Annotated in this window: 31 protein-coding genes, 1 rRNA gene and 1 pseudogene; 24 read left to right on the forward strand and 9 right to left on the reverse strand. The window is 71.7% G+C overall.

Annotated elements, in window-relative coordinates; translation table 11 throughout:
- Window positions 1–176, reverse strand: a pseudogene (locus CcI49_RS43965) (crotonyl-CoA carboxylase/reductase); the annotation flags it as partial.
- A gap of 184 nt (window positions 177–360) precedes the next feature.
- Between CcI49_RS43965 and CcI49_RS38220 the strand changes: the two are divergent.
- The 4 genes from CcI49_RS38220 to meaB all read left to right on the forward strand — a co-directional run bounded on the left by CcI49_RS38220 (window position 361) and on the right by meaB (window position 4,582).
- Entirely contained in the window at window positions 361–918 is a 558-nt protein-coding gene (locus CcI49_RS38220) for a SigE family RNA polymerase sigma factor (RefSeq protein ID WP_050796088.1), read from the forward strand.
- Window positions 915–1,919, forward strand: coding sequence for a VCBS repeat-containing protein (locus CcI49_RS38225; protein WP_054565067.1), 1,005 nt, complete (start codon window positions 915–917; stop codon window positions 1,917–1,919). The genes CcI49_RS38220 and CcI49_RS38225 overlap by 4 nt, the downstream gene beginning before the upstream one ends.
- Before the next feature lie 399 nt (window positions 1,920–2,318).
- Window positions 2,319–3,509 (forward strand): acetyl-CoA C-acetyltransferase, encoded by a 1,191-nt coding sequence (locus CcI49_RS38230; protein ID WP_076834569.1) that lies wholly within the window; start codon window positions 2,319–2,321, stop codon window positions 3,507–3,509.
- Window positions 3,506–4,582 carry a methylmalonyl Co-A mutase-associated GTPase MeaB gene (gene meaB, locus CcI49_RS38235; protein ID WP_076834570.1) on the forward strand — a complete coding sequence of 359 codons (1,077 nt, stop codon included), beginning with the start codon at window positions 3,506–3,508 and terminating at the stop codon, window positions 4,580–4,582. The genes CcI49_RS38230 and meaB overlap by 4 nt, the downstream gene beginning before the upstream one ends.
- Before the next feature lie 238 nt (window positions 4,583–4,820).
- Here the strand turns inward: meaB and CcI49_RS38240 are convergent, their stop codons facing one another.
- Window positions 4,821–6,290: a HAMP domain-containing sensor histidine kinase gene (locus CcI49_RS38240; RefSeq protein ID WP_076834572.1), complete on the reverse strand. Its 1,470-nt coding sequence runs from the start codon at window positions 6,288–6,290 to the stop codon at window positions 4,821–4,823.
- Window positions 6,291–6,499: 209 nt separating this feature from the next.
- On the opposite strand from CcI49_RS38240, the gene CcI49_RS38245 reads away from it, so the two are divergent.
- Entirely contained in the window at window positions 6,500–6,796 is a 297-nt protein-coding gene (locus CcI49_RS38245; RefSeq protein ID WP_035954275.1) for an MTH1187 family thiamine-binding protein, read from the forward strand.
- A gap of 220 nt (window positions 6,797–7,016) precedes the next feature.
- Entirely contained in the window at window positions 7,017–7,940 is a 924-nt protein-coding gene (locus CcI49_RS38250; protein WP_054565063.1) for a tetratricopeptide repeat protein, read from the forward strand.
- A 111-nt stretch (window positions 7,941–8,051) separates the two neighbouring features.
- On the opposite strand, the gene glgB is transcribed toward CcI49_RS38250, so the two are convergent.
- The 4 genes from glgB to CcI49_RS38270 all read right to left on the reverse strand — a co-directional run bounded on the left by glgB (window position 8,052) and on the right by CcI49_RS38270 (window position 15,978).
- Complete coding sequence (glgB, locus tag CcI49_RS38255; RefSeq protein WP_076834574.1) at window positions 8,052–10,406, reverse strand: 1,4-alpha-glucan branching protein GlgB; 2,355 nt, start codon at window positions 10,404–10,406, stop codon at window positions 8,052–8,054.
- Window positions 10,407–10,482: 76 nt separating this feature from the next.
- Window positions 10,483–11,973 carry a phosphotransferase gene (locus CcI49_RS38260; protein WP_054565061.1) on the reverse strand — a complete coding sequence of 497 codons (1,491 nt, stop codon included), beginning with the start codon at window positions 11,971–11,973 and terminating at the stop codon, window positions 10,483–10,485.
- 298 nt (window positions 11,974–12,271) lie between these two features.
- The gene (treS, locus tag CcI49_RS38265; protein ID WP_054565060.1) at window positions 12,272–13,990 is read right to left on the reverse strand and encodes a maltose alpha-D-glucosyltransferase; all 1,719 of its coding nucleotides are present in this window, start codon (window positions 13,988–13,990) and stop codon (window positions 12,272–12,274) included.
- Window positions 13,987–15,978 carry an alpha-1,4-glucan--maltose-1-phosphate maltosyltransferase gene (locus CcI49_RS38270; RefSeq protein ID WP_054565059.1) on the reverse strand — a complete coding sequence of 664 codons (1,992 nt, stop codon included), beginning with the start codon at window positions 15,976–15,978 and terminating at the stop codon, window positions 13,987–13,989. The genes treS and CcI49_RS38270 overlap by 4 nt, the downstream gene beginning before the upstream one ends.
- Before the next feature lie 1,010 nt (window positions 15,979–16,988).
- Between CcI49_RS38270 and CcI49_RS38275 the strand changes: the two genes are divergently transcribed.
- From CcI49_RS38275 to glgP, 13 genes are all read left to right on the forward strand, one after another.
- Window positions 16,989–17,564 carry a TerD family protein gene (locus CcI49_RS38275; protein WP_076834576.1) on the forward strand — a complete coding sequence of 192 codons (576 nt, stop codon included), beginning with the start codon at window positions 16,989–16,991 and terminating at the stop codon, window positions 17,562–17,564.
- Between the two features lie 383 nt (window positions 17,565–17,947).
- A complete protein-coding gene (locus CcI49_RS38280) occupies window positions 17,948–19,168 on the forward strand; it encodes a DUF475 domain-containing protein (protein WP_076834578.1) in 1,221 nt (406 codons plus the stop codon).
- A gap of 154 nt (window positions 19,169–19,322) precedes the next feature.
- Window positions 19,323–20,000, forward strand: a complete 678-nt coding sequence (locus CcI49_RS38285) for a Tellurium resistance (protein WP_054565057.1) — start codon at window positions 19,323–19,325, stop codon at window positions 19,998–20,000.
- Window positions 20,001–20,173: 173 nt separating this feature from the next.
- A complete protein-coding gene (locus tag CcI49_RS43970; RefSeq protein WP_241840527.1) occupies window positions 20,174–22,840 on the forward strand; it encodes a hypothetical protein in 2,667 nt (888 codons plus the stop codon).
- Between the two features lie 361 nt (window positions 22,841–23,201).
- Window positions 23,202–24,887 carry an Hsp70 family protein gene (locus CcI49_RS38295; RefSeq protein WP_076834582.1) on the forward strand — a complete coding sequence of 562 codons (1,686 nt, stop codon included), beginning with the start codon at window positions 23,202–23,204 and terminating at the stop codon, window positions 24,885–24,887.
- Between the two features lie 140 nt (window positions 24,888–25,027).
- Entirely contained in the window at window positions 25,028–28,726 is a 3,699-nt protein-coding gene (locus tag CcI49_RS38300) for a hypothetical protein (RefSeq protein ID WP_076834584.1), read from the forward strand.
- 549 nt (window positions 28,727–29,275) lie between these two features.
- On the forward strand, window positions 29,276–30,811 hold the full coding sequence (locus CcI49_RS38305; protein WP_347280175.1) for a glycosyl hydrolase: 1,536 nt from the start codon (window positions 29,276–29,278) through the stop codon (window positions 30,809–30,811).
- A 354-nt stretch (window positions 30,812–31,165) separates the two neighbouring features.
- The gene (locus CcI49_RS38310) at window positions 31,166–32,359 is read left to right on the forward strand and encodes an HpcH/HpaI aldolase/citrate lyase family protein (RefSeq protein ID WP_054565053.1); all 1,194 of its coding nucleotides are present in this window, start codon (window positions 31,166–31,168) and stop codon (window positions 32,357–32,359) included.
- Window positions 32,356–33,978 carry a phosphoribosyltransferase family protein gene (locus tag CcI49_RS38315; RefSeq protein ID WP_083749973.1) on the forward strand — a complete coding sequence of 541 codons (1,623 nt, stop codon included), beginning with the start codon at window positions 32,356–32,358 and terminating at the stop codon, window positions 33,976–33,978. The genes CcI49_RS38310 and CcI49_RS38315 overlap by 4 nt, the downstream gene beginning before the upstream one ends.
- Window positions 33,975–35,156 carry a cysteine protease StiP family protein gene (locus CcI49_RS38320; protein WP_054565052.1) on the forward strand — a complete coding sequence of 394 codons (1,182 nt, stop codon included), beginning with the start codon at window positions 33,975–33,977 and terminating at the stop codon, window positions 35,154–35,156. Before CcI49_RS38315 ends, CcI49_RS38320 begins: the two co-directional genes overlap by 4 nt.
- Window positions 35,153–35,995: a hypothetical protein gene (locus tag CcI49_RS38325; protein WP_054565051.1), complete on the forward strand. Its 843-nt coding sequence runs from the start codon at window positions 35,153–35,155 to the stop codon at window positions 35,993–35,995. Before CcI49_RS38320 ends, CcI49_RS38325 begins: the two co-directional genes overlap by 4 nt.
- A gap of 231 nt (window positions 35,996–36,226) precedes the next feature.
- On the forward strand, window positions 36,227–38,245 hold the full coding sequence (gene acs, locus CcI49_RS38330; RefSeq protein ID WP_076834587.1) for an acetate--CoA ligase: 2,019 nt from the start codon (window positions 36,227–36,229) through the stop codon (window positions 38,243–38,245).
- Window positions 38,246–38,345: 100 nt separating this feature from the next.
- Window positions 38,346–40,916, forward strand: coding sequence for an alpha-glucan family phosphorylase (gene glgP / locus CcI49_RS38335; protein WP_076834589.1), 2,571 nt, complete (start codon window positions 38,346–38,348; stop codon window positions 40,914–40,916).
- Window positions 40,917–40,926: 10 nt separating this feature from the next.
- On the opposite strand, the gene glgX is transcribed toward glgP, so the two are convergent.
- The gene (glgX, locus tag CcI49_RS38340) at window positions 40,927–43,344 is read right to left on the reverse strand and encodes a glycogen debranching protein GlgX (RefSeq protein ID WP_076834590.1); all 2,418 of its coding nucleotides are present in this window, start codon (window positions 43,342–43,344) and stop codon (window positions 40,927–40,929) included.
- Between the two features lie 425 nt (window positions 43,345–43,769).
- Here glgX and CcI49_RS38345 point away from each other — a divergent pair, with 425 nt between their 5' ends.
- Window positions 43,770–44,546 carry an enoyl-CoA hydratase-related protein gene (locus CcI49_RS38345; RefSeq protein ID WP_054565048.1) on the forward strand — a complete coding sequence of 259 codons (777 nt, stop codon included), beginning with the start codon at window positions 43,770–43,772 and terminating at the stop codon, window positions 44,544–44,546.
- Between the two features lie 151 nt (window positions 44,547–44,697).
- Here the strand turns inward: CcI49_RS38345 and CcI49_RS38350 are convergent, their stop codons facing one another.
- Window positions 44,698–45,942 (reverse strand): endonuclease/exonuclease/phosphatase family protein, encoded by a 1,245-nt coding sequence (locus tag CcI49_RS38350; RefSeq protein WP_241840529.1) that lies wholly within the window; start codon window positions 45,940–45,942, stop codon window positions 44,698–44,700.
- Between the two features lie 202 nt (window positions 45,943–46,144).
- Window positions 46,145–47,818: a transcriptional regulator gene (locus CcI49_RS38355; RefSeq protein ID WP_083749974.1), complete on the reverse strand. Its 1,674-nt coding sequence runs from the start codon at window positions 47,816–47,818 to the stop codon at window positions 46,145–46,147.
- Window positions 47,819–48,335: 517 nt separating this feature from the next.
- Here CcI49_RS38355 and CcI49_RS38360 point away from each other — a divergent pair.
- The 4 genes from CcI49_RS38360 to CcI49_RS38375 form a co-directional block, all read left to right on the forward strand.
- Window positions 48,336–49,121 (forward strand): electron transfer flavoprotein subunit beta/FixA family protein, encoded by a 786-nt coding sequence (locus CcI49_RS38360; RefSeq protein WP_076834592.1) that lies wholly within the window; start codon window positions 48,336–48,338, stop codon window positions 49,119–49,121.
- A 13-nt stretch (window positions 49,122–49,134) separates the two neighbouring features.
- Entirely contained in the window at window positions 49,135–50,097 is a 963-nt protein-coding gene (locus tag CcI49_RS38365; protein WP_006544090.1) for an electron transfer flavoprotein subunit alpha/FixB family protein, read from the forward strand.
- A 215-nt stretch (window positions 50,098–50,312) separates the two neighbouring features.
- Complete coding sequence (locus CcI49_RS38370) at window positions 50,313–50,861, forward strand: PadR family transcriptional regulator (RefSeq protein WP_054565047.1); 549 nt, start codon at window positions 50,313–50,315, stop codon at window positions 50,859–50,861.
- 927 nt (window positions 50,862–51,788) lie between these two features.
- Window positions 51,789–51,893 (forward strand): 16S ribosomal RNA (locus CcI49_RS38375); the annotation flags it as partial.

Consider the following 51,893-nt stretch of genomic DNA (forward strand, 5'->3'; position numbering starts at 1 on the left):
TGCAACGACTCCCGCGGATCCTTGTCCCGCGACACCCGCCCCTCGAACAACCCCACCTCGTCCTTCCGCACCACCACACCCCGATACGACTCCGGCACCGCCAGCGACGCGAACTCCGCCTGTCGTTCCGGCGACCGCTGCCCGCCCGTCATGATCGCGTCCAGGATGTGCTTCATCATCGATCTACCTCCGGCTGTGCTGGTCGGGGGACCGAGGGCGGATGGAGCCCGCCCGGCCTGGTGTACCCGCGGGTAGGCGGGCCAGATGAACTGAGGGGTGTCAGCGCGCCGCGCGACGCGATAGAACTTCTGGGACAACCTTGGAGGCTCGGCGCGCGTCAGACTTTCCGTGACCGCGCCCATGACAGTCGTGGAAGGGTGGCGACCCGTGCCTGCGCGGAGCGACGCCGCCCGTAGCGCTGTCGCGCGGGACGCCGACGCCGCTCTGACCGCGTTGTACTCCGAGCACTACCGATCCCTCGTCCGTCTCGCCGCGCTGCTGCTGGATGACATCGGGCTGTGCGAGGAGGTCGTCCAGGACGCCTACATCCGGGTTCACGGCGCCTGGGGGCGGCTGCAGGACAGGGACAAGGCGCTCGCCTACCTCCGTCAGACAGTGGTCAATCTCGCACGATCCACGCTCCGTCGTCGACTGGTTGCTCTCAAGCACGCACCCAAGCCGATGCCCGACGCCGCGAGCGCCGAGGAGGGGGCCTACTCTCTGGTCGAGCGCGCCGCGGTCGTGCAGGCGCTGCGGGAGCTGCCCAGACGGCAACGAGAGGCGGTCGTGCTCCGCTACTACGCGGACATGTCGGAGGCTGACGCCGCCGCGGTCATGGGTTGCAGCGTCGGATCGGTGAAGGCCTACACCTCACGCGGGCTGGCGGCCCTGAGTGGCAAGTTGGAGGGCCTGCGGTGAACAGCGGGCTCGAACCGGAGGAGCTCACCAGGCTCCTGCGGGCGGCAGTGGAGCCGATCCGGACCTCGCCGGACGCGTTGAACCAGATCCGGGCCGGTGTGGAGCGCCGGCGCTGGTGGCGGATGCCGCTGATGGCCACCGGCGGCGTGGTGATGGCGGCCCTGATCGCGCTGGCGTTCGTGGCCGTCCGCCCGCAGTCGTCGCCGTCCGAGCAGATCGTGGAGCCGGCCGGGCCGCCGCTGATCTCGTCGGTGATCGAGCCGACGGCGGGCCCGTCGGCCGGGCCCTCCGCCGGCGGCGGTGGTTCGGGCGGCGGTACCCGTCCCTCCGGCGGGACCAGGTCGCAGCACACGACCACGCCACCACCGGCGACCAGCTCGACCCCACGAACCGGCACCACCCCGTCCAGCCCGGCGGCGAGCGCGACCACCGGGCAGGGCGGCTCCGGCTCCCTGAACCTGCCGTCACCGGCGTACCGGCCCGCCCACGCGAACGACGTGGACGGCGACGGAACCGCGGACACGGTCCGGCTGAACGGCACGAAGGTCGAGGTCGTCTTCTCCCGCGGTGGAAAGCCCGGTTCGGTCGACCTGCCGAGCCTGCAGCTGCCGACCGTGCACGCCGTCGTGGACGCCAACGGCGACGGCTTCGCGGAGATCCTGGTCCGCACCTCGAGCCGGGACAACATCGACGAGTACGCGCTGCTGCGCTACGCCGCCGGCGGAGTCCTCTCGCAGGCCCAATCCGTGGGCGGGGCCGCCCTTCGCATCGCCTCCGGGGTGCGGGAGGACAGCGCCTTCGGCTTCCAGTGCGACGGCAGCGGTCTGCGGCTCATCTCGGGCACCTCGTCGGATGGCATCTCGTACCAGACCGTCACCACGGCTGTGCAGATCACACCGGACGGGCTGGTCGCGGGCCAGGTGACCCAGGATGTGGTGACCGGGTCGAGCGTGGGCACCCTGTTCGCGCCGAGCTGTGGCACCCTCTCCGCCCTGTCCTGACCTCCACTCTGTCCTGATCTCAGCTCTGTCCTGATCTCAGCTCTGGTCCTGATCTCAGCTCTGGTCCTGACCCACGCGTGATGTGACTCACCGGCTGTGGCCCGGCTCACGAGTCGTGCGGCCGGGCCGGATGGCGAGTCGGAATCCGCCGTGGTGGCGGGTGAACCGCCGCCGGCCCGGGGCTGTCACCGGGGCAGTGGTGCCCGGTCGCCGGCGGCTGTCGTCCCCGGCACGTGCACCAAGATCACGTTATTGTGGCTGGGAGAGTTTTTTGGTTTCTCATCCCCCCACCCGGCCAGCCGTGGTGTGAGCGGCGCGGCCCGCGGTCGCGAGCACCACCCGGTGGCCGTGGCGGGCCGGTACCGCGCCAACCGGTACCCGTGAACCCGAGGAGGCGTCATGCCTGGTTCTGTGATTGTGGYCGGTGCCCGCACCCCGGTCGGCAAGCTTTCCGGCGCCCTCAAGGACTTCACCGCCGTCGAGCTCGGTGGGATCGCGATCGCCGGTGCGCTGAAGCGGGCCGGGCTGTCACCCGAGGCCGTCCAGTACGTGATCATGGGTCAGGTCATCCAGGCCGGCTCGGGTCAGGCCGCCGCCCGCCACGCCGCCGCCAAGGCCGGCGTACCGCTGAGCGTTCCGGCGATGACCCTCAACAAGGTCTGCCTTTCCGGCCTCAACGCCATCGCGCTCGCCGACACCTACATCAACCAGGGCGTGTTCGACGTCGTCGTCGCCGGCGGCATGGAGTCGATGACCCGCGCGCCGCACCTGATCCCGGCGCTGCGCCCGGGCGTGAAGTACGGCGACACCACCGTCACGGACGCCATCGCGGCCGACGCGCTCACCTGTGGCTTCGACCAGGTCTCGATGGGCACCGTGACCGACCGCGTCAACTCCCGTTACAACCTCACCCGCGCCGAGCAGGACGAGTTCAGCGCGCTGTCGCACCAGCGGGCCGCCGCAGCCGCGAAGAACGGCCTGTTCGAGAACGAGATCGTGCCGGTCGAGGTTCCGCAGCGCCGCGGTGAGCCGATCATCGTCAGCGCCGACGAGGGCGTCCGGGGCGACACCACCGCGCAGGCGCTGGCCAAGCTGCGTGCCGCGTTCCTGGACGGCGGGACGATCACCGCCGGCAACGCCTCCCAGATCTCCGACGGCGCCGCCGCCGTGCTCGTCACCAGCCGGGCGAAGGCCGAGGAACTGGGCCTGCCGATCCTGGCCGAGATCGGTCACGCCGGGTATGTCGCCGGTCCGGACAACTCCCTGCAGTCGCAGCCGGCGGAGGCGATCAAGGCCGCGCTCGCGAAGGAGAAGCTCACCCCGGCCGACCTCGACCTCGTCGAGATCAACGAGGCCTTCGCCGCTGTCGGCATCCAGTCGATCCGCGAGCTGGGGATCAGCCCGGACATCACCAACGTCAACGGCGGCGCGATCGCCGTCGGGCACCCGGTCGGCATGTCCGGCGCCCGGATCGCCCTGACCCTGGCCCTGGAGCTCCAGCGTCGCGGCGGCGGTGTCGGCGCGGCCGCGCTGTGCGGTGGCGGTGGTCAGGGCGACGCGCTGGTGCTGCGCGTACCGGCCCAGGCGTGAGCGCCGGCTCCGCACGGGCCGCCCGGGCCGCCTGGGCCGATCCGGCGGAGCTGACGGCTGCCGCGCTGGCGGGGGACCGCCGCGCGGTGGCCCGCCTCATCTCGCTCGTCGAGGACTCCTCGGCAGCCCTGCGCGAGGTGAGCGCCCTGCTCGCCCCGCACACGGGCCGAGCCCGGGTGATCGGGCTCACCGGGGCACCCGGGGTGGGCAAGTCGACGTCGACGTCCGGCCTGGTCGGTGCGTACCGCGCCGCGGGCCTGCGGGTGGGCGTGCTCGCCATCGACCCGAGCTCGCCGTTCACCGGCGGTGCGCTGCTGGGCGACCGGGTGCGGATGGTCGAGCACGCCAGCGATCCGGATGTGTTCGTCCGCTCGCTGGCGACCCGCGGCAACCTCGGCGGGCTCTCCTGGGCCACCCCGCAGGCGCTGCGTGTCCTTGACGCCGCCGGGTTCGACGTCGTGCTGGTGGAGACCGTCGGCGTCGGCCAGGCGGAGGTCGACGTCGCCGCGCTCGCCGACACCACCCTGGTGCTGCTGGCCCCGGGGATGGGCGACGGCATCCAGGCGGCCAAGGCGGGGATCATGGAGATCGCCGACATCCTGGTCGTCAACAAGGCCGACCGGCCCGGTGCCGACCACACCTATCGCGATGTCGTGACGGCTGTCCGGATGGCAGGCCGGCCCCGCGAGTCGATCGCCGGCACCGCGTTCTCCGGCACCGCGTTCGCCGGTGCCGGTGCTGCGGCTGCCGTGGATGGCGGGGCTGGCGGGGGGCTGGAGGACTGGCACCCCGACGTCATCCGGGTGGCGGCCGTGAGCGGGGAGGGCCTGCCCGAGCTGGTGGCCGCCATCGAGCGCCACCAGACGTGGCTGCGGGCCAGTGGCGTGCTGCGCCGGCGCCGGCTGCGGCGCGCCGGGGAGGAGATCTCCCAGATCGCGCTGGCCGGCCTGCGCGCCCGGCTGGGCCGCCTCGACGACGGGCAGCGGCTGGCCGAGCTGGCCCGCCGGGTGACCGACGGCCAGCTCGACCCCTACACGGCCGCGGACACCCTGCTGGCCGGCGTGGCGGGCTGAGCGCCCCGGTTTGGCAAGTCGCAAGGGTCGCCGGGCGACCCGGTGACCCTTTTGCCCCTCTTGAGGCCAATTACTGGCGCTGCGACGCGGCGCGGGATCCTTCGATGGGTGGCCGTGCGGGTGGGGTTCGCGTTCCATCGGCGCGACCGGGCCACGCCCAGGCTGCTGGCCCGAGGCTGCCAACCGTGCAGCAGCCGCCGGCCACGCGCGGAGGCGGGCGCGGGCGCGGTATTCGGTATCAGGGCGCGGTGAGCTGGGATGTCGCGGCGATCAGGGTCGTGACATCGAGCGGCATGCCCAGAATCTGCCTGGCACCGGCTCGGCGCAGGCGGGTCCATTCGTCCGGGTCCGCCTCGGCCGCCAGGACGAGCGCCGGCACCGTCCCGGCCACCGGGTCGGCCGCCAGCCGCGGCAACAGGTCGGCGGCGGTCACGTCGGGCAGGTCGCCGTCCAGCAGGACCAGCGAGGGCCGGGCCCGCCGGATGGCCTCCACCGCCAGCGCCCCCCGCGGGACGCTGATCGTGTCCGCCCCGAGCGCGCTGGCGAGTGTGTCGGTGACGAGCTCGCGCAGCCCGGGATCGCCGCTGATGTGGACCACGCGCAGGCCACCGGGCTCGAGCTGACGCTCGCCGGGTGCCTCCTGGGGATCCTCGTCCGCGTGGTCGTAGCGGACGTCGACGGCGTCGAGGACGACCGCGAAGACGCTGCCCACCCCCGGCCTGCTGGCGACGGTCAGCACACCGCCCATCGCCGTCACGAGGGCCTGGGAGAGGGCGAGCCCCAGCCCGCTGCCCTCGATGCCGGTGTCCTCCGCGCCGAGCCGCTCGAACGGCCGGAACAGCCGGGACAACGCGGACGGGGAGAGCCCGAAGCCGTCGTCCTCCACCTCGATGCGGATCCGCGAGCCGGTCACCGGCACGATGCCGACCCGGACGCTGCCGCCCTCCCGCCCGTACTTAAGCGCGTTGCCGATCAGGTTGAGCAGGACCTGCCAGAGGCGGCGGCGGTCCGCGTCGGCGATGAGCGGCCGGGCCGGCTGGATGACCCGCCGGATACCGCGCCGCTCCGCCAGCGGCTCGACCAGCTCGACCACGCCCTGGACGATGTCCAGGACGTTGACCGGCCCCTTGTTGATGTCTCCTCGCCCGGCCCGCAGCCGGGCCAGGTCCAGCACGTCGTCGATGAGCGCCTGCATGTGCCGGCCGCCGGTGATGATGCGCTCGACGTCCTCGTGCAGGTCGGGCGTGAGCGGCTCCAGCTCGAGCAACTGCGCGAACCCGAGCATCGCGTTGAGCGGCGTGCGCAGCTCGTGCCCGAGCCGGGCGACGAACTCGTCCTTCGACCGGGACTCCCGCTCCGCGGCGCCGCGGGCACGGGCGTCGACGGTGTCCCGGGCGACGATGACGACCCCGCCCGCCGGATCCAGCCTGGCCGTCACCGTGTACGGCGCCACCGCCCCCGCGACGTCGATCAGCCACACGGTGCCCCGCCATGCCGCGGTGCGGGTCAGCGCCTGCGACACCGGGCTCGCGAGGTCGGAGCGACAGCCGGGCTCCACCACACCCGACAGTTCGTGCAGGTGCGGCGTGGAGCCGACCCGATCGCCCAGGAACGCGGCGGCACTGCTGCTCATCTCGCGGACGCGACCGTCCCCGCCGACGATCACCACAAGATCCGTCAGCGTCTCGAGCAGGGTACTCAGCCCCACCTAGGCCTCGTCCGTCTCGTCATAAATCTGCATCCACCCCACGGCGGGTCATGGTAGGGCGTACCGTCAGCGGACGTTGTCCCGGGTTTGGTGTTGGCGGGTTGATTCGCCGATGTTATCAACTGATGGTGACAGTGTCGTCGCCCAGGAGATCTGCCGGTGTGGCGAGTGTCCGGCCGGGACAGGGTGGGCGTGGTAGGTCTGTCCACATGCTTGTTGCCTTCAGCGTCACCCCCATCGGTCTCGGCGAGGAGGTCGCGGCACCGGTCGCCGAGGCGGTCCGGGTCGTGCGTGAGTCCGGGCTGCCCAACGAGACCAACGCGATGTTCACCATGATCGAAGGCGAATGGGCCGAGGTCATGGAGGTTGTGCGGCAGGCCACCGAGGCCGTCGCGGCCCGGTGTGGGCGGGTGAGCCTGGTGCTCAAGGCCGACCTTCGCGAGGGTGTCACCGACGCCCTGCACAACAAGGTGGCAAGCGTCGAACGGCATCTCGCCGCCGGCTGACGCCGGCCGGCGGGTCCGCCGAGGTTTCTGGGTCACCGTGGGGCCACCGGAAGGCAACCGCGGGGCCACTGTGTGGTCGCTGTGTGGCCGCTGTGGATGGCCACGCGGGAAAAAGTCGACCGGTGGCACCCGACCCGCGTCCACCGAGTGCAACGATGGAGCCATGCAGCGGAGGTCACCTGTCCCACCCGGCTCGCCGCGCAGGGGCGGGCCGGGCCGAATGCCCGACACACTCGGCGGTCTGCGCCTCGCCGGCGCCGTGCCCCTCGACCCCAAGCCCGCACCGCCGCCGCCCCCGGTCGGGCGGCCCGGTGCAGGTCCGGCCGGTGCCCCGGCCGGCGCACCCACCACCGGTGCCACCGGGCCGGTCGTCGTGGATGTGACGGAGGAGACGTTCAACGACGAGGTCGTGGCCCGGTCCATGGAGGTGCCGGTCGTCCTCGACTTCTGGGCGTCCTGGTGTGGCCCGTGCAAGCAGCTCAGCCCGGTGCTGGAGCGGCTCGCGGCGGCCGACGGCGGGCGCTGGGTGCTCGCCAAGGTCGATGTGGACGCCAACCCCGGCCTGGCCCAGGCGGCAGGTGTGCAGGGGATTCCGGCGGTCAAGGCGGTCGTCGGCGGCCGGATCGTCGGTGAGTTCACCGGCGCCGTCCCCGAGCGTGAGGTGCGCGGCTGGCTGGACCAGCTGCTCAGCGCGGTCGGTGAGATGCCGGGCGGGCCCGCGGGCGCGGCCCCGCCGCCCCACCTCGCCGAGGCCCACGACGCGATGGCCCGTGGCGACCTGGACGCGGCGGCGAGCGCCTTCCAGGCCCAGCTCGCCGAGACGCCCGCCGACCCGGACGCCGCCATCGGCCTGGCCCAGGTGGAGCTGCTGCGCCGGGTGAGCGGCTACGACGCCGGCTGGCTGCGCCAGCGGCTCGCCGCCGACCCCTACGACGTCGAGGCGGGGCTCGCCGTGGCCGACCTGACGGTGGCCCAGGGCGACCCGGCCACGGCCTTCAGCCGGCTGGTGGAGCTCGTCCGCCGGACGTCGGGAGAGGACCGGGAGAAGGTGCGGGCGCACCTCGTCGGCCTGTTCCAGGCCCTCGGTGACGGCGAGCCGGCCGTCGCCCCGGCCCGGCGAGCGCTGGCCGCCGCACTCTTCTGACCGTCTGACCGCAACACGCTCTTCTGACCGCACGACCGCCGGCGAGCGCCGAGGACCTGAGGATTTCGTCGTACCAGCGACCAAATCCTCAGGTCCTGCTCGGCCGCTGCGTCAGGCCTCGGCCGCGGGCGGGTTCTCCGGGTCGTACAGGAACCAGATCGTGCCCAGCGGGGGCAGCGTGAGCTCCGCCGAGGCCGGCAGCCCGTGCGCGGAGACCGGTGTCGCGGTGACAGCGCCGAGGTTGCCCATGCCGCCGCCGTCGTAGTCGATCGCGTCGGTGTTGAGGATCTCCCGCCACCGGCCGGCGTACGGAAGGCCGAGGCGGTGGCGGACATGGCCGGCGCCGGAGAAGTTCGTCACGCAGGCGAGGACCTGCTCGCCGTTCGCGGACCAGCGGGCGAACGCGAGGACGTTGTTCGCCGCGTCGCTCGCGTCGATCCAGGAGAAGCCGTCGGGTTCGGTGTCGCGTTCCCACAGCGCCGGGGTCCGCCGGTAGGTGTGGTTCAGGTCCCGCACGAGGCGTGCCACCCCGCTGTGCCCGTGGTCACCCAGCAGGTGCCAGTCCAGCGTGGTCGCCTCGCTCCACTCGTTGTCCTGGGCGAACTCACAGCCCATGAACAGCAGCTGCTTGCCCGGGTGGGCCCACATGTAGCCGTAGAGGCCGCGCAGGCCCGCCAGCTGCGCCCGGCGGTCCCCCGGCATCTTCCGCAGCAGCGATCCCTTGCCGTGCACCACCTCGTCGTGGCTGAAGGGCAGGATGTAGTTCTCCGAGTAGGCGTACATCATCGAGAACGTCACCTGGTGGTGGTGGTACGTCCGGAACACCGGTGCCCTCGACTCGTAGTCGAGGGTGTCGTGCATCCAGCCCATGTTCCATTTGAAGCCGAAGCCCAGGCCGCCGAGATGCGTCGGGCGGGTCACCCCGGGCCAGGCCGTCGACTCCTCGGCGATCATCATCGCGCCCGGCACCGTCCGGTAGACGGTGGCGTTGACCTCCTGCAGGAACTCGACCGCCTCCAGGTTCTCCCGGCCGCCGTGCACGTTCGGGACCCACTCGCCGGAGGGACGGGAGTAGTCCAGGTAGAGCATCGAGGCGACGGCGTCGACCCGCAGCGCGTCGACGTGGAACTCCTCCAGCCAGAACAGCGCGTTCGCGACCAGGAAGTTGCGTACCTCGGGCCGTCCGAAGTCGAACACGTAGGTGCCCCAGTCGGGCTGCTCGCCGCGGCGCGGGTCGGGGTGCTCGTAGAGGGCGGTGCCGTCGAAGCGGCCGAGGGCGAAGGCGTCCCGCGGGAAGTGGGCGGGAACCCAGTCCACGATCACGCCGATGCCCGCGGCGTGCAGCGTGTCGACGAGGTGGCGGAAGTCGTCCGGGCTGCCGAAACGGGACGTCGGTGCGTAGTACGAGGTGACCTGGTAGCCCCAGGACCCGCCGAACGGGTGCTCGGCGACCGGCAGGAACTCGACGTGGGTGAAGCCGTTCTCCAGCAGGTACCCCGGCAGCTCCGCGGCGAGCTCGCGGTAGCTCAGGCCACGCCGCCAGGACCCGAGGTGGATCTCGTAGACGCTGATCGGCGCCGCGTGCCAGGCCGTCGCGGCCCGCCGGTCGAGCCAGTCGGCGTCCTGCCAGGTGTAGTGCGACTCATGCACGACGCTGGCGGTGGCGGGCGGCAGCTCGGTGGCGAAGGCGACCGGGTCGGCCTTCTGGCGCCAGACGCTGTCGACCCCGAGGATCTCGTACTTGTAGCGGGTTCCCGCCTCGACGCCGGGCACGAACAGCTCCCAGACGCCGGTCGAGCCCAGGGAGCGCATCGGCAGGGCGCGGCCGTCCCAGAAGTCGAAGTCGCCCACCACCCGCACACCGCGGGCGTTCGGCGCCCACACCGCGAAGCTGACGCCCGCGACGGGGGTTTCGCGACCGGCGACGGGCAGCTGGCGGACATGGGCGCCCAGCACCGTCCAGAGCCGCTCGTGCCGGCCCTCGCCGATCAGGTGCAGGTCGATCTCGCCGAGGGTCGGGCCGTGCCGGTAGGGGTCGTCGACGACGTAGGTCGAGTCCGGGTAGCTCACCTCGAGCTGGTAGTCGGGCAGGCGGCCGGGGACCGTGCCGGCGAACACCCCGCCGCTGTGCAGCCGGGTCAGCGGGTGGCGGACGCCGCCGTCCACAAGCGCGGTCACGGCGGTGGCGTCGGGGCGCAGCGTGCGCAGGATCGTCCAGGCGCCGGCGGGATGCGCGCCGAGGACCGTGTGCGGGTCGTGGTGGGCGCCACCGACGAGGCGGTCGAGCTCCTCGCGGGGCACGTCCACCCGGGGGGCACTGGCCGGGTCCGGCGTGTCCGGCGTGTCCGGCGCGTCGGACGCGCCGGGCCGGTCCACGACCGCGGTGTCGGTGAACCTCGACAGCCGCGCCAGGTCAGGGCGCCCGTTCACGGAACCGTTCCGCGCCACGTCGTCGGGATCGTCCACTACGGCCACCTGTCCTTCTCTCCTGGTCGGGACCTCGTCGTCCCCGATCGGGACCTCGCCTTCGAGGTCCCGGCTACTACGCGTGGTCCGAGCCCTCCAGGGCGGGCGCCGCCGCGCCCCGCCCCGCCGGCTCGCTGGTGAGACGCTCGACCGACCGCAGCGGGATGCTGACCCATCCTGGCCGGTGGCGGGTCTCGTACAGCACCTCGTACACGGCCTTGTCCAGCTCGAGCGCGCGCAGCAGGGCGTCGTCGTCCCTGGGGTCGCGGCCGGACTCGGCGCCGTAGCCGCGGCAGAACGCGTCACGGTTGTGGTCGGCCCACTCCAGCGCCCGGTAGGCCAGCGCCGGCTCGTCGGGCCGTTCCAGCAGCATCGACTGCGCGGCGTAGTCGAAGGAGCGGAGCATGCCGGCGACGTCGCGCAGCGGGGATTCGAGCAGGGTGCGCTCGGGCACCGGCCGGGCCGGCTCACCCTCGAAGTCGAACAGCACCCAGCCGGACTCGACCCGGAGCACCTGGCCGAGGTGCAGATCGCCGTGGATGCGCTGGAACGGGCCAAGATGCCGGGCCGTGCGGACGTTGTCGTAGGCGGCCCGCAGCGCGGACTCGAAGGGCGCGAGCTCGGTGAGGGCCGCCAGCGCGTCGTCGAGGCGCCGGTGCAGGTAGTCGGCCAGCGTCGACAGCGCCGCCGGGTCGGCCGGCCGGGTCGGGAGGGCGGCCGCGAGGTGCCGGTGCACCTGGGCGGTGGCGGCGCCGAGGCGCTCGGCCTCGGCGGCGAAGTCGCCACCGACCTCGTCGGCGTGCAGGTCACCTTCGGCGTACAGGTCGCGCACGCTGGCCAGTGCCAGCAGCCAGCCCTCGGCGCCGGTGCGCAGGAAGTCCTGCATGAAGGCGAAGGTCGTCGGGACGCCGGACAGCTGGCCGGAGAGCCAGGCGACCGGGCGTGCCACGTGCTCGCTGCCCGCCCGGGCCAGCACCCGGGTGATCTCCAGGTCGGGGTTCATGCCGGGCCACAGCCGGCGGAACACCTTCAGGATGTAGGCCTCGCCGTAGACGATCGAGGTGTTCGACTGTTCCGCGCCGATCGAGCGTGCCGGGAGCTCGCCTTCGTCCAGCGTCTCCACGGTCGTCGCGGTGAGGCCCTCCCGGCTCGCCCCGCGCCGCAGGTAGGCGAGCAGGGCGGCGTTGCCGTCGGTGTCGCGCAGGCCGTCGTAGACCAGGCCGATCGACGACTCGCCGATCAGGAAGGTGTCGTGGCCGAAGGGGGAGTCCGCCCGGATGACCACCGGAACCTGGTAGTAGTCGGCGGGCCCTCCGTCGTCGAACTCGACCTCGACCACCAGCAGGCGCAGCACCGCGGCCGGGCCGGCGGCAGCGGTGCTCGTACTCGCTGCCGTGCTGGTGCTCGCCGTCGCACTCGTTTCCGTGTCCGTGTTTCTGCCTGAGCTCAGCTGGACGTCCTGAACGACGCGCGGCTGCCCACCTGCCCGGCCCTTGCCCGCGAACCAGCGCTGCCGTGGCAGCCAGTCCGCGAGCAGGTCCGCGAGCTCGGAGTGCTGGTCCGTCATGCTCGACCTCCCTGCGCGTCGTGTCGCGTTGTCGTCCGCCCGGTCCGCGATCCGCCGGCGGCGAGCCCTCGGAGCCGCGGAGCGCCCCGGTCGAATCGGGGCGGAGCCGCCGAGCTCCCGTGATCTGCCCGGAGCGTGAGTTCCAGGAGAACAAATCGTGACGTCCGCCCCTGGGAACATCAAGGCCGACATCGGAGACAGACGGCTGACCGGCCGGCCGGGCCCGCCCGGATCGCTCCGGGCTGGTCCGGTCCGTCCCGCCCGGGGGCAGGTGCCGGGCGGAACATCGTCGTACCGCCTAAGGCGTGAATTCCCCCGAACTGGTCAGCGCGAACCAGTAGTGCCCATGGCCGGGCAACGTCAGCAGGTACGGCAGCTCGCCGACCGCCGGGAAATGCACCCGGCCCATCAGCTCGACCGGGACCAGCCCGGCGAACCGCCGCAGATCGAGCTCCACGGGCTGCGCGAACCGGGACAGGTTCGCGACACAGAGCACCCGGTCGTCGCCGAACTCGCGGACGAACGCGAACACCGACGGATTGGATGCTCCGAGCTCGGTGTAGCTGCCCTGCCCGAAGACGGGATGCCGTTTGCGAACCTCGATCATCCGCCTGGTCCAGGACAGGAACGAGGTCGACATCCGCTGCTCGGCCTCGACGTTCAGGGCCTGGTAGCCGTACACCGGGTCCATGATCACGGGCAGGTACAGCCGGGCCGGGTCGGTGGTCGAGAACCCCGCGTTGCGGTCCGGGGACCACTGCATCGGGGTGCGCACACCGTCGCGGTCACCGAGATAGATGTTGTCGCCCATGCCGATCTCGTCGCCGTAGTACAGCACCGGGCTGCCGGGCAGGGAGAGCAGCAGCGCGGTGAACAGCTCCATCTGGTCCCGGCTGTTGTCGAGCAGCGGGGCGAGCCGGCGGCGGATCCCGATGTTCGCCTTCATCCGCGGATCCGCCGCGTACTCGGCGTACATGTAGTCGCGCTCCTCGTCGGTGACCATCTCCAGGGTCAGCTCGTCGTGGTTGCGCAGGAAGATCCCCCACTGGCAGTTCGGGGGGATCTCCGGGGTCTGGGCCAGGATTTCCGAGATCGGGTAACGGGACTCCCGGCGCACCGCCATGAAGATGCGCGGCATCAGCGGGAAGTGGAACGCCATGTGGCACTCGTCGTCGTTGCCGAAGTACTGGACGACGTCCGACGGCCACTGGTTCGCCTCGGCGAGCATGACCCGGTCGGCGTACTTGGCGTCGATCTCCTTGCGGACCCGGCGCAGGTACTCGTGCGTCTCCGGCAGGTTCTCCCCGTTCGTCCCCTCCCGCACGTACAGGTAGGGGACGGCGTCCAGCCGGAACCCGTCGAGGCCCAGGTCCAGCCAGAAGCGCAGGACCTCGAGCATCGCCTCCTGGACGTCCGGGTTGTCGTAGTTGAGGTCGGGCTGGTGGGAGAAGAAGCGGTGCCAGTAGTACTGGCCGCGCACCGGATCCCAGGTCCAGTTCGACTTCTCGGTGTCGACGAAGATGATCCGGGCGTCCGGGTACTTGTCGTCGGTGTCGGACCAGACGTAGAAGTCGCCGTAGGGGCCGTCGGGATCCGAGCGGGAGGCCTGGAACCACGGGTGCGCGTCCGAGGTGTGGTTCATCACCAGGTCGGCGATGATCCGCAGGCCGCGCTTGTGGGCCTCGTCAACCAGGTTGATGAAGTCGCCCAGGTCGCCGAACTCCGGGAGGATCTGGAAGTAGTCGGCGATGTCGTAGCCGCCGTCGCGCAGCGGCGAGGAGTAGATCGGCAGCAGCCACAGGCAGTCGACGCCGAGCCACTCCAGGTAGTCCAGCTTGCTGATCAGCCCGCGAAGGTCGCCGGTCCCGTCGCCGTTGGAGTCGGCGAAGCCCCGGACGAGCACCTCGTAGAACACCGCGCGCTTGAACCACTGCGGGTCGCGGGGGGACTCGGCCTCGCCGCCCGCGGCCGCCGTCTCCCGCAGCGCCTCCTCGGCGAACGGTTCCGAGCCGCTCATGAGCTGCGCCGTACGGTCAGGACGTGGGCGGGCTCGCTCGGGTCCAGGCGCACGTAGTTGTCCCGGCCCCACTGGTAGGACGCACCGGTGAACTCGTCGTGGACCGTGAAGGTGTCGCCCCAGTCGAACCCGAGGGCGGGCATGTCCAGGCGCACCGTGGTCTCCCGCGCCATGTGCGGATCGAGGTTGACGACGACGATCACGACGTCCTCGTCCATCCGGTCCTCGTCAGCGAGCCGCTTGGAGAAGGCCATGATCTCGGGTGCGTCCGACTGGTGCAGGCTCAGGTTGCGCAGCCAGTGCAGGGCCGGATGGTCACGGCGGATCTGGTTGAGACGGGTGAGGTAGGGCGCCAGGCTCGTCCCGGCCCGCTCGGCACCGGCCCAGTCGCGCGGCCGGTACTGGTACTTCTCCGAGTCGAGGTACTCCTCGCTGCCCGGCCGCACGGGGGTGTTCTCGAACAGCTCGTACCCCGCGTACACGCCCCAGGTCGGGGAGAGCATCGCCGCCAGGACGGCCCGGATCCGGAACGCGGCGGGCCCGCCGCGCTGGAGGTACTCCGGCAGGATGTCCGGCGTGTTGACGAAGAAGTTGGGCCGCATGTAATGCGCCGACTCGACCAGCTCCTGGGCGTACTCCTCCAGATCCCAGCGTTCGTTGCGCCAGGTGAAGTACGTGTAGGACTGGGTGAAGCCGACCTTGGCCAGGGTGTGCATCATCGCCGGCCGGGTGAACGCCTCGGCGAGGAACAGCACGTCCGGCTCGGTGGCCTTGACCTGGCCGATGAGCCATTCCCAGAACTCGACCGGCTTGGTGTGCGGGTTGTCGACACGGAAGATCCGCACGCCTCGCGCCGTCCAGAACCGGACCACGCGGAGGATCTCGTGGTAGATGCCGATCGGATCGGCATCAAAGTTCAGTGGATAAATATCCTGATACTTCTTCGGCGGATTCTCCGCGTAGGCGATCGATCCGTCGCTGCGGACCACGAACCATTCCGGATGGTGCTTGGCCCAGGGATGGTCCGGCGCGCACTGCAGTGCGAGGTCGAGTGCGATCTCCATGCCGAGGGAACGCGCCCGTGCGACGAAGAGGTCGAAATCGTCCAATGTCCCCAGGTCAGGGTGCACTGCGTCATGGCCGCCGTGCACGCTGCCGATGGCCCACGGCGAACCCGGGTCATCCGGCCCCGTCACCAGCGTGTTGTTCGGGCCCTTGCGGTTGACCTCGCCAATGGGATGGATTGGCGGCAGGTAGACCACATCGAAGCCCATCGCGGCGATGCCCGGCAGCCGTTCCGTGGCGGAGAGGAAGGTTCCCGAGCGCGGCGGGTCGAGGCTCGCACCCTCCGAGCGCGGAAACATCTCGTACCAGCTGCCGTACAGGGCACGCGGCCGGTCAACCCACACGCGGTGCAGGGGGGAGCGGGTGACCAGCTCGCGAAGTGGGTGAGCGTCGAGCAGCGCGGCCAGCTCCGGCGCGCAGGCCGGGGCGATGCGGGCGTGCGGATCGGTGACCTGGTCATCGCGCAGCACCGCCACCGCGTGCGCGAGCTCGGCTCGCCGGGGCTCCGGCAGGCCCGGCAACGCCCGAAGGAACAGCCGTGCGCCGTCCTCGAAGTCGACGGCGAGCTCGTCGGTGGTCTGGCCGGCGCCGACCTTGAGCTCGATGCCGTGCCGCCAGGTGGCGACCGGATCGGCCCAGGCCTCGACGCGAAAGCCCCACAGGCCCGCGCGCCCCATGACGAGGTCGGCCTCATAACGGTCCGTGCCCGCGCCGGTCAGTTTCAAGCGGGTGAACGGGGCACCCTGACCGTCGGGACCGGAAAGAACGACATTTGCTCCGATGAGGTCATGACCCTCACGGAAGATCGTCGCGCTGACGGTGAGGGTTTCCCCCTCCACCGCCCGCGACGGCCACTGGCCACAGGAGACGACCGGGCGCACGTCGGAGATGACAACCCGGCCTACTGAACGTCCGATCATCATGGGGACCTTATCCAGACGAACCACGACTCAATGGTCGACCCTGTACATGGCGTTCGATGGCACCGCCACGTGAACTGCGTGCAACCACCGGATGGGTCTGTGTTGCGGTCGTGGTGTGCCTGGTTGTGCTGTCCCGATGGCCACGGTCCTGACCGATGTTCCCGGCTTGCTCAGATCGTTAACCTTCCGTCGGGGATATTGTCCGCGTTGATCCGCTGGTGTGATCCGTGGGGGTTGGTGGCGGGTTCGTCCCGGGTGGGCCTCGAGCTGTGTCGCGGGTATTTCTGACGGCGTGTGCCCGGGGCGGCGGGTGTCACGTCGCGGTTGTGACGGTGTGTCGGATGGGTGACAGACCTTCCGGCATCGGTGCGCCATAAGTGGTGGCAGGCTCGGCGATCCGGGAACTACACCGAGCCGTCGTTCGTCTCGCTGGGCACAGAAGTGTTCGCCGCGGGACCGCTGAACACGAACTCCCATCGACCACCGCACCGGACAGGGGACGCGTGACACCGGACAGGCGAGGCGTCGCCGGCCCGCGCCGAGCGGGGGATACGTCCGTGTCGCCCGTCTCCCTCGCGGGTGCCCGGGCCGGCCGCCGTGGCGGTCGCACGCCGGTGGGGCTGCGCGCGGCCGTGGGGCGGGTGCCCCGTAGTCGGCTTACCGGTGCCCGGGTGGCGCCCGTGGGCGGCTCTGTGACAGCGGTGGGCATCCGGGGCTCGCGAGGCTGGTGGGCGGACACTCCGGTCCCGTGGGCGGCCTTGGGCGTGATGTGTGACGCAGTAGGCTGCCGCCGCCCGTACCCCTGGGTGGTGTGGCCGGTCCCCGACCGGCCCGGCGCGTCTGCCGGCGTGGCTGTTCCCGGCCGGGGCGCGGGGGCGCGCGTGGGACGAGCGTGTGGGGCGGGCGTGGCATCGGCGGGTCGGTGGACCTCGGCCTGACGAACGTGCGGTACGTCGAACCAGAACATCGGACCTGAACCATCGAACCTGAACATCGAATCTGGAGGAGCAGTGGGAGTCAGCCTCAGCAAGGGCGGCAACGTGTCGCTGACCAAGGAGGCGCCCGGTCTCACCAACGTCGTCATCGGTCTGGGCTGGGACGTCCGGACGACCACAGGTGACGACTTCGACCTGGACGCCAGCGCGATCGCCTGCCGGCCCGACGGAAAGGTCGTGTCGGACGGGCACTTCGTCTTCTTCAACAACCTGAAGAGCCCGGACGGTGCGATCGAGCACCAGGGCGACAACCTCACGGGTGAGGGCGAGGGCGACGACGAGAAGATCAACCTCAACCTCGCCGGCCTGCCGGCCGAGATCGACAAGATTGTCTTCCCGGTCTCGATCTACGACGCGGACAACCGGTCGCAGAGCTTCGGCCAGGTGCGCAACGCGTTCATCCGGGTCGTCAACGCGGCGAACCAGGCCGAGATCGCGCGCTACGACCTGACCGAGGACGCCTCGACCGAGACCGCGATGGTTTTCGGTGAGGTCTACCGGCACGGAGCGGAATGGAAGTTCCGCGCGGTTGGGCAGGGTTACGCCTCTGGTCTCGCCGRCATCGCCCGCGACTACGGCGTCAACGTCTGAGCGTCAACGTCTGAGCGGTCGGCCCGAACGGCCACTCCTCCGGTGGGGGTCCACACCCGGGGTGGCCCGAGCCGGTGGTCCTGATCCCGTCGACCGGCGGGATCAGGGCTGGCGCCCGGCGGGATCATTTCCAGGGCTTCTGTGAGGTTTCCCCCAGCCGCGGCCGGCGTCAAGGTCGGTGTTTCGTCAGATTTTGGTAGTGCCAGCCGGGCTCCGGCTGAATACGATGCGCTCAACCGCATCGGCCCGGCCCGGTGAACCGGACGCAACGTCCGGTGACAACGCGGTGATGTTATGAGTGGCGGGACCGGTACGGACCGCGGTTCCCGCCCGCGAATGCCTGTCGGAGCATAGTGAGTCGGTCCGGGAGGTGTTCGCAAAAAGTGCACGTACTTCGGATATTCGGCTGGTCGTTCGCGATCACTGCGATCGGGATCGCGGCCGCCGGGGTGATCGGCGGCGGGGACGCCGCGGCGATCGTGGCGATCCTCGCCGTCCTGGAGATCAGCCTGTCCTTCGACAACGCCGTGATCAACGCGACGATCCTGCGGCGGATGAGCGAGGTCTGGCAGCGGCTCTTCCTGAGCCTCGGCGTCATCATCGCGGTCTTCGGGATGCGGCTGCTGTTCCCGATCGTGATCGTGGCCCTGACCGCACACCTGAGCCCGATGGACGTATTCGATCTCGCGCTCAACGACGAGGCCGAATACGCGGCGCGGCTGCACGAGGCGCACCCCTCGATCGCGGCCTTCGGCGGGATCTTCCTGTTCATGATCTTCCTGGACTTCATGTTCGACCCCGAACGCGACATCCAGTGGCTCCGGTGGCTGGAGGAGCCGCTGCGCCGTGCCGGCCAGCTCGACGTCCTGTCCGTCGTGACGGGGCTCGTCGCCCTGCTGGTCGTCGCCGAGGCCTTCTCGGGTGATCACACTCAGCAGGTGCTGACGGCCGGTGTCGCCGGCCTCGCCACGTACCTGGGTGTGCGCGGGCTCGGCGAGTTCTTCGAAGCTCGGGGAATCGGCGCGGACGAGGACGAGGACGAGGACGAGAGCACGTCGGCGCAGGCGACGGGCTCCGCATCGGCGGAGCGCCGGACCGGCACACCGGATCTGGTTCTCGCGACCGGCCGGGCCGCCTTCTTCCTCTTCCTCTACCTGGAAGTGATCGACGCCTCGTTCTCGTTCGACGGTGTCGTCGGTGCGTTCGCGATTTCGCAGAACATCTTCATCATCGCGACCGGTCTCGGTATCGGCGCCATGTACATCCGGTCCACCACGGTGTATCTGGTCCGGCGCGGGACGCTGAGCGAGTACGTCTTCCTCGAGCACGGTGCGCACTATGCGATCGGCGCGCTGGCCGTGATCCTCGCGGTCTCCATCGAGACCGAGGTTCACGAGGTCGTCACCGGGCTGATCGGCGTCGCGTTCATCGGACTGGCACTGCTGTCGTCCATCCGTTTCCGGGCGAAGGAGCGGAAGGCGGCCGAGATCGAGTCCGGTGCCGGTGGCACGGGCCCGGACGGCCAGGACTCCGACGGCGCGGTCGACTCCGGTGGCCTGGGCGGTGGCGGCGACAAGGCCTCGCCCGTCGGAACCTCCAGCTGACGGACGGACACCCGGCTGGCGGCGGTCATTCGGCGAGCCTTTTCCGTCGTCGACTCGGACTCGCGGCAAACCTGACCGTGGCAAATGAGATGGAAAAGGGCGGTCATCGACCGCCGCCATTGATGGAAACCCACCAACCGCGAAGGAGCGGACCATGGGCATCGACTACAGCAAGCGACCAGCGGCGCCGCCGGCCGGAGCGCCGGTGTCGCTGAGCAAGGTCACCCTCACCAAGTCGGCGCCGACCGTCTCGCTGAGCAAGCAGGGCGGCGGCGGCCGGCTTCACGTCAATCTCAACTGGTCCCAGAACGGGGCGGGTTCGGGCGCGGCCAAGGGCGGCTTCCTCAAGCGGGTGCTCAGCGCGGCGGGCGGCGGGATCGACCTCGACCTGGCCTGCCTGTTCGAGCTGGCGGACGGACGGCGCGGTGTCGTGCAGGCGCTGGGCAACGCCTTCGGGTCCTTCGACAACCCGCCCTACGTCCAGCTCGACGCCGACGACCGCACCGGCGCGACGGCGGGCGGCGAGAACCTCCACGTCAACCTGGCTCGGATCGGGGAGATCCGGCGGCTGCTGGTGTTCGCCTTCATCTACGAGGGCGTGGCCTCCTTCGACCAGGCGAACGCGGTCGTGACGCTGACCCCGGCGCAGGGCGCGCCGATCGAGGTGCACCTGGACGAGAAGGCGGGTGGTTCCCGCATGTGCGCGATCGCCCTGCTCACGAACACCGGCAACGACTTCACCGTCAGCCGCGAGGTCCGCTACGTCGGCGGCCACCGGGAGCTGGACACCGCCTACGGGTGGGGCCTGAACTGGACCGCCGGCCGGAAGTGACCGGAATGTCGGGACACGGGGGGAGTTGAGAGGATCGTCGTAACCGGGCAGGCTGTGCGCATCGACAGGCGCAGCGACGCGACGCGGTGACCGAGGCGCGGTGACCGAGGCGCACGGACGACGGCCGGGTGGGGACACCGGCCCGGCGTCAGCCCTGACCGGGAGCCTTGTAGATGATCCGTCCAGTGCCACCACCCGCCGGGGAAGGGCGTTACTCGATGTTCCAGCCACGCCGTTCCTCGCGCACGGGGTCGTCCGGCCCGGGTGAACCGGGCACCGCCGCCAGTGGCTCCGGCGGGCAGCAGGCCGGCGGGTACCGCTGGTTCGCGCCCGACCCGACCCCGGAGGCCGCTGGGCCGGCGGACCCGCCGGAGCCATCGGCGGAGGTGGACTCTGACCGGTCCGCGGTGGACGAGTCGGGTCGCGGGCCGTCCTGGTACGAGGCTGAGGACAGCACGGACCCGGGCCGTGGTGGTTACGGCCGCCACGGCCAGGTGGCACCGGCGCCCGTCGGGCGCCGGGCGCCGAGCTACCCGGCACGCAACGGACCGGCCGCGAGCGCACGCGGCGGCCGGGGGTCGGTGTTCGCGTCGGAAAGCTACGAGCGTGCCGGGTACGGCCCGCCGGACCGTGGGGCCGGCGATCCGGAGGCGGACCACCCGTCCGGTCACGACGACGACGGCGGCTACCCGGCCGCCGGCTACGAGCGGGCGGAACCGTCGGCCGACGGGCACCTCGTCACCGACCGGCACCCTGCCAGCGACAGGAACCCTGCCAGCGCAAGGCATTCCGCCACCGACAGGTACGGCTCGGCCGACCGATACGCCGGTTACCGGGAGGCGGCCGGGTTCGACGGTCCCGGTGGCTACGAGGGCACCGGTGGCTACGACCGTTCCGGCTCTTACGACCGCTCCGGCTCTTACGAGCGTTCCGGTGGTTACGAGCGTTCCGGTGGTCACACGGCTGCCGGCGGCTACGGCACCCCTGGGACCGATGGACGCGGAAGCACCGGCGGATACGAGCGGGCCGACTGGCGCGGCGACGCCGAGGGTGCCGACGGCTACGACGGCACCGGCGGTTACGACGGCACCGGCGGTTACGACGGCACCGGCGGTTACGACGGCACCGGCGGTTACGACGGCACCAGCGGTTACGACGGCACCGGCGGTTATGGCGGCACGGGCAGCTATGAGGACTACGCCGAGGGTGAGCCGTACGGCGGCAGGCCGGCGGAGTACGCGGGTGGGCTGCCCTACTCCGACGACGTTCCCCACCGTGGCGCCCACGAGCAGGACCCGGCAGGTGGCCACGAGGCGCCGGTCGACTCCGGCCCGGGGCGAGCGCCCCGGTCGGTGATCCCGCCCGGCGCGTTCGGCGCATCGTTCACCGCGAGGCTTCCGAGGACCGCCGCGGTGCCCGGTGATCTCGGGGGGCATGGAGAGCCCGGGGAGCAGAGCGGGCTCGGCGAGCGGGGCGGGCACGGTGGGCTTCACGAGCACGGTGGGCTTCACGAGCACGGTGGCGGTCCCGCGCAGGGCCGGGCGGCGGAACGCGGGGCGGGGGGCGGCAGCACCGGCGATCTCCCGCCGATGCCCGCGCAGAAGATCGACTTCTTTCGCCGCGGCGAACCGGGCCTTGGCGAGCCCGCGTCACCGCCCACCCAGCCGACCGACCTCACGCAGGACCGGCGCCGGACCCCTCACCCCGCCGGCGGCGACGAGTTCGACCTGCTGGACTACGAGATCCTCGGCGGCAGCGCCCGAACCCGGGACAGGGCAGCCAGCGCCGCCGATGCCGTCGACGTCGACGTCGCTCCGGGCACCGGTTCGGACCTGGGGCACGATCCGGCCCTGCCGTCCGGCTACTTCCCGCCGGCGGCCCCGACGACCGGCGCCGCTCCGATGCACGGGGTGGTGGTGTCGTCCGCCGCCGAGGCTGCCGGTGCCGTGGCGGAGCCGGCAGTGGAGGCTCCGCTCGTCGGCGATTTCGCCGCGGCGGTCCCACCAGACGAGGTCAGCGTGGGCAATGGTCCCGGTGTGGTCAGTGGTCCCGGCACAGGCAGCGGTTCAGCCGTAGGCAGCAGTGGTACCAGCGCGGGCGGCGGTCCACTCGGGGCGCCGGCTCCTGGCCCGGATGCCGGCACCGCGCCGGGCACCTTCGATCCGTCCGCGGCGAACCCGCCGGATCTGCCGGCCCCGGCGCTGCCCGGGCTCGGGCACGGGCCCGCGGACGGCGCGGGCCAGCCCTGGGTTGCGGCGGGCGGCAGCGGGGCCTCCGAGGACGCCAGCGGAGCCGGCGGTGGCCCGGCTGGCCACGCCGACGGGACGGACACCGCGGTCGCCGTGGGCGGGGCGAACCACGGCGGTCCGGCGGACAGGGAGCGGACCATCGAGGCGCTGGAACGTCTGACCGAGCGGGTGGACGAGCTCGTCCGGCTGCGCAGGCACGACGCGGAGCTCGTCGATCGCCTCCACGCGGAGAACGGGCGCCTGCGCGGCGGTGAGCTGAACGAGGCGATCGCACCGCTGCTGCGTGGCCTCGTTCGCCTCTACGACCAGATGAGCAGCCTCGGCGGGGACGACAGCCAGAGCGTCGCCGGGATACTGCGCAAGCAGCTGCTTCAGGTGCTGGACCTGGCCGCCGACGTCCGCCCGTTCTCGCCGGAGGTCGGTGACGCGTTCGATCCGGGGCGGTTCCTGGGCGTCCGTCGGGTCGAGACGGACGACCCGGCGCTGGAGGGAAGCGTCGCGCGGACGGTCCGTCCCGGCTTCGTCCGCGGTGAGTCGACGGTCGTCCGCCCGGCGGAGACCGAGGTGTATCGAGGGCGCCGAGCGCGCTGACCGCACGGCGCCGAGCACGCTGACCGCACGGCGCCGAGCACGCTGGGCGCACCGCGCCGAGGGGCCTGAGCACCGGGCCGGGGAGCCTGAGCGCACCGCCCCCGGGTGCCTGGGCGCGCCCGGCGCAGGGTGACTGCGCACATCGTGCCGAGGCATCGGAGGCAGCCTGCCGCACTCGGCGGGACGGCCGCCGTCAGCGGCGGTTGGCCACCCCGTCATCATCATGAGGCAGAGGCCGACTTCGAGCATCGTCGGCGGCGAGGCCGGCGGTATGGCCCGGATGGCCCGTCGGTGGGGTGTCGCGTCGCCGGTCGCGGGGGTGTCGGTGGCAGCAGTCGTCAGTGGAAGGGAAGATCAGACGGTGGCAGGCACCAAGGTGTTCGGAATTGACCTGGGCACCACCTACTCATGTATCGCCCAGGTCGACGAATACGGCCGCCCGGATGTGATCCGCAACATCGAGTCGCAGCCCACCACGCCGTCGGTGGTCCTCTTCGACGAGAGCGGTGCCGCGGGAGACGGTGGGCCCGCGGGCTCCTTCGTCGTCGGCACGCAGGCCAAGCGCCAGTCCCGGATCCGTCYCGACGACGTCGCCCGGCTGGTCAAGCGGCACATGGGCGCCTCGGACTGGCGGTTCGTGGCACACGACGTCGAGTACAGCGCCGCCTCGGTGTCGAGCCTGGTGCTCAAGGCCCTCGCCGCGGACGCGCAGCGGGCGACCGGAACGCCGGTCACCGATGTGGTGATCACCGTCCCGGCCTACTTCGGTGACGAGGAGCGCAAGGCGACCAAGCTCGCCGGGGAGCTCGCCGGCCTCAACGTGGTCGACATCATCAACGAGCCGACCGCCGCCGCGTTCGCCTACGGGTTCGCCCAGGACGGCCAGTCCGCCTCGACCGTGCTCGTCTACGACCTGGGCGGTGGCACCTTCGACACGACGGTGATCCGCCTCGACGGCAACGACATCACGGTCGTCGCCACCGACGGCGACCACGAGCTGGGCGGCGCCGACTGGGACAACGAGATCGTCCGCTACCTCGCGCAGAAGTTCGTCCAGGAGCAGCCGGACGCCGGTGACCCCCTCGACGACGTCTACGACGAGCAGGAGCTGCTCACCGCGGCCGAGGACGCCAAGCTCGCGCTGTCCGGCCGGGAGAGCGTGGACGTCCTGGTGGTGCACGGCGRCAAGCGGTGCAGCGTGACATTCACCCGCGCGACGCTCGAGGAGATCACCGCGCCGCTGCTGCAGCGCACGGTCGACCTCACCGGCTCCGTCCTGCAGCGGGCGAAGGAGAAGGGCGTCGACACCATCGACCTGTGCCTTCTCGTCGGAGGGATGAGCAAGCTGCCGGCGGTGTCCCGCCGCCTCGGCGAGGCGTTCGGCCTCACCTGCCGGCTCGCCGACCCGGACCTCGCCGTGGCCAAGGGCGCCGCGGTCTACGGGCAGAAGAAGGCGCTGGAGCGTGAGGTCCGCGAGGAGCTCGTGGCCAGCGGGAAGCTGCGCCCCGACCAGTCCCTCGACGCCGCCGCGACCGGTGACCTCGAGGCCGCCGCGGCGGCGAGCGCGTCCGCCGCCGGGCTGACGACGTCCTCGGTGGTCGATCTGGTTCGCACCCGGGTGACGGACGTCACGTCCCGCGGCTTCGGGATCTTCGCGGAGGACCGCGGCTCGGCCGTCGCCGCGTTCCTGGCCCACCAGAACGACGCCCTGCCGATCGAGGTGAAGCGCACCTTCTACACGATCTCCGACGACCAGGCCGAGGTCGACATCCGGGTCTTCGAACAGGGCACCGGGGTCGAGTCGACCCGGATCGAGGACAACAAGGTGATCGTGGCCGGCGCCATCAGCGGCATCCCGGCCGGCCACCCGCGGGGCACCCCGGTCGAGGTCAGCTTCGAGATGGGGCGTGACCAGACCATCAAGGTCACCGCGACCCATGTCGGGGCGTCCGAGCCGCTGGTGCTCCGGGTCACGGCCGGGGTCGGCAGCGAGAGCATGAAGACGGAGGAGTCGGCGAAGGTCAGTCTCCTCAAACAGCGGGACTGACCGCACCCGCGGCGGCCAGGTGACGGTGGAACAGTGGAGATGAGCACCACCGTGACCGCCGACCGGGCCGGGATCCGTACGCTCGTCGGTGAAGGGGCAAGGCCAGAGCCTGCGGGCGGCGGCGGAACGAGGGTGGAGCGGTGAGCGCGGCATTCGACGGCAGCGGCTACCGGCGACGGGTGCTGGCTGCGCTGCGCGCCCGGACGCCGGTCGACACCGCCGACCCCTTCCTGATCGCGGACCTCGATCCTCGGCGCGAGCACACCGACTCGGAGGTGGCCGCGCAGCTCGCCCGGGTGGTCGCCTTCCTTCAGCGCGAACGCAACTCGGCGAAGTACGCGGCGCTCGCGACCGAGCTCGTCCGGCGGCGTGGCGAATGGGAGGCGCCGCTGCTGGACGGTGACCTCCGGATCCGCCTGCAGGCCCGGGTGCTCGACGCGCGGCGCAGCGGCGACGTCGAGCGGCTCGCCAAGCTCGACGGATACCTCGTCACGCTTCGTGATCGTTTTGGTGGTATCCCGGCATCCCGGATCGCGGGCCTGCGCCGCCTCGCCACCGCCGCCGGCGTCAGCGACCCGGAGTTCGACGCCCGGCTGGCCCGGGAGAAGGTCCTTCCCGACGGCGACCAGGGCGGGGCCGCGCCGCTGGCCCCCGAGGTCCGCAGCCAGATCCGGCAACGCCTCGAGGACCTTCGGGTGCTGCGCGGCGGCGACCTGGTCGGCACCGCCTCGCTGTGGGACTTCCTGGGGGTGGCGCCGGACGCCGGGCCCCAGCGGATCCGGGCCGCCTGGGAGTCGGTTGCCGCCGGCAACGCCCGCCGCCCGCACGACCGGGAGAAGACCCTCACGGCCGACCTGCTCGCGATGGTGCGATCCCGGCTGATCGAAAGCGACCCCGCCCCCTACACCGCCGGCCTGTCGGCCGACGTCGCGGACGAGCTTCGGCCGGCCGTCGAGGAGCACGTCGTACTCGACGGGGAGCTGACCGCGGTCGCCTACGAGGGGCTGGTCCGGGCGGCGCTGGCCGCGGGCCGTGGCCTCGGCACCGAGCAGGTGAAAAGCGTCATCATCGGCATCGCCCGCGACCTCGGCGCCGCCGTGAGCACCGGCGGCGCCGTCGACTACGTGCTGTGCCCCGGCTGCGGGCGTCCCGAGCCGGTCGGCGGGTCCACGACCTGCCGGTACTGCGACACGCAGCTGTACACCGACTGCCCGGCCTGCGGCTCGCTCACCGAGGCGGCGGCCGTGACCTGCCGGCGATGCGGGTACAGCCTGCGCCAGGTCAGAGCCGCCGGTGACGCGCTGACCGTCGTTCGGCAGGCGCTGGAGGACGGCCGGCCCCGGGCCGCCCGGGACGGTCTGAGCCGGGTCCGCGCGGCGCTGGCCGCGGCCGGACCGGCCGCCGGCAACAGCGCGGCCCAGGCGGCGGACGAACTGGACTCCCTGGTGAGGGCCGCGCTCGCGGCGACCGAGGCGGGCTGGCGCGCCCTCGCCGAGGAACGTGCCACCCTGCGCCCGGTCGCGGCGGTCGAACGCGCCCGCTGGCTGGTGGCCCGCGCCGCCGACGTCCCCGGGCCGGACGGCCGCCTGCCGGCCGAGGTGCTCGGGGAGCTGACCGCGGAGCAGGCGGTGATCCGGCGCCGGGTCGAGGCCGCGCGGGCCCTGCCGTCGGACCAGCAGGAGGCGGCGCTCGTCGCGGTGCTGGCCACCGCGGCGGACAGCCAGGACGCGCTGGCCGCGCTGGCGGCGCTGCCGCTGCAGCCGCCGACCGACCTGACCTCCGTGCTGGCGGACGACGCCGTCCTGCTGCGATGGCGGCCGTCCGCGTCCGCCGGGCCGGTCAGCTACCGGGTGGAGCGGATCGTCGTCGACCCGAGCTCGGGCCAGGTCGGCCGGCGGGCGCTGGGCACGACCGGCGCCACCGAGCTCGCCGACTCCGGCGCACCGGCGTGGCGAACGGTGCGCCACGAGGTGACGGCGCTGTCCGGGGAACGGCAGTCCAGACCGGTGAGCACCGCGCCGCTCATCGCCGTGCGTGACATCGCCGACCTGCGGGCCGAGGCGACCCCGACCGGCGTCCGTCTGACCTGGCGGCCGAGCGGGCCGGCGGACACCGTGACGATCGAGCGGATGGTCGACCCGGAGTCCACCGTCACCACGCCGCCCCGTCGGGCCCGGGTCACCGGCAGCAGCTTCCTGGACCCGGACGTGCTGCCGGGCGTGGGCTACCACTACCGCGCGTTCGTCGAGTACGTGGACGTCGACGGCAACGCCGCCCGCACGGCGGGCGCGCAGGCGGAGTTCGGGGTGGTCACCCGCCCGCGGCCGGTGACCGATCTGCTGGCCGGCGCCGAGCACGACCAGATCGCGTTGCGCTGGACCGCCCGGACCGGTGCGCAGGTGCGGGTGTACGCGGTCGCCGTACCGGTCGATGCCGCGGCTGGCGCCGCGGGTGTGATCGGCGTGTCGGGCGGGATCGGCGTGTCGGGTGTGCCGGGCGTTGGCCCGACGATCGCCGGTGTGGGTTCCGGGCCGTTGGCGCTGCTGGGACCGGAGGGCACGGAAGTACCGCTGGCCGAACTGCTTCCGCCGCTGCGGCTGGTCGGCGCGAGCCGGCACGGCCAGCTGCGGGACGCCGCTGTCCAACGTGACCACGGGGCGAGTGAACTGATCTACGTGCCGGTCACGGTCGTCGGTGAGATCGGCATCATCGGGCGGTCGGTCCGGCACCGACTGGCCGCGCCCCCGGTCGGGCCGCCGGCCGCGCCCGCTCCGCCGATGTCCCCGATGCCGCCGTTGTCGCCGATCGATCATTCCTCCGGCCGGGCCGCCTCCCCACCGATCGGCCGCGCCCCGCTGCCAGCCGTCTCGCCGGGCACCCAACCGGTGGTCATCGACGTCACCCCGGCGCCGACCCCGACCCCGACGGCATCGGCATCGCCGATGCCGATGCCGATGCAGGCTCCGGTGCCATCACCGGCGACAGCGCTGATCGAGCCGCGTAGATCCGCTCCGAGCGGGGTTCCGGGCATACCGCACCCCGCCGAGCCCCTGATGGCGGCGGCGCGGGTGGACGCGGATCTCGCCGGTGTCGCGCCGGCTACGGGTGCGTACCGGGTACCGGCCGGGCCGCCGACGGTTGGTATGCCCGGTCCGGCGACGGCGGGCATGCCTGGACCCGCGACGGTTGGTATGCCCGGTCCGGCGACGGCGGGCATGCCTGGACCCGCGACGGTTGGTATGCCCGGTCCGGCGACGGCGGGCATGCCCGGTCCGGCGACGGTTGGTATGCCTGGGCCGGAAACGGTCGGCATGCCTGGGCCGGCGACGGTTGGTATGCCCGGTCCGGCGACCGTCGACATGCCGGTCACCGAGATCTCGGGCGCGGGCGGTGACGCCGGGCCGCACCAGGGCAGGCCGGGTGCGACGCCGCCGGAATGGCGGCCTGACGTGCCGGCCGACGCCGCGGCGGCCCCCCTGCCCAGCTCGCCCACCGGGCAGGTGGTCATACCGGATCTGAGTGGGCTGACCTCGGTGTCGTACACCGTGGCGAAGGCGGGCTGGCGGCGCCGGACGCTGCGGGTACAGGTGCGGTCCACCGGGCCGGTCCCTCGACTCGTGCTCGTCGCCCGCCCCGGGGAGGAACCCCCCACGACGCCGGCCGAGGGGCAGGTTCTCGCGGAGATGCAGGCGGCGTCGGAGGCGGGTTCGTGGACGATGGAGGTCACGCTCGAAGGCGCGCAGCTTCCGTGGGGTATCCGCCTTCTCCCGGTGGTGACGCCGGACGGGCCGCCGCTGTGGGTCGACCATCCCGAGGACGTCCAGCTCGTCATCCGCTGACATCGCCTACCGGCTCCGGGTAGGTCGCGCATCAAAGCACATTCGCGGTTCGGCGGCTGCGTCTCGGTCGAACCGCGACGAATTTCTCCCGTTGTTGATCGGGTGGACCGCGGCGCGGACATCATCCACACCGTTGTGTATCCGTTACTTAAACCGACGGTGATTGTGCTGCGGATGATCTCAAGTTTTTCTTTCGTCGCGCCAGATATTTTCCGGTAGGACCACCCCCGTTCTGGTTAGTCCCTTACGATGAGCCCAATCACTCATACGGAGTATGGCCGGATTCATCCGTGATCCGGCCGGTGTAGCCGGAGAATCCGTCGGACGCGGTCGGCTCTGGCACCGATGCGGCGCGCTGGGATCTCGCCACGGCGGTGGTGGCCCGGAGGGGACGAGCCGTGGGTTGACCTGTGATCGGGTCTGCCGCGTGTGCCGGGCGCCGTTTGTCCGCCGATGATCCACGCCACGACCGAAAGGCGGCGCGCGAGCATGGCCCTGACATCCGGCGGCCGACCGACCCCTCAGGTCGACCGCTCATCCCGAACCGGCTTGCGCCGGAATTCCGAGAACACCCCGCGGTTTCGTCGACCAGGCCCTCGGCGGCACGGGTCCGGCCGCGGGGCGCGGCTGGGGCTGCTGGTCGCGACCGCCCTGCTGTTGCCGTTGGGGCTGGTCGCCCCGGTGCCGGCCGGCGCGGCTGGTACCGCGGCGAGCGCCTCCCCGAGCCCGGCCAGCTCGGCCGGCGCGGTGGATGCCCGTCCGGTACCGGTGACCGGCATGACGGCGAACACGGACACCGCCGGCCAGTCGAGTCTCACGGTCGTGCTCTTCGACGGTGACATCGTGCTGGTCGGGGGGCGCGGGTTCAGCCCCGGTCGGGAGGTCGCCGTCACCGCCGCCACCGCCGAGCTCGGCGGCTCCGCGACGGCTCAGCCTGGTACGGACGGCCGCTTCATTCTCGGGTTCCAGGTGCCTGCCGGCTTCTCCGGCCGGGTGACGGTGACCGCCAGGCAGGACGCGCTGGAGGTGAGCGGCACTCTCGACGTCGTCGACGCGGAGCTGACCGCACCGGCGGCCGAGACGCCGGGCACCGCGACGGCGGAGTCGCCGACCGCCGAGCCGGCCGCGACGCCGGCGCCGTCCACCGGCGCGGCGCCGAGCCCGTCGGCGCGTACCGGGTCGACGCCCGCCACGCCCGGGAAGCTCTCCGGCCTGCCCTGGATGTCGGGTGTCTACCCGTCGCACATCCTGGCGCAGGTGCTGTCCTTCGGGAACTGGCGCGGTCGGGCGAACGACGTGGCGCATGTCTTCACCGTCCGGAGCAAGGGTTGGTCCGCGATGGTCGAGCCGCGCTGGCCGCTGGACCTGTACAAGGGCTTCCAGGGCACGTTGATCATCAGCCAGCCGACCTTCCCGAAGGGGCAGGGCAACAACGCGGCGTGTGCCCGGGGTGAATACGACAAGTACTGGAAGACGTTCGGCACCTTCCTGAAGAACAACGGTCGGGCCGCTTCCATCGTCCGGATCGGGTGGGAGTTCAACGGGACCTTCATGTACTGGCATGCGGACAACGCGGGCACCGAGTTCCGTGACTGTTTCCGCAAGATCTCCACGGCCATCCGGTCCACGGATCCGGAAGTGAAGATCGACTGGACGTTCAACGCGCATGCCTCGCCGGTGCCCAAGACCGGGACTCCGTGGGCCGCCTACCCCGGGGACGAGTACGTCGACTATGTGGGCATCGACTCCTACGACTGGTTCCCGGCCTCCAGGACCGAGGCGGAGTGGAACAAGCAGTGCAACACGCCGAACGGTCTGTGCTATCTCATCAACTTCGCCCGTGAGCACGGCAAGAAGGTCGGCGTCGGGGAGTGGGGTGTCGCCTCGTGCAGCCGCGGCGGTGGCGGCGACAACCCCTTCTACATTCAGAAGATGTACGACACGTTCAAGGCGAACGCCGATGTGATGGCGTACGAGGCGTACTTCCATGACGCCGCTCCCGGGAACGTCTGCTCGACCATTCAGAACGGTGGTCAGAACCCGAAGGCCGGCGCCCTCTATCGGAAGTTGTTCGGCTCCGCGTGATCTGGTCGGATCACACCGGCGGGTGCGAGCGGATCCACGGTGGGTGACCGGATCTCTGACTGGATCTGATCGGAGCGGTCCGGAGCGGTTTGGGGTGTGCACCACCGGCTCCGCCCGGTGGGCAACAACGACGTGTCGGTGAAACGGGCCGTCGCCTCCTGTCATGGGGCGGCGGCCCGTTTGCCGTCGGACAAGGAGTTGTCCACCCAGTCGTCGTGTGGAGTTTCGTCCCGGATCGGTGAAAGGTCGGGGTACCGTCAGCGCCACGGGCCCCAGGCCCCGCCGGAGGCCCTGCGACCTGCGCGGTCACGCCCTCGGCCTCACCGTCGGATCGATCTGACAGGAGCGCGCAGTTTGCGTCATTTCAGCTTCCTCGACGGCGATACCGCCGGGGCGCTGTTCCACCGCGCTCCCCAGGAGATCGTCGCGGGCGACGACCGTCGACTGGTGGCCACCGCCCTTGGCGCGACCCTCTACGCCCCGGGTACCAGGCCGCGCCTGGCCAGGGACGTCCGACGGCAGGTGGCGGCCGGCGTGACCTCGATGGTCCTCTGCCTGGAGGACGCGATCGCAGACCACGAGGTGGTCGACGCCGAGGACAACGTGATCGCGGCCCTGGCGAACCTCGGCGAGGATCCGCCGACCTGTGGCGATGGTGTGCCGCTGCTCTTCATCCGGGTCCGCACCGTTACCCAGATGTCGACCCTGCTGGCCCGAATGGGCGAGGCGGCGCGCGGGCTTCTCGCGGGTTTCGTGCTGCCGAAGTTCGGAATCGAGAACGGCGAGGCGGCGCTGGAGGAGGTGCTGCGCGGTTCGGAGATCCTCGGCCGCCCGCTGTGGGCGATGCCGGTGCTGGAGAGCCCGTCGGTCATTTTCCGGGAAACCAGGGTCGACGCGCTGGGCGGGGTGCGACGCCTGATCGACAAGCACGCGGACAACGTGCTTGCGGTGCGGTTGGGGGCCACCGATCTCTCCGGGCTGTTCGGGCTACGTCGTGACCGGGACCTCACGATCTACGACATCGCCGTGGTCCGGGACTGCATCGCGGACATCGTGAATATCTGCGCCCGGGGCGGTGACCATGTTGTCACCGGGCCGGTGTGGGAGTACTTCGCGCAGCCGGAGCGTTTGTTTGTCAGTGCACTGAGAGTCACGCCGTTCGAGGAAGCGGACCTGATCGAGGGCAGCGAGCGCGGAGCGCGTATCCGGTCCGAGCTCGTCTCGGCCGACCTGGACCGCCTCATTCGCGAGGTCGTTCTCGACAAGGCCAACGGCCTGATCGGCAAGACGGTGATCCATCCGAGCCATGTGCCGGCGGTACAGGCGCTCCATGTGGTCACCCAGGAGGAGTACGAGGACGCGGAGGTGATTCTTGCCGGCGACGCGGGCGGGGTTCGGGCCAGCAGCTATGAGAACAAGATGAACGAGCTTCGCCCGCACCGGTTGTGGGCCGAGGCCGTCCGGCGCCGTGCGCGGGCCTTCGGTGTGCTGCGCGAGCACCTGACCTTCGTCGACGTCCTGGCGGCCACTCAGGACGCACTCCGTTGACGGCGGTGATGCCCGGCGAGGGCACCCGAAACGGCGCGGCGGGGCAGCCGGCCGATCACCTGGCCGACCCGCCGGCGCAGACCCCGGCCGCGAGCCTGGCCGCGAGCCTGGCGGACGAGGACTGGCTGTGGGAGGCCCTGGGCCTGGGCGTGGAGATCCGCGGTGGCGAGCCGGCCGACGAGCTCGACGAGCTGGCCCTGCGCCGGTTGGTGGGACTCGCGCTGCGGCGTAACCCCCGGCGCGCCCATCTGCTGGTCAGCCGGGTGCTCGGCAAGCATCTCCCGGTGCCACCCGAGGTCGCGCTCGACGCCGGCGCCCGCCTGGCCGCGCTGGTCCGGGCGCTGCCCGAGCCGGGCCGGTGGGCCGGGCCGGGGCCCGCGGCGGCGCCGGTGCCGATCGTCATCGGTTACTGCGAGACCGCCACCGCGCTGGGCCACGCGGTCGCCGACGGACTGCCGAACAGCCACTACCTGCACACGACGCGCCGGCAGGTTCCGGGCAGCACCCCGCTGCTGGAGTTCGTCGAGTCCCATTCGCACGCGACCCACCACTGGCTCATGCCGCAGGACCCGGACGTGCTGGCCCAGCCCGGACGGCTGCTCCTCGTCGACGACGAGCTGTCCACCGGGCGTACCGCGCTCGGCACCATCCGCATCCTGCACGCGTTCGCCCCCCGGACGGACTACGCGGTGGCCGCGCTCGTCGATGCCCGGCCACCGGCCGCACGGGCTGCCTTCGCGGCGCTCGCCGCCGAGCTGGGGGTGCGCATCGACGTCGTCTCGCTGGTCGCGGCGACGGTCGCGGTGCCGGTGGACGTCACCGAACGGGCCACCCGCATCCGCGGCAGCGTCGGCACCGCCGCTGCGCCCGAACCGGCACCCGGACCCGCGGTCGACGGCTCGGCACACGGCGCCGCTGGCGCTGACGCCGCCGGTAGCGCCGCCACCGGTGGCGCCGCCGCCGGCGACGCGGGTTCCGTCGACCCGGCCGACACGGCTGGTGTGGCCGACCCGGCCGACCCGGCTGGTGCGGCTGGTGCGGTCACCCGGGTCACGGTGCCCTGGCCCGCCGGTCTGCCGGACGGCGCGCGGCACGGCTGGTCCCAGCACACCCGGGAGCGGCTCACCGCGGAGCTCCCCGCCGTGGCCGACGAGGTGCTGGCCGGCATCGGTGCCGCCCGCGGCGGTGACCCCAGCGCGGGTGGGGACATCCTGGTCCTGGGCACCGAGGAGCTGATGTACGTGCCGATGCGCCTCGCGCAGTGCCTGGTGGAGCGCACCGAACGACGGATCTTCTACCAGTCGACCACCCGCTCGCCGGTGCACCCCCTCGACGTGGACGGGTACGCCATCCGATCGGCGCTGACCTTCCCCGCGCCGGACGACCCATCCCGGGTCAGCCACGTCTACAACGTGGCACCCGGACGCTACGAGGACATCGTGGTCGTCGTCGACGCGGCACTGGACGGCCGCGGGCCCGTGCCCGGCGCCCCCGCCGTGGACGGCCTCGTCGTGGCGCTCGGTGCCTGCGCACCGGTGACCGTCGTGACCATTCCCAGCCACGTGCCTCCCCGCCCCGCGCCGGCGGCCGGTGGGCACCCCGCGGAAGGTGCCGTATGAGCTTCTCCCAGCCCCTCGGGCCCGGCGGCCGGCCACTGATCGGTTCCGGCTCATACCTGCCCGAGGACGTCACCTTCCTGCTCACCGACCTGAGCGACGCGAACCTCGAACGGCCGACGGAGGACCGCGAGGAGGGCTTCCAGTCCGGCCGGCACTACTCCGAGGACCTGCCGATCGAGTACCAGCCCGATGCCGCGTACCTGGACATCTACCGGCAGGCGCTGGAACGTTCGGCGCGGCGGGTGGCGCTGGCCACCGGGATCGTGGCCGAGCTCGTCCGGCACACCAAGCCGGCCCCGGTGCTCGCGTCGATCGCCCGGGCGGGCACGCCGATCGGCATCCTGATGCGGCGCTGGTACCTGTTCCGGCACGGCCTCGACGTCCCGCACTACGCGATCTCGGTCATCAAGGACCGGGGCCTCGACCTGAACGCGGTGCGCCACATCACCGACCGGCACGCCCCCGAGGCGGTCCAGTTCGTCGACGGCTGGACCGGCAAGGGCGTGATGACGAGGGTGCTGACCGAGGCGGTGCGCGGGCTCGGGCCCGACCTGCGCCTCGACGACACCCTCGCCGTGCTCGCGGACCCGGCCCGGTGCGTGCCGCTGTTCGGCACCCGCGACGACTTCCTGATCCCCAGCGCCTGCCTGAACTCGACCGTCAGCGGCCTGGTCAGCCGCACTGTCCTGAACGCCGAGCACATCGGCCCGGACGACTTCCACGGCGCGAAGTTCTACCGGGAGCTGGCCGAGCACGACCTGTCGCAGCACTTCGTCGACACGATCGTCGGCTGGTTCGACGACGTCGCGGACGAGGTCGACCGCGAGTGGCCGCGGCTGTGGTCCGCCGACCGCACACCGACCTGGGACGGCTGGGCCGCGGTCGAGCGCATCGCGGACCAGTTCGACATCCCGGATGTGATCATGGTGAAGCCCGGTGTCGGGGAGGCCACCCGGGTGCTGCTGCGCCGGGTGCCGTGGCGCATCCTGGTCGCGCCCGACCGGCTCGACGAGCTCGCCCACGTGCTCGCGCTCGCGCAGGCGCGCGGAGTTCCGGTGGAGGAGATGGCGGACCTGCCGTTCTCCTGCGTCGGCCTGGTCCGGCCGGTCCGCACCGAGTCCGGTGACGGGCCGGTGTTCCACACACCGGCGGCGCGCTGGCGCCCGGTGGCCTCATGACCGCCCAGGACAGCGCGGGGGCTGGCACCGCGCTGCTCGCCTGCGATCTCGATCTGACGCTGATCTTCTCCCGCAAGCACTTCGGGCTGGCACCGGGAGCCGCGGAACCCGAGGTCACCGGGGTCGAGCAGATCGACGGCGCCGCGTACTCGTTCTCCAGCGACGTGACGCTGCGGCTGCTGGCCGACCTGCAGCGGACGGCGGTCTTCACCCCGGTCACCACCCGCACCCTCGCCCAGTACCAGCGGGTCGACCTGGGGCTGCGGCCCCGGTACGCGGTCGCGGCCAACGGCGGGCACCTGCTCGTCGACGGTGTTCCCGACCCGGTGTGGGCCGGCGAGATCGCCGCGCGCCTCGCCGACGGGTGCGCCCCGCTGGCCCAGGTGCTCGAACTGGCCGAACGGCTCGGGACGCAGGACTGGGCCCGGCTGGTCCGGGTGGCCGACGACCTGTTCGTCTACCTGGTCGCGCACAGCCGGGAGGCGATTCCGGACCTGTCCGAGGTCGCCGCCGAGGTGGCCGCCGCCGGGTGGTCGCTGTCGTCCCAGGGGCGCAAGGTCTACCTGGTTCCGGGACCACTCACCAAGCAGGCGGCGGTGGCGGAGGTCGCTCGCCGCGCCGGTGCGTCCCGGGTGTTCGCCGCCGGTGACTCGGTGCTCGACATGCCGATGCTGTCCGCCGCGGACCGGGCGGTGCGTCCGGCGCACGGTGAGCTGCACGAGCTGGGCTGGGTGGCGCCGAACCTGACGGTGACGAGCGGGACCGGGCTGCTCGCCTCCGAGGAGCTCCTCGGCCTGCTGGACACCTGGGTGCGCGCCGGGCAGCTGGCGGCCTCCTGACGGTCCGGCGGCCTCCTGACCGTGCGTCCCCCGGTACGTCGGACGTCGGACGTCGGACGTCGGACGTCGGACGTCCGTCCCGCCTCCGTTCGTCCGTCGCCGGACCGTCCGCCGCCCGGGGTGCGCCGCTCGCCGCTCGAAGGCCGTGCGGGCCTGGGACGTACCGGGGACGTCGTGATACACYGTGGAAACACGGGGGTTGACCACGCCGACGCCTGTGGGAGGAAATCCATGGCCGCGACAGACACGGGCGATGCCAGCCGGGCCGGTGCCGGCTCCGCCGGTGGTGAGCTGGAGGCGGAGCTTGCGCGGTTGCTGGCGGTCGAGAGCTTCGACCCGCCGGCCGGCTTCACCCCGCGCCAGCCCGAGCAGGCCGACGCGCAGGCCGCGGCCGCCGATCCGGTCGGGTTCTGGGCGGCGAAGGCCCGGGAACTGCTGAGCTGGGACAGGCCTTTCACCCGGGTGCTCGACGACACGAACCCGCCGTTCTACCGCTGGTTCGACGACGGCGAGCTCAACGTCTCGGCGAACTGCCTGGACCGCCATGTCGCGGCCGGGCTGGGGGAGCGGGTCGCCTACCACTGGCGCGGGGAGGAGGGCGAGCGCCGGGACGTCACGTACGCCGAGCTGCTCGCCGACACGCAGAAGCTGGCGAACGGCCTGCTTTCGCTCGGTGTGGCCGCCGGTGACGTGGTCGGCATCTACCTGCCGATGATCCCCGAGGTCGCGGTCGCGATGCTGGCCTGCGCCCGGATCGGCGCGGTCCACAACGTGGTCTTCGGCGGGTTCGCGCCGTCGGCGGTGCGGGAGCGCATGGAGGTCTCCGACGCGAAGGTGCTGATCACCGTCGACGGGGCGCGCCGCAAGGGCCGCACGGCGGCGGTGAAGGCCGGCGTGGACGAGGCGATGGCGGACCTGCCGAAGCTGGAGCACGTGGTGGTCGTGCGCTCCACCGGCCCGGTCGGCGGGGTCGAGACGGCGATGCTCCCCGGGCGGGACGTCTGGTACGACGAGCTGCTCGCGGCCGCGGACCCGGTGTGCCCGCCGGCGCCGCTCGGCGCCGAGCACCCGCTGTTCATCCTCTACAGCTCCGGCTCCACGGCGAAGCCGAAGGGCATTCTGCACACGACCGGCGGCTATCTGCTCGGCGCGACCTACACCCACCGCGCGGTGTTCGACCTGGATCCGGAAACGGACGTCTACTGGTGCTCGGCCGACGTCGGCTGGATCACCGGGCACTCCTACATCGTGTACGGACCGCTGTCGAACGGCGTGACGAGCGTGATGTACGAGGGGGCGCCGGACTATCCGGACTTCGACATCTGGTGGCGGCTGATCGCCGAATACAAGGTCACCATCTTCTACACCGCGCCGACGGCGATCCGGGCGTGCATCAAGTGGGGTGCCGAGTACCCGGCCCGCCACGACCTGTCCTCGCTGCGGGTGCTCGGCTCGGTCGGTGAGCCGATCAACCCGAAGGCGTGGCTGTGGTACCACGAGGTGATCGGCGGCGGGCGTTGCCCGATCGTGGACACCTGGTGGCAGACCGAGACCGGCTCGATCATGATCTCGCCGATTCCCGGGGTCACCTCGACGAAGCCCGGGTCGGCGACCAGGCCGCTGCCCGGCATCACCCCGGCGCTGCTGACCGAGGACGGTGAGCCGCTGGCCGAGGGCACCGGCGTCCTGGTGATCACCAGTCCGTGGCCGTCGATGCTGCGCACCCTGTACCGCGACGACGAGCGGTTCGTCCAGACGTACTTCTCCCGGTTCGGCCCGCGGACCTACCTGGTCGGGGACGCGGCGCGCCTCGACGCCGACGGCTACTTCTGGATCATCGGCCGGATCGACGACGTGATCAACGTGTCGGGTCATCGGCTGTCCACCGCCGAGGTCGAGTCGGCGCTGGTCTCGCACGAGGCGGTCGCCGAGGCCGCGGTCGTGGCCCAGGCCGACGCCGACACCGGCCAGGCCATCGTGGCCTTCGTGACGCTGCGCGGTGACCAGGTCGGCGACGACGACATGATCGCGGAACTCCGTGACCACGTGGCCCACCGGATCGGCAAGCTCGCCCGTCCGCGGCGGGTGATCTGGGCGGAGGACCTGCCCAAGACCCGTTCCGGGAAGATCATGAGGCGGCTGCTCCGGGACGTCGCCGAAGGCCGTGAGCTCGGCGATGTCACGACCCTGCGCGACCCGTCGGTCATGGCCGCACTCGCGGCGAAGGTCGCCACCGCCCCGGACGAGTAGTCGTCCTGGGCGGATAGCGGCGAAGTTGTTCCCGCTTCTTTACCGCCGCGCCGAACCCGGGTGCGGGAAGTTCATGCTCCCTGTTTAGGCTTCCCGTTTCGTGAGAGCGCTGCGCCGATTCACTGTCCGTGCCCAGCTCCCAGAGCAGCTCGCTGCTCTGGGAGAGCTGGTTCTGAACCTTCGCTGGTCGTGGCATCCGGATACGCTGGACCTGTTCGAGTCCGTCGATCCGGAGCTGTGGCGGGCCTGCAAGGGCGATCCCGTCCGGCTGCTCGGCGAGGTCGACCACGACCGTCTCGTGGCGCTCTCGACGGACCGGAAGTTCCTTCGCCGGCTGTCCGACGCCGCGGACGACCTGCAGGACTACCTGACCACCGATCGCTGGTACCAGAAGCAGGCGATCGCGGACGCTCCGCGCGCCATCGCCTACTTCTCGCCGGAGTTCGGCATCACCGAGGTGCTGCCGCAGTACTCCGGTGGTCTGGGGATCCTGGCCGGCGACCACCTGAAGACCGCGAGCGACCTCGGGGTGCCGATCATCGGGGTCGGCCTGCTCTACCGGGCCGGCTACTTCGTCCAGTCGCTGTCGCGGGACGGCTGGCAGCAGGAGCGCTACCCCGGGATCGACCCGCACGGCCTGCCGTTGACCCAGCTCACCGACGCGGGCGGCGTGCCGGTGAAGGTCGCCGTCGGCCTGCCCGAGGGCCGCACCCTGCACGCGCAGATCTGGAAGGCGCAGGTCGGACGGGTTCCGCTGCTCCTGCTGGACTCGGACGTCGAGGACAACTCCTCCGCCGAGCGCAGCGTCACCGACCGGCTCTACGGCGGTGGGACCGACCACCGGCTGCTGCAGGAGATGCTGCTGGGCATCGGCGGTGTCCKGGCGCTGCGGGCCTACTCCGCGGTCACCGGGGAGCCCGCCCCGACCGTGTACCACACCAACGAGGGGCACGCCGGCTTCCTCGGGCTGGAGCGCATCCGCGAGCTGACCGAGACCGGCCTGAGCTTCGACGAGGCTCTGGAGGCGGCGCGCGCGGGCACGCTGTTCACCACCCACACGCCGGTGCCGGCCGGCATCGACCGCTTCCCCAAGGACCTGGTCGCGCGGCATTTCGGCGGCGACAACACCTGGCCCGGCGTGCCGGTCGAGCGGGTCCTCGAACTCGGCGCCGAGCCTGACCCCAACGTGTTCAACATGGCCCACATGGGCCTGCGGCTCGCCCAGCGCTCCAACGGCGTCAGCAGCCTGCACGGCATCGTCAGCCGTGAGATGTTCGCCGCGCTGTGGCCCGGCTTCGACCACAGCGAGGTGCCGATCGGCTCCGTCACCAACGGCGTGCACGCACCGACCTGGGTGTCCCGCGCCGTCGTCGAGCTTGCGGACCGTCAGACCGGCCCCGGCCTGCTCAGCGGTGACGCCGCCGGCTTCGCCCAGTTCGACCGGGTGTCCGACGAGGCGATCTGGGCGACCCGCCGTGAGCTGCGCGAACAGCTCGTCGCCGAGATCCGGCGCCGGGTGCGCGCGTCGTGGCTGCAGCGCGGTGCCGCGCCGGGCGAGCTCGACTGGGTCGAGTCGGTGTTCGACCCCGACGTGCTCACGATCGGCTTCGCCCGCCGGGTGCCGTCCTACAAGCGGCTGACCCTGATGCTGCGCGACTCCGAGCGGCTCAAGCGCCTGCTGCTGCACGCCGAGCGCCCCGTCCAGATGGTCATCGCCGGCAAGGCGCATCCCGCGGACGACGGCGGCAAGCTGCTCGTCCAGCAGATCGTGCAGTTCGCCGACAGCCCCGGCGTGCGGCACCGGATCGTCTTCCTGCCGGACTACGACATCGGCATGGCCCGCTACCTCTACGCCGGCAGCGACGTCTGGCTGAACAACCCGCTGCGCCCGCTGGAGGCGTGCGGCACGTCCGGGATGAAGGCCGCCCTCAACGGCTGCCTGAACCTGTCCATCCGGGACGGCTGGTGGGACGAGATGTTCGACGGCCAGAACGGCTGGGCGATCCCGACCGCGGACGGTGTGGAGGACCCCGACCGGCGCGACGACATCGAGTCGGCGGCCCTGTACGACCTGCTGGAGAACACCGTCACCGCGCGCTTCTACGACCGGCCGGTGCCGTCGGCCCACCCGCCGCGGTGGACGGCGATGGTCAAGCACACGCTGTCGACCCTCGGGCCGCAGGTGCTGGCCACCCGCATGGTGCGCGAGTACGTCGAGCGCTACTACGTGCCGGCCGGCCGCTCCGCCAGCCAGACGGCCGAGCATGACCTGGCAGGTGCCCGTGATCTCGCGGCGTGGAAGCAGCGCGTGCGCGCGGGCTGGTCGGGCGTGCGGGTGCTCAACGTCGACTCCGCGGGACTCGGCGACACCCCCCAGGTGGGCCAGTCCCTGGTCGTCCGGGCGACCGTCGACCTCGGCGGCCTGGACCTCGCAGACGTCGACGTGATCGCCTCCTACGGCCGGGTGGACGAGACCGACCGCATCCTCACCGCCAGCACCCTCTCGCTGCGCGAGGTGGGTGAGGGTGAGGGTGAGGGCGGCCACGGCCACCGCTTCGAGGGCACCATTCCGTTGGGGCGGACCGGTCCGTTCGGCTACACGGTGCGGGTGCTGCCGCGCCACCCGCTCCTCGCGAGCCCGGCCGAGCTGGGCCTGGTCACCAACCCCTGACCGAGGTTCGCTACTGCGCCGCCGGCCCGGGCTGCTCGGCTGGCCCGGGCTGTTCGGGCTGTTCGGGCTGTTCGGGCTGTTCGGGCTGTGCTGCTGGCTCGCCTGGCTCGGTGATCCCCGTGTCCGCACCGGATGCGGGGATCACCGTGGCGCGGCGCGCGGGCAGTGCCCGCAGGACGACGACGGCGTGGCCGCGGACGAGCAGCGTCTCCCCGGGGCCCAGCGACCGCCGCGGTGCGTCGATCGTGCCGGGGAAGCCGGCGAGGTCGTCCTCGGCGGTGTCCAGCAGCAGCTCGTAGCCGGCGGCCCACGGTTCGCCGGGCAGCACGAGCGGTCCGTCCACGCCGTCGGGATGGATCACGAGCAGCAGGCTGTCGCCGGCGATCGGCTGCCCGTCCGGATCGGACCACTCGATCGACGTACCGGCCAGGTGGGCCACCAGGATCGCCACCTGTGGGGCGTTCCAGTCCGCCGGTGACATCACCGCGCCGTCCGCCCGCAGCCAGGTGATGTCCGGCAGGATGTCGCCGTCGACCGCCCCACCGCGGAAGAACCGCTCCCGGCGCAGCACCGGGGACGTCCGCCGCAGCCTGGTGAGCCCGCTGACCAGGGCGAGCAGCGCCGGGTCCGAGCCGGCCGGGTCCACATCGGCTGGGCCGGAGCTGTCCGGGTCCGGGCCGTCCGGGTCCGGGCCATCCTGGGCCGGGCCAGCCTCTGGTGTCTCTCCGTCCGCCGGTGTCTCCCTGTCCGCCGGCGCCCGCACGTCCGTGGACCAGGCCGGCCAGGCCAGCCAGGAGACCGGGTTGTCCTGGCAGTAGGCGTTGTTGTTGCCCTGCTGCGAACGTCCCAGCTCGTCGCCCGCCACCAGCATCGGCACGCCGGCGGACAGCAGCAGCGTGCTGATCAGCGCGCGCCGTACCCGCCGGCGGGTGGCCAGGATCTGCGGGTCGTCGGTCGGGCCTTCGGCGCCGAAGTTCGCCGACCGGTTCTCCGACTCGCCGTCCCGGTTGCCCTCGAGGTTGGCCTCGTTGTGCTTCTCCCGGTACGAGACGAGATCCGCGAGCGGGAAGCCGTCGTGCGCGGTCACGAAGTTCACCGAGGCCCAGGGCCGGCGGCCGTCGTGCTCGAACAGGTCGGACGAGCCGGTGACGCGGTACCCGAGATCGGCGACACTGCCGGTGCGCCCGCTGAAGACGTCCCGCACCGTGTCGCGGTACCGGCCGTTCCACTCCGACCACGGTGCGGGGAACGCACCGACCTGGTAGCCGGCCCAGCCCAGGTCCCAGGGCTCCGCGATCAGCTTCACCGAGCCCAGCAGCGGATCGGCGTGGATCGCGGTGAGCAGGGGAGCGCCCGGGTCGTAGCCCTCCGGGGCGCGGGCGAGCGCGGTGGCGAGATCGAACCGGAACCCGTCGACCCCCATCTCGGTGACCCAGTACCGCAGCGAGTCGCAGATGAGCTGCACGGCATGGGGGGACGTCGGATCGACGGTGTTGCCGCAGCCGGTCACATCGCGGTAGCGCCGTGGGTCGTTGGGCTCCAACCGGTAGTACTCGGCGTTGTCGAGCCCGCGCAGGCTCAGCGTCGGCCCGCGTTCGTTGCCCTCGGCGGTGTGGTTGTAGACGACGTCCAGCAGCACTTCGAGGCCGGCCTCGTGCAGCGCCGCGACCATGGCGCGGAACTCGCCCACCGGGTCCGCGGTGGCCGCATAGCCCGGATGGGGGGCGAAGAAGCCCAGCGTGTTGTAGCCCCAGTAGTTGGTGAGTCCCTGCTCGAGCAGCGACATCTCGGAGATGTGGGCGTGAACGGGCAGCAGTTCGACGGCGGTGACCCCGAGTTGGCGCAGGTGGTCGATGACCGCCGGGTGGGCCAGGCCCGCGTAGGTTCCGCGCAGCGGCTCGGGCACGGCGGGGTGGCGCCGGGTGAAGCCGCGGACGTGCAGCTCGTAAACGATCGTGTCGGACCACGGGATGCCCGGCCGGTTCGCGGTGGGGTCGGGGCCGGTGGCCGTCCCGGTGACGACGCCCTTCGGCACATACGGCGCCGAGTCGCGGTCGTCCGGTTCGCGCCCGTACGGATCACCGTCGGAGAACCCGTGCACCGCCGGATGCGGCACGAAGTCGCCGGTCACCTGGCGCGCGTACGGGTCGAGCAGCAGCTTCGCCGGGTTGTAGCGGTAGCCGAGCTCCGGCGCGTACGGGCCGTGCGCGCGCAGGCCGTAGAGCTGGCCCGGGCGGACCCCGTCGAGGTAGCCGTGCCAGACCCCGCCATCCCGCTCGGGCAGCCGGTGCCTGCGCTCGCCGGTGCCGTCCACGTCGTCGAAGAGGCAGAAGTCGACGGCTTCGGCGTGCGGTGCGGCGACGGCGATGTTGACGCCGGCCCCGTCCCAGCGGACGCCGAGCGACTGCGCGCTGCCGGGACGGATCATGGCTTCGACGCTAACGCGGGCGAGCCGGCTGGTCCTGGAAACGTGTCCTGTCGGTCAGACAAGTGAGATGCGTCACTTCCTTGCTTGGATCCTTGTCCGGATCGACGCGGTCCGGGGTTCGCCACCTACCCGCCGTGATCGCACCGGCCGCCGCCGGCCTGCCTCGGGCCGAGGTGGGCGCGACGGATGGAGACGCGACGGATGGAGACAGGTGGCGGCCGGTGGCTGCGGGTGGCCCTTCGTCGGCTGCCATGGAACCGACGGCGAGCGGTGACCCTCGACGCTGTCCGCCCCGCCGACGGGGCCGGCTCGGCTAGGGTTTGCCAGGTCCCCGAGGGGTCACGGCACGGTCACGGTCACGGCTGTGGTCGCGGCCACGGTGCGGTTGCGCGGCCCACGGTTTCACGGCGAGGTGGAGGTTCGGGATGGCGCTCGTGCGGCTGGAGGTCGCCGACGGAGTCGGGACGATCAGGCTGGATCGTCCGCCGATGAACGCGCTGAGCGCCGCGCTCACCGCCGACCTGCGGGTCGCGGTCCAGGAGGCCACCGAACGTCGCGACATCCGTGCGGTCGTCCTTTACGGCGGCGAGAAGGTGTTCGCCGCGGGGGCGGACATCAAGGAGATGGCCGGGCTGGACGTCGCCGGCATCGCCAGCTGGGTCCGTGACCTGACCGGTGTCTTCGAGCTGATCGCGCGGATCCCGAAGCCGGTCATCGCCGCCGTCACCGGCTACGCCCTCGGCGGCGGGCTGGAGCTCGCGCTGTGCGCCGACTTCCGGGTCTTCGCGGACAACGCCAAGGTCGGCCTGCCGGAGATCACGCTCGGTGTCATCCCCGGCGCCGGCGGCACGCAGCGGCTGCCCCGGCTCGTYGGTCCGGCCCGCGCGAAGGACCTGGTGTTCAGCGGCCGGCAGGTGCGCGCCGCCGAGGCGGAGGCGATCGGCCTCGCCGACCGGGTCGTGCCCGCCGACGAGGTGTACGCGGAGGCTCTGCGGCTGGCGGGGCGGTATGTGGCCGGCCCGGCGCTGGCCCTCGCGGCGGCGAAGCAGGCGATCGACGACGGCTCCGAGCTCGCCCTCTCCGAGGCGTTGCGGCTGGAGTCGGCCCTGTTCGTCGGCCTGTTCGGCACCGAGGACCGCAGGCTGGGGATGGACTCGTTCATCGCGAACGGCCCCGGCAAGGCCGACTTCGTCGGGCGGTAGACCCGCCCTCGGGGGCCTGGTCCGGCCGAAGATCTGAGGATCATGGTCGTTGTGACGACCACGATCCTCAGATCTTGTCCGGTAGCAGCGCCGGTCGGAGCCGCAGCCCGAAGCCCGCGGGCCGGGTGGGACTGCGGTGCGCGGCGTGCGCTCAGCGCATGGCCAGGTCGGCGAGTACCGGCTTGTGATCACTGCCGAACTCGGAGCCGACCTGGTAGCCGGTGATCGCGAAGGCCGGTGAGGCCAGGATGTGGTCGATCCGGGCGATCGGCGGAACCGCGAACATGCTCGCGTTCCAGGTCGGGGTCCACCCCGCGCCCACGACGTCATGCGCGTCGCGTACCCCGGCGGAGATCAGCTCGCGCAGCGGCCGGTTGTCACGGGTCGCGTTGAAGTCCCCGGCGAGAACAACCGGGAGCCTGGACGCCGCCACCTCCGTCCGCAGGTGGTCGAGCTGGTCGCGCCACGCCCGCGCGTACTCCCCGCTCGTCGGCGCGATGGTGTGCACGGCGTGGACGACGAACGACCGGCGCTCGTCGACCCGCACCGTCGCCCGCAGCGAGGCGTACCCGGCGACCTCGGGCGTCGCCGCGTCCGAGAGCGGGAACCGGGAGAACACCGCCGCGCCGAAAGCGCCCTCCTGGGGGTGGACCTCGGAATAGCGGTAGTCCGCGAGCGCACCCGAATCGCGCAGCTTCGTCAGCGTCAGCGGCGAGAGCTCGACGAGGACGAGGACGTCCGGGCTGGCGCGGCGGATCTGGTCACCGAGGCGGCCCGCCTCGGCGTTGTGGTACAGCAGGTTCGCCGTCATCACCCGCAGCCGGGCCGAGCCCTGTGGGGCGTTCTCCGGACCACCCGGGAAGAGCTCCGGTACCGCCCAGAACAGGTGTGCCACCGCGACCAGGCCGCAGAGCATCATGAGGCGGCCGCGCCGCAGCGCGAAGCCGATGGCCAGGGCGGCGTACACGGGCAGATAGAGCAACGGCGTCAGCGCGTTGGCCACCGTGTAGGGCCAGGTGATCGCGTCGTCGAGGTGGACGAGCCGCCCGACCGCGATGATGGCGAGAGCCGCCGTGACGAGCCACGCGGCGGCGACCAGCAGCTCCCGCCCCGTCACCGTGGACGGTGCGGTGCCACCGCTTCCCCCGGCGCCCCCGCGCCGCCCCGCCGGGCCGCCCGAACCGCCACCGCTGGTACCACCACGGCTGGTACCGCCCCGGCCGCCGCCGGCACCGGTCGGTCCGACGGCGGGGACCGCCGGTGTGCCACCGGCGCTGCCCGTGCCACCTGTTCCGCCTGGCCGGTCGCCGTCGCCGTCGCGACCGGCGGCCCGGCGGCCGCCTGCTGAGGGGGCGCGCAGGCCCAGGCGCCGGCCGACGTCCTTCGCGAGACTCACCTGACAAGCGTGACTGGTCACCGCGTAGCGCCCGGCAGTGGGTCGGACGGAGCATCCGCCGCGGGTCGGACCGGAGCGTCCGGTGCGAGTTCGCCGTGGTCGTTCCGCCGTGGTCGTTTCGCGGCTGCGGCGGGCCTGGGGGAGTGCGTGGGCGGGTCTGGCGGCCGGTCAGCCCTGGCGGCCGGTCAGCCCTGGCGGCCGGTCAGGCCGAGCTGACCCGCGGGTGCTCCCGGCCGCGATCCACCACGTCGCTGACCCGGTTGCGCCATTCGCGCGCGGCGACCACCTTGGAGAATCCGGCGATCGCCTCGTCCAGCTCGGTGAGCTTGTTGGTGATTCGGGTCGACGAGACCGACCCGGCCAGTTCGACTGCCTGGTAGCCGGCCTCGATCGCCGCTTCCAGATCGGGCCGCGGCCGCCGCAGGTAGGACAGCGCGAGGTCCGCCTCGGCGTAGGCACGGCTGCGGGCGCGGGCCTCGCCCTGCAGGTAGCGCGCCTCCAGCAGCCGTTGCTCCGCGACGGCGGACTTTCCCAGCAGCATGAAGCAGTGGCCCTGGCACTCGGCGACGTCGCCGGAGTTGTAATGCCCGGCCCAGGACGGCGCCTCGCCCGGCTCCCGCGAGATCACCCGTTCCATCTCCGCGAGCGCGCGCATGCAGCCGGACTCGTCGCCGTTTCGGGCCAGGGCCCAGGCCAGCCGGTCCTGCAGCATCGCCTGGACGGGGGGTGCCGACTGCCGCGCGGCCCGGTCGATGGCCGCGCGGGCGAGCGCCAGGCTGTGCCGATGGTGCCCCAGCGCGGCGGCCTGGTCGCTCATGGCCGAAAGAACCCTGCCGGCCATCATGACGTCCTCGGCGTGCTCGGCGAGGCTCAGCGCCTGGATGTAGTAACGCTGCGCGAGGGCCTGGCGGTTGCAGTCCTGGGCGAGCCAGCCGCTGAGCTGCGCCAGCTCGGCGAGGGCGCTGAAGGTGTCGGTGTCGGCGGGGCCGTCCACCGCGGCCCGGGTCCGGTCGTGCAGGAAGGCGACGACCTGGGGGCGGATCTCGCTGCTGCCGAACCGGGCGTCGAGCCGGCGGAACGTCGCCGTCATGTCCCGGATCATCGCGCCCCCGGACGGGGACGCGGGTGTGTCACCGGTGATGCGGCTGATGACACCGGTCAGGCTGGAAAGAACCGGGTCGGCGAAGGCGGTGGCGGCGAACGCCGCCCCGTCGTGGAGCACGTCACGTCGCCGCATGTCTCGTCCTGAAAGTCCCGCGAGTGTTCTCAGGGTGTCGTCAGGCAGGTCTGCGACGGCGAGGCCCAGGTCGTCGCGTTCGTAGCCCTCGCCTCGCCAGCCGAGGTCGGCCGGCGGAACCGGATAGCCGACCACGGCGGAGAGCTCGGCGGCGGCCAGCTCCGCGACCATCGGGTCCCGCGGCTTCATGCCGCGCCGCCAGTGGCCGACGGTGGTCCGGGCGAGCCCGAGCTCGACGCGGCGCTGTGTTCTGGCGCGGTTGTTGACCTGGCGGGCGAAGCGGGTGTCGGAGATCCCGGCCTCGGCCAGCAGGCGGGCGAACAGACCCGGTGCGGCCGGATCGCGGTCGGTCGCGGTGGCTCCGGTCGCTGTGGTCCCAGCCGCTGTGGTCCCAGCTGCGGAGGCGCCACCTGCGGAGGTTCCGGCCGCGGAGGTCCCGGTCGTGGTGCCGGCCTTGGTGGTAGCGGCGGTGCTGCTGACGGCGGGCTGCCGCGGCGCTTTCGCCGCTGGGCGTGTCGCCGACTGCCGCGGCGCGCCGGCCTGTTTCTCCGGCCCCGTGGAGGTACGGCCCGACCGGCCCGGATTCCCCGGCCGCCGCTGCTCCGGGGACGCCTTGGCAGTGAGCTCGTCCGTGACCATGTCTACGTCTCCCCCGTCTACGTGGGCGTGGCCGGAGGGCCTCCGTTGTCGGCCCGCGACGACCTCACAGGGCAGAAAGTAGCCGATCGGTCACGCATTTAGGAAGGGGGTGTGCATTAGAGGGACACAATGCACGGTCATGCCGGGACTGGGGACCCTTGTACTTTCTGCGCCCGCACCGCCGACGGCGGGAAGGGTGGGCGACATGGTGGCCCGCGGTATGTGGCACCTCACAGTTCCACGCCCTGGTCGAAGGTGGAGCCGACTGCCGTCATCCCGGCCGCGCCAGCGGTATCCGGTGGGAATCTCCTGACTGTGTAGGGACATCCCGTTGGTGTGGCGTGTTCCGGTCGTCCGGTCCATGTCCGCGGATGTCGTCCAGGGGGCGCGGGCGCCCCGGGGAACGGCCCCGGGGGCCGCTGTGCCGGGGCCGGGATCATCGGGCACGTGCGCGCGTCAGATGCGACGATGCGGGGAGGAGCGACATCGATTTTGCTGGCTACGGAGGCCCCAAGGCGTGAACATCGTCGTTACCGTCAAGCAGGTTCCCGATACCTGGGCGGAGAAGAAGCTCGACGCCTCGGACAAGACCGTCGACCGCAAGAGCGTCGACAACGTCATGAACGAGATGGACGAGTACGGGGTCGAAGAGGCTCTGAAGATCAAGGAAGCCCACGGCGGCGAGGTGACGGTCGTCACGATGGGGCCCGAGAAGGCCGTCGAGACGATCCGCAAGGCGCTGTCGATGGGTGCGGACAAGGCGGTTCACCTCAGCGACGACTCGCTGCACGGCTCGGACGCGCTCGCCACCTCCGCCGCGCTCGCCAAGGTGATCTCCACCCTTTCGCCCGACCTCGTCATCACGTCGTCGGAGGCCTCCGACGCCCGTGGCGGTGTGATGGGTGCCCTGCTTGCGGAGCGGCTTGGGCTTCCGCAGCTCACCCAGGCCCGCAAGGTCACGGTCGACCCGGGCGCGGGCAAGGTCACGGTGGAGCGCCTCGCCGACAACGGCTACGCCCTGGTCGAGGCGGCTCTCCCCGCGGTCGTCGGCGTGGTTGAGAAGATCAACCAGCCGCGCTACCCGTCGTTCAAGGGCATCATGGCGGCCAAGAAGAAGCCGCTGACCAAGCTCTCGGCGGCGGACGCCGGCCTGGACGCGGCCTCGGTCGGCCTCGCCGGCGCCGCCTCCACGGTCGTTGAGTCGCAGCCGGCACCGCCGCGGCAGAGTGGCACCATCGTCAAGGACGAGGGCGACGGCGSCGCGAAGGTCGCTTCGTTCCTCGCGGCGCAGAAGCTCATCTGAGGAAGGCTGTTCGATGGCTGAAGTACTTGTTCTCGTCGAGCACACCGACGGTGAGCCGAAGAAGGTCACGGCCGAGCTGCTGACCCTGGCCCGCACCCTGGGCGAGCCGTCGGCGGTGTTCCTGGGCGCCCCGGGCACCCTCGCGAAGGCGAAGGACTACCTGGCCCAGTACGGCGCCGCGAAGATCTACGTGGTCGAGTCCGACGACGTCGCGAACTTCATCGGCGCGCCCGCGGCCGAGGTCCTGTCGAAGCTGGTCGCCGACACGTCGCCGGTCGCCGTGCTGGCCGCCGCGACGCCGGACTCCCGCGAGGTCGCGGCCCGCACCGCCGCCCGGACGGACTCGGGCCTGATCTGGGACGCGACCGCGCTGGCCCCGGACCTCACGGCCACCCAGGGCATCTTCGGCGGTTCGACGATCGTCAGCTCGAAGGTCACCAAGGGCACCCCGATCGTCGTCGTTCGTCCGAACTCCACCGCGCCGGAGGCCGCGCCGTCGACTCCGGCGGAGACCACGGTCGACATCGCGATCTCCGACGCCGCCAAGGGCGCGAAGATCGTGGACCGTGTCGTCGAGGCCAAGTCGGGCCGGCCCGACCTCACCGAGGCGCAGGTTGTGGTCTCCGGTGGGCGTGGTCTCGGTGCCGCCGAGCACTTCGGCCTGGTCGAGAAGCTGGCGGACACGCTCGGTGCCGCCGTCGGTGCCTCGCGCGCCGCGACCGACGCCGGGTGGTACCCGCACCAGAACCAGGTCGGCCAGACCGGCAAGACCGTGTCGCCGCAGCTCTACATCGCGGTCGGCATCTCCGGGGCGATCCAGCACCGGGCCGGTATGCAGACCTCGAAGACGATCGTGGCCATCAACAAGGACCCCGAGGCCCCGATCTTCGAGTTCGCGGACTACGGGCTGGTCGGCGACCTGTTCAACGTCGTCCCGCAGCTCACCACGGAGATCGAGAAGCACAAGGCGGGCTGATCGCCCGATCCGGTGCTGTGTCCGGCCGGCCGCATCGACGGCCCGGGCGGGCAGGACGGCCGGGTGTGGTTCCTCCGGACAGGGGGCCCGCACCCGGCCGTCGGCGTTACTGACTCCGCTCAGCTCTTCGCTGCCTCATCTCAGCCTCATCTCAGCCCCTCACCGATAGCTTCTCGGTTACGCTACGTAGCGATGGGGCGGCGGGAGGTATCTGAGTGTCACTACGTCACGGGCTGCTGGGCCTGCTGGCCGAAGGGCCGGCCAGTGGCTACGACCTCACCCGACGGTTCGAGCAGGTGCTGGGGGCAGTCTGGCCGGCCGGGCATCCCCAGATCTACGGCGAGCTGAGCCGCCTCGCCAGCGACGGGCTCATCGAGATCGACAGTGAGGGGCCGCGTGGCCGCAAGGCCTACCGCATCACGGACGCCGGCCTGGCCGAGATCCGGCGTTGGCTGAGCGAACCGTCCGAGGTCGATCACACCACTCGGCTGCAGCCCCTGCTGCGGTCCTTCTTCTTCTGGCTGATGGACCCGGGTGACCTCAACGCCCATCTGGTGCGGGAGGCCGACTTCTTCGCCGCCGCTGCCAGCAGGTACCGGACGTACGCCGACGCCGCCGACCACGGAAATGTGCCGGACACGCCACAACAGAGGTCACTGCGTATCGCGATAGAGGGCGGCGCGCGCCTGTACGAGGCGTTGGCCGCCTGGGCGCGCTGGGCGGCGCAGCGACCAGAGCTGGCGGGCGACCGCTCGCGCCGGTAGGCCGTTCGAGCCGCTGAACCATCCGTGGGGATCTCACCGCGATCCGCCCTGGCCGACGTCCGCACACCGGTGGGTTTGTAGCGGATTCGGCGTCCGCACGTTCATCGGAACGGACTGTTCACACATTCGGCGCGGACCGGGGCAGCGCGTCGTGCGGATCGGCCGGCTGCGCCCGGAGGTCGCTCGGCGGGGCGACCGGGGGCCGCGAGCGCCGGGTGGGCGGCCGTTGCGCGAGGCCCGGTAGGCCGGCGATGCATGTGGCGGGCGGGGTGCGTTCACACCCCGGATCCCTCGTGTATAGTTCCTCCTTACCGCCTGATCGGAACGGAAGAACCGATGGTTGGCGGGCCCAGGATCCTCCGAGGGGGCGCAGACCCCCCGAGGACAGAGCCCGAAAACAGTGCGGTAAGGTTGGAAAGAGTGGCAGTCGCCGGCGAGTCCGGAGCGATTTGACACAAACCCGAAAGCATCGGTAACTTCACCGAGTCGCCGCAGCCGGGGCCGATAGGCCGAACCGGATGAGGCAAAGGCAAAATGGCAGAATCGCGAAACACGGCGATTTGACACAAGCCCGAAACACCCGGTACTTTAACCGAGTCGCCRCAGCCGGGGCCGAAAGGCCGGACCGGATGAGGCAAAKGCAGGGCGGAAAGTCGCGAAACACGGCGATTTGACACCGGCCGGAAATACCGAGTAAGTTGAAGACGCACCGGAAACRCCGAAARGCACCTCCGGTTGCATCTGCTCCTTGAGAACTCAACAGCGTACCGAATAGTCAGTGCCATTTAGTTTTGAACCCCCGTCCATGGCCAGGGCTTAATGTTCTGGTTGTGGTGGGAAATTCCTTTGGCAATGACAGACGATCTTACGAGGATCTGTCTTGCCAGGATCGGTTGGGCTTGGCGGCCCGGCCATCTCTTTCAAGCATTGATGGAGAGTTTGATCCTGGCTCAGGACGAACGCTGGCGGCGTGCTTAACACATGCAAGTCGAGCGAGGAGCTTGCTCCTAGCGGCGAACGGGTGAGTAACAC

Source organism: Frankia sp. CcI49, from assembly GCF_001983215.1.
Lineage (GTDB): Bacteria > Actinomycetota > Actinomycetes > Frankiales > Frankiaceae > Parafrankia > Parafrankia irregularis.

What these genes read in the sequence shown, in the direction of transcription:
- CcI49_RS38220 (WP_050796088.1), top strand. Translation starts at nt 361, where the DNA reads ATGACAGTCGTGGAAGGGTGGCGACCCGTGCCTGCGCGGAGCGACGCC.
- CcI49_RS38245 (WP_035954275.1), top strand. Translation starts at nt 6,500, where the DNA reads ATGCTTGTTGCCTTCAGCGTCACCCCCATCGGTCTCGGCGAGGAGGTC.
- CcI49_RS38250 (WP_054565063.1), top strand. Translation starts at nt 7,017, where the DNA reads ATGCCCGACACACTCGGCGGTCTGCGCCTCGCCGGCGCCGTGCCCCTC.
- CcI49_RS38260 (WP_054565061.1), bottom strand. Translation starts at nt 11,973, where the DNA reads ATGACGGACCAGCACTCCGAGCTCGCGGACCTGCTCGCGGACTGGCTG.
- treS (WP_054565060.1), bottom strand. Translation starts at nt 13,990, where the DNA reads ATGAGCGGCTCGGAACCGTTCGCCGAGGAGGCGCTGCGGGAGACGGCG.
- CcI49_RS38270 (WP_054565059.1), bottom strand. Translation starts at nt 15,978, where the DNA reads ATGATGATCGGACGTTCAGTAGGCCGGGTTGTCATCTCCGACGTGCGC.
- CcI49_RS38285 (WP_054565057.1), top strand. Translation starts at nt 19,323, where the DNA reads ATGGGCATCGACTACAGCAAGCGACCAGCGGCGCCGCCGGCCGGAGCG.
- CcI49_RS43970 (WP_241840527.1), top strand. Translation starts at nt 20,174, where the DNA reads ATGATCCGTCCAGTGCCACCACCCGCCGGGGAAGGGCGTTACTCGATG.
- CcI49_RS38320 (WP_054565052.1), top strand. Translation starts at nt 33,975, where the DNA reads ATGAGCTTCTCCCAGCCCCTCGGGCCCGGCGGCCGGCCACTGATCGGT.
- CcI49_RS38325 (WP_054565051.1), top strand. Translation starts at nt 35,153, where the DNA reads ATGACCGCCCAGGACAGCGCGGGGGCTGGCACCGCGCTGCTCGCCTGC.
- acs (WP_076834587.1), top strand. Translation starts at nt 36,227, where the DNA reads ATGGCCGCGACAGACACGGGCGATGCCAGCCGGGCCGGTGCCGGCTCC.
- glgX (WP_076834590.1), bottom strand. Translation starts at nt 43,344, where the DNA reads ATGATCCGTCCCGGCAGCGCGCAGTCGCTCGGCGTCCGCTGGGACGGG.
- CcI49_RS38355 (WP_083749974.1), bottom strand. Translation starts at nt 47,818, where the DNA reads ATGGTCACGGACGAGCTCACTGCCAAGGCGTCCCCGGAGCAGCGGCGG.
- CcI49_RS38365 (WP_006544090.1), top strand. Translation starts at nt 49,135, where the DNA reads ATGGCTGAAGTACTTGTTCTCGTCGAGCACACCGACGGTGAGCCGAAG.